This window comes from Deinococcus psychrotolerans, assembly GCF_003860465.1.
Lineage (GTDB): Bacteria > Deinococcota > Deinococci > Deinococcales > Deinococcaceae > Deinococcus > Deinococcus psychrotolerans.
This window is the reverse complement of sequence record NZ_CP034183.1, coordinates 2,065,001-2,119,725: the sequence shown is the minus strand read 5'-3', so window position 1 is coordinate 2,119,725 and position 54,725 is coordinate 2,065,001. Positions and strand designations below refer to the sequence as shown.

The following is a 54,725-nucleotide window of genomic DNA, read 5'->3' as shown; positions in this document are numbered from 1 at the left end:
CCACACCGGCACATTCAGCGCTTCCCTGAGCGGCTGCACCGCCCCGATGTGGTCGAAGTGCGCGTGGGTCAGCAAAATAGCCCGCACCTTGACGCCGTGACGCATCACCCACGCCAAAATTTTGCTGGCCTCATCGCCCGGATCGATCAAAAAGCCCTCGGCGCTGGCCGCGTCCCACACCAGAACGGCGTTTTCCTGAAGGGGGCCGGTGGGTAAGCTGGCGACCCGGAACTGGCCGTGCTGAGCGGGAAGGGGGCCGTTGTTGCTGCTGCTGGTCATGCCTCACAGTCTAAGCGGCCCGAATGAAGAAAAGTGCTGACATCTTCTGCCCTCAGGCCCGTCACTCGGTGGCACACTGGGCAGATGGAAGAACGTGAACTCAATTTTGCCAAAGAAATCTTGCAGGGCAGAAGCGCCAGCGCCGTCAGCGACGACGAGGTGCTGGCCGGGGCCGAACGCTTGCTCTCGGGCTGGATGGCCGGCGATCTCAAGATGGAGCGCCCCAAGCTGTATGACCACTACGCCCTGCTGCTGGCAGCGCTCCTACGCAAAGTAGCAGCCCTCGAAGAACGGGTCAAGGTACTGGAGGAGCGGTAAAATCCGGCCTAAGACCAAAAAAACCCCGCACGCAGCGGGGCATTTTACTTTTGTGGCGGGCCCTGCAGGACTTGAACCTACGACCCTCGGTTTTGGAGACCGATGCTCTACCAACTGAGCTAAGAACCCCCGCCTGTACTCTTCAGTCGCCACTGGCGAACTTCGGAAGCCTAGACAGTTTAACACCGCTGCCCCGGCGGTGCAAGCTAAGCCAAGAAGCTTAAAGAACTGGCTCGATGTGCTGGGGTGTTCCTGCCTGAGTAGCAGGCCGAAACTGTGCCCCGAGATGCGCTAGACTCTTTTGCAAGTGGGCCGCTGCCCTGATCTATTTCTGTACCCCTCACACAACACTGCGGCCAGATGAACGTCCCGCGTTCACCGTGTTGACCATATGGCACACCCCCTTCGCCGCAGGGCTGGCGAAATTTTGCCGCTTTCACATAACCGGACAACTCACCGCCGCAGAGCGGGTGTCTGTTCGTGGAGTTCAAATGACTGTTTTAGACGCGCCCCGCCCCACCACTGACGCCGCTACACCCAGCACCACCGCTTCCTTTACCTTTCAGGAGATGCAGCTGCCCGCGCCGCTGCGCGAGGCCATCGACGCGCTGAAGTACACCGTCCCGACCGAGATTCAGGGTTTGGCTCTGCCGCCCGCCCGCATGGGCAAAGACGTGCTGGGCACCGCCGCGACAGGTTCCGGCAAGACCGTGGCCTTTTTGCTGCCGGTCATCGAGCGCCTCCTGACCCAGCGGGCACGCGGCACCCGCGCTCTGGTGCTGGCCCCCACCCGCGAACTGGCCGCACAAATTGAAGAAGTCGCCCGCTTCCTGATCGCCAACACCCACCTCAAGGTCGTCAGCATTTTCGGCGGCGTCTCGCAGGGGCCCCAGCAAAAAGCGCTGCGGGCCGGCACCGACATCGTGATCGCCACGCCGGGCCGCCTGCTCGACCACATCGGTCAGGGCAACATCAATTTCAGCGCCCTCGAAGTGCTGGTGCTCGATGAAGCCGACAGAATGCTCGACCTGGGCTTCTTGCCCGACATCCGCCGGGTGCTGCGCGTCTTGCCTGACAAGCGCCAGACCTTGCTGTTCTCGGCCACCATGCCCGACAGCATTCTCAAATTGGCCGGCGAGTTTCAGCACCACCCGGTGCGTGTGGGCGTCAAGCACCAGGGCCGCACCAACGACAAGATCGCCGAGGCGCTGTTTCCGGTTCACGGCGAACTCAAGTCCAAGCTGCTGATCGGCCTGCTGGCCGACGCCGAGGTCAACATGGACAGCGTGCTGGTGTTTACCCGCACCAAGCACCGCGCCAACCGCCTGGCCGAGCAACTGGTCAACGCCGGAATCAGCGCCGAGCGCATTCACGGCAACCGCTCGCAAAATGCCCGCACCGAAGCGCTCTCAGGCTTCAAGAGCGGCAAATACCGGGTGCTGGTCGCCACCGACATCGCCGCACGCGGCATCGACATCGATTCGCTGGGTCACGTGGTGAACTTCGACGTGCCAGTGGCCGCCGAGGACTACGTTCACCGCGCGGGCCGCACCGCCCGCGCCGGCAAGACCGGCACCGCCTTTACCCTGGTCAGCCCGCAGGAAGAAGATGAAATCCGCAGCATCGAGCGCTTCACCAAGCGCACCCTGACCCGCCGCAACTTGGAAGGCTTTGATTACCACGCCAAAGTCGAAGCCAAGTTGGAGCAGCCCCGTCCCGCTCAAGGTGGACGCGGCAGGGGCCAGGGGCAACGCAGCAGCGGTGGACAGACTCAGGCCCGCAGCGGCGGAGCAGGAAGTCAGGGTGGGCAGGGCGGCGGTGGCCAGCGCCAGAGCCGCCCTGCTGACAGCCGCAACGCCGCACCCCGAAATGACGCGGGCAGAAGTGACGTGGGTGGCGGGCGTGTGGGGCCGCAACCGGCTCGCCGCCGCCGCTAAGCACTGTTCAACTCAAAAAACTCAGCTCTCCTTGACCGGATTGAGCTGGGTTTTTTTGGGCCGAGCGCCAGCGCCCCAATGCTGTCAGGCGCTGCGAAGTTTCTCGCCCTTTGCCGCCCCAGCCTCACTTGACCAACGCCCCGCCCCGCTGGTATACTTTCCCCCGTTCTATGCTTCCCCGGCCAAGCACCAAGCGGGAAGAGGTGATGGGGCATCGTCCAACGGCAGGACACCACTCTTTGGAAGTGGTGATCATGGTTCGAATCCATGTGCCCCAACCAACGCACGCGCTGAGTTTTGTCTCAGGGCGTGTTTTTTTGTTTCTCACACCCATCACGCCCTGCAAAGCTGACGCAAGCCTGAATCTTGGTAAAGGGTTTCTCCTCTCGCCCTCATGGGACGTCACCTTTTGCAGTTTAGGCTTCTTTTCAGGAGGCTCCAATGAAAAAACTACTCGTATTGCCCGCCGCGCTGCTGCTCAGCAGCGCCATGGCGGCCCCCAAGATCAGCGCCCAGAGCATTATCGTCAACCCGGTTCAGCCTGACCTCAGCGTCTCGGTGTGGACGGACAAGAACCCCGACGGCACCCAAATCCCCAACTACAAAATCGACGAGAAGATCACCCTCAACGTCCGCTCCAGCCAGGACGCCTACGTTTACCTGTTTAACGTGGACGGCACCGGCAAGGTCGATCAGCTTCTCCCCAACCGCTATGCCAACGGCGCGAACTTCGTCAAGGCCAACGTCGTCAAGACCTTCCCTGCAGCGGGCGATCAGTTTACCTTTGACATCGCCGGCCCGGTGGGCCTGAACAAAGTGCTGGTGCTGGCCAGCAAAACCGAACTCAACCTCGGCGACCTCAGCAAGTTCTCCAGCCAGCAGGACTCGTTTGCCGACGTGAATGCCAAAGGCCAGCAGCAGCTCGCTCAGGCGCTCAGCATCGTGGTCAGCCCGATCCCACAAAACAGCTGGGTCAGCGACACCGCGTTTTACAACGTCGCCTCGCAGCAGCAAAGCCAAACCGGCAACGTCTTTGTCGGCACCAACGTCTCCGGCGCGGTCGTCTACCTGAATGGTCAGCGTCTCGGTGACGCCAACCAGACCTTCAGCGCCATTCGCCCCGGCAGCTACCCGCTGAAGATCACCGCCCCCGGCTACCGCGATTACAGCGCCACCATCACGGTACGCGCCAACGCCACCACCAACGTCAACGTGGAATTCAACACCGTGGTGACGCCCGCCCCGCCCGTGAGCAACACTGCGGCGGTCAATATCCGCAGCAGCGTCAACGGCGCACTGATCTTCGTGGACGGACGCCAGGTCGGCACCATCCAAAACGGTGGCCTCGATCTCAACTTGCCGCGCGGTGGACACGAAATCGTGCTGATCGCTCCGGGTTACAACACTTTCGTCAACAACTACAACGTGTCGCAGGGCGGCACCATCACCATCACCCCCAAGCGCTAAGCCCCCAGCTCTAGGTAACCTGCTCCAAGTCAAAGCCCCAGCCAAGTGCTGGGGCTTTTGCGTACTGGTTTTGTTCGTTGCTTGTTTCGATAAGGATTGTAATGCGACCTCAGCCCTTTTCCCAAGCGCCACATCCGACTGCCCGACCGCATTTTCAGCAGCGCACGTCTTGACCGAAGTAACTTTTGGACAGCGCGTCGTACTCGCCGTTTTTGAGCAGCGTGGCCAGTGCGCCGTTGACGGCTTGGCGCAGCTCCGAATTGCCTTTTTGCACGGCCATACCGATGCTCTCTCGCCACAACAGATCACCCATTTGCAAGTTGGCTTTGTTGTAGGTTCGGAGCGCTTTTAAGGCGGCGAATTTGTCGGTCACAGTGGCGCTGACCTGACCCGTGGCCACCGCCTGAATGGCGGCCTGCGACGAGCCGTAGACTTTAAGCTGCTTTTCAAACGGCAACTTTTGAATAAAGCCCATGTAGGTGCTGCCCGATTCGACTCCCAGCAGTTGGCCTGCCATCGCCTTGCTGGTCAGGGGGCCGCCCGGCTTCGCCAGCGCCACACCGCCAGTGCAGTAATGCGGCTGAGTAAAGTCCACCAGTTTGGCGCGGGTCGAAGTGATGGCGTGCGAAGCGATCACCAGGTCATAATCTTTAAAGTTTTTGAGCAGCGAGTCAAAATCGCCTTTGACCCAGACCACTTTCAGCCCCAGTTGCTTGGCAATCATTTCGCCAAGATCAACTTCAAATCCGGCGAATGTGTTGCCCTTCAAATAATTGAACGGCTCGAAGTCGACGCTGGTGGCCAGCCGGATGGTGCCGCTGCTGCGGATATCAGCGTATGAACGGGCCTGCGCCGCTTGACAGAGCAGCGGCACCATCAGAGCGAGAGCGGTAAGGGAACGTTTCAAGGAAAAAGCCTCCTCTTGCCCGCCTTCTTCACAGCATCCGGCGCGGCTCAGCGTGACTTTAATGTAGAACGTCCGATCTCACTTTCGCCTTACAACTTCAGGAAAAACCTGATAAATGCATTGAATTTTACTCTTTACAGTAAATAATGCAGCGGTTCATCAGATTGGAAGCTGCTGAACTTCATTTTTGAGTTGCTCTAACCTTGCCTGCAACTCACCGCTGCGCTGCTCGGCCCGCGTGAGGCGGCTTTGCTCCTGCTGGGTAAACTGAGTAAACGGCAAGGTGGCGTCGCTCAGGCGGGCGTCGGCGCGTTCCTGCTCACGTTCGTACTCGCGCCGCACGATGCTGTCCAGGCTTTCGCGCAGGGCCGCCAAGCGGGTGCGGAGTTGCCGCAGAGCCGCCAGCCGCTTTTGGGGCAGCACGAACAGCCCGAGGCTCCCGACGGTCAGGAATGCCAGCACGCCGGTAAAGTCGGCCAGCGCTCCGCCGAGGGCCAGCGCCGTGACGGTGCCGATTGCCACTCCGCCCGCGCCGAAGCCGATCACACCTTTCATAGCGTCCTCGGCGTCCTGCGAGAGCTGGCGCATCAGGGCTTCCTGGGTGCCCTCGGCCAAGTGGCGCTGGGCGCTGCCGGAAATGCCCTCGACCAGCGCGGCGCGGTCATATGAAAAGCGGGGACGGTTCAGATTTTGCCCTGTCTCGGACGGCTGCTCGATTTGGCGGCGCGTCAAGTCGGCCTGCACATCTTCCCAAAAGTGCAGATTGCTTTCCACGAAGCGGTCGATCATGCTGCCGAACTGCTTTTCGATGGCCTCCGGCAAATCGGCCACCGCCTCGCGCTTAAAAGTGGCTTCCAGCTCGCGGGCGTTGACCAGCTGGCGCACGTTGCCGATTCGCAGGGTTTTGTCGATGAACTTGTCGGCCCGCACCTCAAATTCGCCCAGCAAGCGGTTCATCCGGTTAAGTTGCCCGTCGAGTTCAGCCTGCATGCTGCCGTGATGACGCTCCCGCTGCTCCTCCAAGCGGGTCAGGGTGGACAGATCGGTTTTGAGGGCGACTCTGGCTTCAGCAGCGCGGACATTCTCCGCACCCAGCAGTTCGGCGGCCACCCCCAGCGGTGAGGCCAGCTTGAGGCGGGTGCGCTCGGTTTCGGACAAGCGCATCTTGAGCACTTCGCGCAGGGCGGCGAATCCGGCGTCGCCGCCGCGCTGCTCGGCTCTCGCTGAGACCAGAAAGATCGGCGGCGTTAGGCCCAGCGTGGCCCGCGCTCCACTTTCGACAAAAGTGCGAACCTGCTCACGGGCCTCAGCGGTTTCGAGCAAATCGGCTTTGTTGACCACCATGATGACGCTGCGGCCCCAGCGCTTCACCAGTTCCAGAAATTGCCGCTCCGACTCGGTGAAGGGCCGATCGGCGCTGGTCAGAAACAGCACCAGATCGGCGCGGGGCAAGAAGCCTTCGGTGAGCGCCTGATGCTGGCGGATGATGGCGTTGGTGCCGGGGGTATCGACCAGCGCCACGCCTTCGAGCACGCTCAGCGGCACCCGCAGACGGCTGACGAACGGATCACTGGTGGCTTCCATTTGGCCTTCCAGTCCGTCCCTTTTCTCGCCGTGCAGCAGCACATAAATCCGGTCGGTGGTGGGCGTCACGCCTTCGGGCAGCACCTGATCGCCCAAGAGGGCATTGATGAAACTGCTTTTGCCCGCGTTAAACTCGCCCACCACCACCAGCAAAAAGGCTTCGTCGAGGTTGCGGACACTCTGGCGGGCCTGCTCGGTGGCGGCGCTCGGGGCACCTTGCAGCTCCAAAAAGGCTTGCAGGTCGGCCAATAAGGTGCGCTCCCGCGTCAGCAGGTCTTGGACTTGGGCGGTGACGAGGAGGGTCATGCTGTTTAGTTTAAGCGCTGAGCGCTTTTTGCTAGCCTGCACCCATGAGCGACGACCAAATTCCCGCGCCTTACCACCGCGTTCCGGAACAAGAAGTGCTGGGCATTCAGTTCACCCTTGAGGACATGGACGAAATGCGCTTTGCCCGCGTGCTGCGCGACATCACGCAGGATCCGGCGTTTGCCGTGCCGCTGCAAGTCCGGGTGCTGGAGCCGCGCTCCGGCATAGATGGGCAGGTGACGCTGGCCTTTTTGCCCGGAGACCGCGAGAAGGCCAGTGCGGCGGTGCAGCGCCTCAAAACCATTTTGCTGCGCTACGGCGCACAGGTCGATCACATTCGGATGCCGGGGGAAAACTAAAACCTAAGCGCAAAGCCCACGCCGAGACTCTAGACTCCCCTTTATGGCCGTTTCCGTTGCAGGCACCCACGTCACCTTCACCCCGCCCACAGGCGCAACCGCGCTGCTGGGCGATTTCACCGACTGGCTCAAGCAGCCGCCGCTGCCGGTGGTGGGCGGCCAACCCATCACCCTGACGCTGCCGCGCGGCGCGTGGGTGGAATACGCTTGGCTGGACGCGGCAGGCCAACCGTTTGCCGATCCCGACAATTCGCAAAAGTCGCTTAATCCGTGGTGGAACTACCCCCGCGCCGCCGAAGTGGGCGAGTACCCGCGCCACTGGCTGTGGCAAGGTGACGCGCCCAACGACCCTCCCCAGCGCGGCGAAGCGCACCGGATGGCTTGGGAAGGCCGGGTTTTTGCGGGCAAGCGCCGGGGCTACGTCTACACCCCGCCGGGCTATGACGCGGCCCGCACCTATCCGGTGTACTACATCCAAGACGGCGTGGCGTTTTACCGCACCGGCAAGCTGAGCGAACTGCTGGATAGAGCGCTCGCACAAGACCTGATCGATCCGGCCATCCTAGTTTTCGTGGAGCCGCTCGACCGCAACGCCGAGTATTACCTGAATGACCGCTATTTCGACTTTTTGCAGGGCGAAGTGCTGGAGCAAGTCGAGCAGCGCTTCTCGGTCAGCCGCGAGGCCGCCGGGCGCGGGCTGTGGGGCGCGTCGCTGGGCGGCCTGATCAGCCTTTACACCGCTTGGCAGCACCCCGACGTGTTCAGCAAAGTCATCAGCCACAGCGGGGCCTTCATTGCCGCGCCGGATGGCAGGCAAGGCAGCACCATTGACACCACGTCGGCGGGCGAGTGGCTGCGCGAGCAACTCCAGCTCAGGCCGCCGACAGACCTCCAGCTCAGCCTCGATACGGGAACGCTGGAATGGCTGCTCTCGCCCAACCGCCGGATGGCCGCCGCGCTGCAAGACCTCGGCATCCGGCACCAGTACCGCGAATACCCCAGCGGCCACAACTGGGTGACGTGGCAAAACGCTTTGCCGGAAGCGCTGCTGTATATGCAGGGACGTTAGCTCTACCGGAACTGGGGAGGGCCGCTCACCGCTGCTGCCCGGCCCCTTTGCCAACCTTCTCAGAGGGCCGCCCCGTATAGTGGCGGTGTAGGGGTTCTGACTGTGCTACTCACCTCATCTCTCAAAGACTTGCTGGACATCGTGCTGGTGGCGACGCTGTTTTATCAGGGGTACATGCTGCTCAGCGGCACCCGCGCCGTCAACGTGCTGCGCGGCGTATTGGTCTTTGTGCTGGCCTGGGCCGTGTCCAATTTCTTGCAGCTCACAGCGCTCAATTCGCTGCTCGGGCGCATCGCTCCGGTGGGCCTGTTTGCGCTGGTGGTGGTGTTTCAGCCCGAGTTGCGGGCGGCTTTGGAGCAGATCGGGCGTACCCGCGTGCGCGACGTGGGAGCCAGCGGCGCGGCGCTGCAAGACATCTCGCGGGCGATGGAGCGTATGGCCGAGCGCAAAACCGGAGCGCTCATCGCCATCGAGCGCCGCACGCCGCTGGGCGAGTACGCCGCCACCGGGGTCAAGCTCGATGCTCAGATCAGCGCTCCCTTTATCGAGGCGCTGTTTGCCCGCAACGCGCCGCTGCACGACGGCGGCATGATCGTGCAGTCAGGCCGGGTGCTGGCCGCCGCCTGCCTCTTTCCACTCCAAGCCAGCGACGGCATCTACCGGCGCTACGGCACCCGCCACCGCGCCGCGATTGGGCTGTCCGAACTCACCGACGCGGTGGTGCTGGTGGTCAGCGAGGAGCGCGGCAGCATCCGGCTGGCGACTGGCGGGCGGCTGAGTGCCGATTTGACCGGCGCGGAGTTGCGTGACCGCCTGCGCGAGTTGGTGTACGAATGAAATGGAGAACGCCGTGAGCCGCCCTGCCCTGAGTGTGAACCGGGTTTCCCACTTCGTTCGCTACTGGTGGCAGCGCCTGCTGCACAACTTGCCTCAGAAGTTTCTGGCGTTGCTGCTGGCCTTTGCGCTGTGGTTCGTGGCCACCGAAGACCGCCGCGCCAGCATTCAGCAAAATTTCAATGTGGCCGTCGACGTGCGCGACACCACCGGGGGCAGCGAAAAGCGGGCGGTCAGCGGCCTGAATCCGGCCAGCGTGATCGTGACGCTCAGCGGCAGCCGCCAGCGCCTCGCGGCCCTGAATGCCAGCGATATTCAGGCGTTCGTGGACATCACCGATTTGCCCGACGGCGAATTCAGCCGCACCGTGCGGGTGGTCGGCCCCGACGCCACCCGCAGCCTCAAGGTCGCGCCAACGGTGGCGCAGGGCCGCATCGACGCCGAGCTGAGCCGTACCCAGCCGGTCATCCTCAGCGTCACCGCGCCGCCCAGCGACAGCGTGCCGAGGTATGTCCTCGCGCCGCGCCAGGTCACGGTCAGCGGGCCGAGTCAGGTGGTCGGCACCGTCGAGCGGGTGATTACCGAGCCGGTGACGCTCTCGCAGGGCAACCAGACCGAGGCCCGTTTGTTGGCGCTGGACGCCAAAGGCAAAACGGTGGACGTGCGCCTGACGCCTTCGAGCATCACGGTGGACCGGATTGACAGCGGCAATTTGCCGATCCGCAGCGTGCCGGTCAGGCTCAGCGGGGTGCCGAGCAATCTGAGCGTACTTTCGTCCAACGTCGAGCCGTCCACCGTGCGGCTGATTGGCCCCGCCGAGACCCTGGCCCGCATCAGCAGCGTAACCGCCAGCGTCGTCTACCGGCCCGGCACCTTCAGCGCACAGCCCAGCTTGGTGCTGCCCGACGGCGTCCGCGCCCTTGACCGCGTGACGGTGCAGCTCACGGTGGCGGCCAAATGACGGCGCAGCGGGCCAAGGCCTGTCCAGAACAGCCGCTGGCCGAGTTACTCGGTGTCTCCACCGGACGCGGGGTACCGCCGCTGCAAAACGTGACGTTTAGCCTCAGACCCGGTGAGGCTTGGCTGATTTCCGGCCCGAACGGCGGCGGCAAAAGCACTTTTCTCAAATTGCTGCGCGGCGAATTATCGCCCACGCAGGGCAAGCGCAGCTACTTTCTGGGCGGTCAGCCGCGAACGTCGGCGGTGCGGGCCATGAAAGCGCTGGCCCTCGTCTCACCGGAGCAAGAAGCCTTTTACCTGACACGCGACTGGGTGCAGACGGTGGCCGACGTGCTGCTGTCGGGCTACAGCGGCGACACCCTCAGGCTGTGGGAGGCTTCCCCCGAAGCGGCGGCGCGGCTGGCTGAAGTCTCGGCGCAAGTCGGCTTACAAGCCCTGCTGGAGCGGGATTTCAGAACACTCAGCCACGGACAGCGCCGCCGCACTTTGCTGGGCCGCGCCCTGATGCCGCGCCCTGATGCCCTGCTGCTCGACGAATTCACCGACGGCCTGAGCGTCACGGCCCGTGGAGAGTTGCGCGGCGTGCTGGAGAGCGTGGCCGCAAAAGGGGTGGCGGTGGTGCTGGTCACGCACCGCCCTGAAGAAGCGCCCCAGTTGGCCTGGAAACATGCCCACATCGCCGCCGGAAAACTGATTGTGGACGCGCCGCCGCCTGCCTTGCCCCGCCGCCCCGCCGCCTTTGAATTGACTGCGCCCGCCCAAGAAAAGGGCCGCGTTCTGGTGCAACTCGAACAGGCCGAGGTCTACCGCAACGGCCACCACGCCCTCGGCCCCATCACTTGGACGTGGCGCGAGGGACAGCACTGGCTGGTGACCGGCGAGAACGGCTGCGGCAAAAGCACCCTGGCCCGTTTGGTGGCGGGCGAGTTTCACCCGGCGCTCGGCGGAGGCGTCGCGCGGCCTTTTTTGCGCCGCGACCTCCTAAGCGAGCGCCAGCAGCACATCGGCCTCCTGGGAGCCGAACTCGCCATCCGCCAGCGCCGCGACTGGAGCGGCAGGGAAGTCATCGGCTCGGCTTTTGGCGGCACCGAGGGGTTTGCCCACCCGCTGAGCGCCGAGCAACAGGAGCAAGTCGAAGGATTGGCCGAGCGCCTGGGAGCCGCCGACTTGCTCAGCCGCTCTGCCGAAACGCTGTCGCAGGGCCAACTCCGGCGGCTGCTGCTGGGGCGGGCGCTGATTCACCAACCCAAACTCCTGATCGTCGACGAGGGACTGGACTTTCTAGACGTCGCCGCCCGAAAAGAGGTGCTGGCCCTGCTCGGCGAGATGATGGCGGGCGGCACCCACCTGCTGGTGATCGCGCACCGCGAGGAGGACGCTCCGGTGGGCATGACGCACCATTTGAAGTTGGAGGCGGGACGGGTGGTGGGGCTTTTTTCCACCCCTTGAGACAAGCTTTATTTTTTTGCCCCGACATCCAAGCGAGTACAATCAGGCGTATTACTCACTGAGGTCACCTTTATGCTGCCCAGGTCATTTGCCCGTACCCTCGTTGGTTGTGCCGCCCTGAATCTGGGCCTTTCGCTGGCCGCGCCCGCCGCCGTTTATCCGTTCCGTCACAATCTGCCCCCTACCCTTGAGCCTCAGGCCGCCGGTCAACTGACGGTGCAGACGCTGGAGTCTGGGCGCACCGAATCGCTGCTGAGTCTCAGCGGCCTGACGCCCCAGACCGCTTACATGGCCCACTATCACGCGCTGGGCGCTCAGCCCGGGGCCTCGGCGTGCGACTCTGACGGCCCGGTGACGTTGGGATTTCCCGCCTTCAAGGCTGATGCGCAGGGGCGGGCCAGCGTCAAGCTGAGCGCCGCGCCGAATGTGCTGGCCGGCAACGCGGGCGCGTATGTCAATGTCCACCTGGCGAGCGACCTGGCCAGCGTGCCGCTGTGCGCCGCCGTGCTCAAGGTCGCCGCGCTGAATGGCAAGGCTGCGCCCGTGAGTGCAAAGGCCGCGCCCGCGCCGGTCAGCTTGCAAAAGATCAGCATCATCGACAATGCCTTTCGCCCGCCTACCCTCAGTATCAAGGTGGGCGACAGCGTGACCTGGACGCACGACGGCCAGATTACCCACAACGTCAAATCCACCACTGCCGCCGGCCCTCAATCCGGTGACCTGCACCACGGCGATACCTACAGTTTTACCTTCAAACAAGCGGGCACGTATTTGTTTTACTGCTCGTACCATGAAGGCATGAGCGGCACCATCACTGTGACCAACCGCTAACAGCGGGCGTCAAATGCACCGAGATTCAGAGAAGACAAGGAGATCATGATGAAAGCAAGCAACGTTATTTTGGGAATGGCCGCCATGTCGATGTTGGGATCGTGTGCCATGATGATGGCCAAGCCCACCACTTACACCTTCAAGCACAACGCGGTGGCAGCAGATCCGTCGGCGATGGGCACGGCGGCCGTGATGGCCGACAGCGCCGGTATGAGCAAAACCACCCTGACCCTCAGCGGCCTGACCCCCGGTAAAGCCTACATTGCCCACTACCACGCCTTCGGCCCGGATTCGAGCACCAATCCGTGTGCGTCCAACGGCCCCGTCACCGTCGGCTTCCCCAACTTCACCGCTGACGCCGCCGGAAGCGCCACGGTGATGCTGAGCGCCGACATGACCAAGATCGCCGGTGATATGGGCGCTTACATCAACGTCCACTACGCCAGCGATCCCAGCGTCGTGCCAGTGTGCGCCGCGATCAAAATGACCAAGGGCTAAGCACCCGCCAAAGGTAAAGGTGGCCTCCCCAACTTGTGGGAGGCCACCTTTACCTTTGCACTCGGTTCAGCGGCGAATAATCTGCACGTCGAACTTGCCGCCGCGCACGCTGATGATCAGCTGGGCGCTGTCGTCTCCCTGAAAGCGGGCGTTGACGGTGTTGCCGCGCTCGTCACGGTTGACCAAGCGGTAGCCCTTGCTTTGCAGTTCGTTGGCGTACTGGATGTAGATCTGGGCGGTGGTCTGCTGGCTCTCGAACTGGGTGCGCCAGACGGGCTGGGTGTTCCAAGCCGGCAGCGTCACGACGGGCGAGTTGTAGACCGGAGCCGCGCTTCCGGTGGAGCCGTAGGCCACGTTGTAGTACGCCACGTCACTGATCCAGCTGTTCTGGGGAATCGGGTTCTGAACCGGGTTGACCACGATGCTCAGGGCCTGGGCGAGTTGCTGCTGGCCCTGCACGTTGCTGACGGCAAAGTTGCTCTGGCTGTCACTGAAGCTGGCAATCGAGGAGGTGTTGAGCGGGGTCAAGCTGGCCAGCGCCAAGACTTTGTTGAGGCCGTAGGGCGCGGCGATGTCGAAGGTGAACTGATCACCGGCGGCCGGGAACGCCTTGACGGTGTTGGCCTTGACAAAGTTCGCGCCGCTGGCAAAGCGGTTGGGCAAAATCATGTCCACTTTGCCGTTGGGGTCAACGTTGAAGAGGTAGACGTATGCGTCGCTGCTGACACGGGTGTAGATGCGAATCTTGTCGTTGACCTTGTAGTTGGGCACTTTCGAGCCAGAGGTGTCGCGGTCTGTCCAGACCTGCACCGAGAGCGAAGCTGGAAGCGGGTTGACGATGATGCTCTGGGCACTGATCTTGGGCGCGGCGTGGGCGGGAGCGCTCAGGAGACCAAGCGAAAGGCCGAGGGTGACGGCGGAGATCAGGGTCTTTTTCATGCACGCAGTGTGACGCGGGGCACTGACGCGAGCCTGACGCAGCGGGTCAAGGGAGGGGGGATAACTTCTCACGGCCCGGTCAGATAGCCCAGTCAGATGGCCCGGTCAGTTTGCTGGCCCGATACGTTGTGCTGATGCCATTGCCCAACCGCGCAGGGGGGTAGCATGCAGGCAATGACCCGCCGCACGCCCGCCGATCCCCGTTTCAACGACCAGTCCAATACCCAAACCTTAGAGCGCACCCAAATTACCCGCCCGCGCCTGTACCGGGTGCTGCTGCTCAATGACGATTACACGCCGATGGAATTCGTGGTGATGGTGCTGGGCCGCTACTTCCGCAAGTCGGACAGCGACGCCGAGATGATCATGCTGGCCGTTCACCGCAAGGGGCAGGGCGTGGCCGGGGTGTATACCCGCGAGGTGGCCGAAACCAAAGTCGCGCAGGTCATAGAGCACGCCCGCAGTGAAGGCTATCCGCTGCGGGTGGTGGCCGAGCCGGAGCCGAGCGCGTAAAGCAGCTTCACTTTTCTTCTCTCCCAACTTTATTCACAGCGCCCCCGAGGACACCCCATGCTTGCCCAACCCTTCCGCAACACCCTCCAACGCGCCGCTGACCTCGCTGCCGAGCGCAGCCACGAATACGTCACGCTTGAGCACCTGCTGTATGCCCTGACCGATGACCCCGACGCCAAAAACGCGCTGAGCGCCAGCGGCACCGACTTGGAGCGCCTCAAAGCCGATTTGAATGAAGTGCTGGCGACCTTTGAGACCGTTGACGAAGCCCCCGAGCTGACGTTCACGGTGCAGGAAGTGGTGCAAGACGCCATCTTGCAGCGCCACGCCAGCGGCAAAGGCAATCAGGACGTGACCGGCGACTTGGTCTTGGTGGAGCTGATGGAGCAGCCCGACAGCTTCGCCCGCGCCGCGCTGGAAGCTCAGGGCGTGACCCGACTGGCGCTGCTGGAGTATGTGAGTCACGGCGGCAACGGGGAGAAGGAAATCGCGGGCATAGACGGAACGGCCCCCGAAGCTGAGACAGTTCAAGACCCGCTGGCCGCTTACACCGCTGACCTGACCCAGCAAGCCGAGGACGGAGAACTCGACCCGGTGATTGGCCGCGAGAACGAGCTGACGAGAATGCTGCACATTTTGGCCCGCCGCAGCAAAAACAATCCGGTGTTGGTGGGCGAACCCGGCGTGGGCAAAACCGCGCTGGCCGAGGGTTTGGCGCAGCATGTGGTCAGCGGCAAGGCTCCAGGCTTCCTCAAAGGAGCCCGCATCTACGCGCTGGACATGGGCGCACTGATCGCCGGAACCCGCTACCGGGGCGACTTCGAGCAGCGCCTCAAGGCCGTGCTGAAGGCGCTGGAAGGCCAGAACACCGTGCTGTTTATCGACGAGCTTCACACGCTGGTCGGAGCCGGGGCCACCGAGAGCGGCAGCATGGACGCCGCCAACTTGCTCAAGCCTGCGCTGGCGCGTGGGAGCCTAAGGGTATTGGGCGCGACCACGCCGCAGGAGTTGCGCCACCTCGAAAAAGACCGGGCCTTGTGGAGGCGTTTTGGCGTGGTGGACGTGCCAGAGCCGAGCGAGGAAGATGCGCTGGCGATTTTGCGGGGGCTGCAAAGCCGCTACGCCGAGCACCACAAAGTGACCTACAGCGACGCCGCGCTGGACGCCGCCGTCAAGCTCTCGGCCCGCTACATCCGCGACCGCTTTTTGCCCGACAAAGCCATCGACGTGATCGACGAGGCGGGAGCAGCCCGTTCGGTGCGCGGCGAGGGCGGCGAGATCAGTGAGGCCGACATCGAGGCGACGGTGGCCCGCATCGCCCGCGTGCCAGTGGGTCAGGTCAAGGCCGAGGAAGTGCAGTCGCTGGCAACGCTGGAGGCCGATCTGGCTGCCCGCGTCTACGGGCAAGACGCCGCCGTGAAAGCCATTTCCAGCGCCGTCAAGCTGGCCCGCGCTGGGCTGCGCGACGCCCGCAAGCCGCAAGGAGCCTTTTTGTTCGCGGGGCCGACCGGGGTGGGCAAAACCGAGCTGGCCCGCGCCCTCGCTGAGCGGCTGGGCGTGGAACTGTTGCGGTTCGATATGAGCGAGTATCAGGAAGCGCATACGGTGGCCCGCCTCATCGGTGCGCCTCCCGGTTATGTGGGCTTTGATCAGGGCGGCCTGCTCACCGACGCGATTGCCAAGCAGCCGCACGCCGTGTTGCTGCTCGATGAAATTGAGAAGGCCCACCCCGACGTTTATAACCTGTTCTTGCAACTGCTCGATCACGGCACCCTGACCGACCACGCGGGCAAGAAGATCGACGGGCGCGGCTTGATGGTGCTGTTTACCACCAACGCCGGAGCCGCCGACGCCTCGCGGCCCGCGTTGGGGTTCGGGCGTACGGGCCGCGAGGGTGAGCTGATGGAAGCAGTCAAGCGGTCGTTTGCGCCGGAGTTCCGCAACCGCCTCGACGCGGTGATTCCCTTTGCCGCGCTCTCGGAAACGGTGATGACACAGGTGGTGGACAAGTTTTTGGCCGAGCTGGACGCCCAACTTGCGGAGCGCAGCGTCACCCTGAGCGTCACGCCCGCCGCCCGCGCCCTGATCGCCAAGCTCGGCTACGACCCGGCGATGGGCGCTCGTCCGCTGGCCCGCGTGATTGAGGACAAGCTCAAGCGCCCGCTGGCCGACGAGCTGCTGTTCGGGCGCTTGAAGGGCGGCGGCGCGGTGACGGTGGGCGTTAAGGACGGAGAGCTGATTTTGCGGTAAGGGCAGCCCAAACTAACACCCGTTAGGTTATACTTCCTTCATCCACAGTTCAGCGGCGGGCACACTCACCTTGGCCGCGCTTACCCGCAAGGAGATTCATGAAACGCACCCTACTGTTTTCCCTGACCGCCCTTCTTTTGACCAGTGCCAGCGCCGAAATCCGCATCGGCGTGATTGTCAGCGCCACCGGCCCCGCCGCCAGCTTGGGCATTCCCGAAAAGAACACGGTGGCCCTGCTGCCCAAGAAAATCGCCGGGCAAGACGTCACTTACATCATCCTCGACGACGCCTCCGACACCACCACCGCCGTCACCGACGTCCGCAAGCTGATTCAGGACAACAAAGTCGATTTGATTATCGGCACGACCACCACCCCCGCCAGCCTCGCCATGATCGACGTGGTGGCGCAGGCCAAAGTCCCGATGATCAGCCTCGCGGCCTCCGAGGGCATCATCAAGCCGGTGGACGACAAGCGCAGTTGGGTCTTTAAAACGCCGCAGACCGACGCGATCATGGCCGCCGCCATCGTGGATCACATGGCCAAAAACGGAATCAAGACGGTGGGCTATATCGGCTTCAACGACGCTTACGGCGAAGGCTGGTTTGCCGAGCTTCAGAAAAACGCCGCTGCCAAGGGCATCAAAATTGTCGCCTCCGAGCGCTACAACCGCACCGACACCAGCGTGACGGCGCAGGCGCTCAAGGTATCGGCAGCCAAACCCGACGCTGTACTGATCGGCGCTTCGGGCGTGCCGGGCGTGCTGCCGCAAAAAGCGCTGCGCGACCGGGGCTTTACCGGCAAAATCTACCAAACGCACGGCGTCGCCAACCCCGACTTCCTGCGCGTGGGCGGCAAAGACGTGGAGGGCGCGATCTTGCCCGCCGGCCCGATTTTGGTGGCCGACCAACTCCCCGACACCAACCCCAACAAGAAAGTCGGCCTGAGCTACGTCAACCAGTACGAAAAACTCTACGGCAAGGACTCGGTCAGCACCTTCGGCGGGCACATGTATGACGCCGGCCTGATTTTGCAAAAAGCCGTCCCCAAAGCGCTCAAAGCCGCCAAACCCGGCACGCCCGAGTTCCGCGAGGCGCTCAGAGCGGCCATCGAAGGCACCCGCAACGTCATCGGAGCGCACGGCATCTTCAACATGTCGGCCACCGATCACCTCGGCCTTGATGCCCGCTCCCGCGTCATGGTCGTCGTGCAAGACGGCACTTGGAAACTGCTGAAATAACCGGATGTCAAAAAAGGGGCGGCTTACGGGCCGTCTTTTTTGAATTTTGGAGGGGGAAGGAAGGGCAACCACTTCGCCCACCTTCCCCCTCTTTTTCTTTTGGCTTTTGCCCCCTTTCTTTAGGGGGTGGTGAGCGCCAGCGAACTTGCCCTTCTTCCCTTACCCCTACACCGGAGGCCACCCCCCTTGGACTTAGCCCAGATCTTTGACCCCGCCATCTTCCCCGTTCTCGCTGCCGACGGCCTGACCAACGGCGCGGTCTACGCCCTGCTCAGCCTCGCACTGGTGCTGGTGTTCGCCGTCACGCGGGTCATCTTCGTGGCTCAGGGCGAGTTCGTTTCGTTCGGAGCGCTGACGCTGGCCAGCTTGCAACTCGGCAAAGTTCCCGGCACGCTGTGGCTGGTGCTGGCACTCCTGGCCATCAGCGCGGTGGTGGAGGGCATTTCGCAAGTTCGGCAGGGCCAAGCGAGGCGGGCCGGCCTGGTGCTGCTCTGTGCGGTTGCCATCGGCGTGGGGCTGTGGGCGCTGCTGACCTGGTTGGCTCCCCTCAAGCTGGCGCTGCCGCTGCAAGTGCTGCTGACCCTGCTGCTGGTCGTGCCGCTGGGGCCGCTGTCCTACCGGCTGGCCTTCATGCCGCTGCGGGAAGCCAGCACACTCGTTCTGCTGATCGCTGCCGTCAGCCTGCACTTGGTGCTCAGCGGGCTGGGACTGGCCTTCTTCGGAGCCGAAGGCTCGCGCACGCCCGCCTTTGCCGAGGGGCAAGTCACGCTGGGGCAGGTGCAGCTCAGCGCCCAGAGCTTGGTTACCATTCTGGTCAGCGCCGCGTTGATGCTGGCCCTGTATTTCTTTTTTGACCGGACGCTGGCGGGCAAGGCGCTCAGAGCCACCGCCGTCAACCGGCTGGGCGCGAGGCTCAGCGGTATCAGTCCGGTGCGGGCCGGCTACGTCAGCTTCACGCTGGCCGCCACTATCGGAGCGCTCAGCGGCCTGCTGATCGGCCCTTCGACCCCACTGAGTTACGACAGCGGCTTTTTGATCGGCCTCAAGGGCTTCGTGGGGGCCATCGTCGGCGGCTTGGTGTCGTATCCGGTGGCGGCGCTCGGCGCACTGCTGGTGGGCCTACTCGAGAGCTTTGCCTCATTCAGCTTCAGTGCTTGGAAGGAAGTTATTGTGTTTGGGCTGATTTTGCCGGTGCTGCTGTGGCGATCACTCACCACCCGCCACGCCGAGGAAGAAGAATGAGCGCGGCAAGCGTAAACAGCGGCAAGCAGCTGGGCGCGAGAACCTGGCTGGCGCTGGCCTTCTTCGCCGTCATCGCCGTGCTGCCCTTCTTGCTGCCCACTTTTTACCTGACCTTGCTCGGCAACGTCGGCATCTACGCGCTGGTGGCGCTGGGTCTGGTGCTGCTGACCGGCGTGGCAGGCAGCACCAGCTTCGGGCAGGCGGCCTTCATGGGCGTCGGAGCCTACACCAGCGCCGTGCTGTGCCTGCGCTTCGGCCTCTCGCCCTGGCTGACGTTGTTCGCGGCGGTGGTCGTCACAGGGGTGGTGGCGCTGATTCTAGGGGCCATCACGCTGCGGATGCAGGGCCACTTTCTGCCGCTGGCGACGATTGCCTGGGGGCTGAGCCTCTACTACACCTTCGGCAACGCGCCGTTCGCGGGCGGCTTTACCGGCCTGACCGGGGTGCCGCCGATCTCGCTGTTCGGCCTCGACCTCAACACCCCCAACCGCTTTTACTGGCTGGTCTGGGCGGTGCTGGCACTGTGTGCCTGGGTCACGCAGAACCTGCTGCAAAGCCGCACCGGGCGGGCCATGCGTGCTCTACGCGGCGGCGTCACGGTGGCCGAGAGCTTCGGGGTCAACACCTACGCTCTGCGGGTGCAGACCTTCCTGCTCTCGGCGGTGCTGGCGGCGGTGGCCGGCTGGCTCTACGCGCACGGGCAGGGCTTTATCAACCCCACACCGTTCGGACTCTCGCAGGGCATCGAATTCCTGTTTATGGCGGTGGTAGGCGGTTCCGGCTCGGTGGGCGGAGCAATTCTGGGCGCGGGCCTGATTACTTTGCTGCGCGACCAGTTGCAAAACCTTCTGCCCAAGCTGCTGGGGCAATCCGGCGACTTCGTGACCCCCGTCTTCGGCATTCTGGTGATCCTGATGCTTCAGGTGGCCCGCGAAGGGCTGTGGCCGCTGCTGGAACGGGTGCTTCCCAAGCCTTCTCAAACCCTGATGCCGCGAACCGAGCGCCTGCCCCTGCATGTCAAACCCGCTTCCGGTGAGGAATTGCTCAAACTGGAAGGCGTCTCCAAGCATTTCGGCGGCCTCAAAGCGGTCAACGAGGTGTCGTTTAGCCTGCACAGCGGCGAGATTCTGGGCCTGATCGGCCCCAACGGCGCAGGCAAATCCACCCTCTTCAACGTGATTTCTGGGGTACTGGCGCCGACGTCCGGCAAAGTCACCCTGCGCGGCAAAGACATCTCGCGCTTCGCCTCGCGCCAGATCGCCCGCCTGGGCATGGCCCGCACCTTTCAGCACGTCCGGCTGTTTCCAGAAATGACGCTGCTGGGCAACGCCATGATGGGCGGCTACACCCGCGCCCACGCCGGAATGACCCGCAGCCTCTTGCACTTGGAGCGCAGTGAGGAAGCGGCCCTGCAACACGCCGCCGCAGAGCAACTCGGGCGGGTGGGTCTCGGCAACGTGTTTGAACTGGCGGGCAATTTGCCGCTGGGCCAGCAGCGCATCCTCGAAATCGCTCGGGCGCTGGTGGCCGACCCGACGTTGCTGCTGCTCGACGAACCGGCGGCGGGCCTGCGGGTGGGCGAAAAGCGCGAACTCTCGGCGCTGCTGCGCAAGTTGCAGGGCGAGGGCGTCACCATTTTGATCGTGGAGCATGACATGGATTTGGTGATGAACGTGGTTGACCGCTTGGTGGTCATGAATTACGGCGAGAAGCTAGCCGAGGGCACACCCAGAGAAATTCAGCAGCACCCCGCCGTGCGTGAGGCTTACTTGGGCGGCGCGGCGTGAGCCTCCTTTCTGTTCAAGATTTGCACGTCAATTATGGCCGGGTGGAAGCCCTTCACGGCGTTTCGTTGGACGTGGACGCGGGCCAGATCGTCAGCGTCATCGGCCCCAACGGTGCGGGCAAAACCACCCTGCTCTCGGCGCTGGCCGGGGTGCTGCCCTCACGCGGCGAGGCGGCGTATCAGGGTGAGTCCTTGCGGGGCGTCAGCGTGGAGGAGCGGGTCAGCCGGGGGCTGGTGATGGTGCCGGAGAAGCGCGAACTGTTCGGCTCGATGACGGTGGCCGACAACCTGCTGCTCGGCTCGTTTTCCCGCCGCAACCGCAGCCACGTCAAGGCCGACTTAGACGGCGTGTACGTCCGCTTTCCGCGACTCTTGGAGCGCCGCAAGCAACTGGCCGGAACCTTATCGGGCGGCGAGCAGCAGATGCTGGCAATTGGCCGGGCGCTGATGACCTCACCCAAACTCTTGATGCTGGACGAGCCGTCTTTGGGCCTCGCGCCGATCATTGTGCGGGAAATCTTCAAGATCGTGGAGTCGCTGCGTGAGGGCGGCGTCACCGTGCTGCTGGTCGAGCAAAATGCGCGGGCAGCTTTGGCGTGCAGCGATCACGGGTATGTTCTGGAAACGGGAGACGTGAAGCTCAGCGGCCCCGCCCAGCAACTCGCCGACGATCCGGCGGTGACGAGCGCGTATTTGGGAACGGCAGAAGCCTAGAGCATTCCACTCCCTCTGGTCGGTCACAAAAGAGCTTCTTTTGTGACGAATGCTCTAAGCACCACCACTTTTACAGCCTCACGGCATTCACCCGCTCCCACTCACCACTTCCCCTCTCAGCACCTCGCCCAGCACCCGCCGCGCCTCAGCCGCCTTCACCGCGTCTGAGGCGCGGTGCTCTTCCAGCACAATCAGCGCCTTCCACAGCGCCCAGCCGCGCCCCCGCGCCCAAGTCGCCGCATCTGCCGCGAGGGCGTTCACGAAGGCTTGGCGACTTTCGCCCTCAAACAGCGTCCACGCGATCACCGTGTCGCAGGCCGGATCACCCACGCCCGCGCAGCCGAAATCGATCACGGCGCTGAGCTGGCCTCCGTTGATCAGCACATTACCAGCGCTCACGTCGCCGTGAAACCAGACCGGCGGGCCGTGCCACGTGGCAGCCAGCGCCGTTTCCCACACCGCGAGGGCGGCGGCAGCGTCTATTTCAGCGCCCAAAATACCGATGGCGTGACGGGTCTCAGCGTCGTAGTTCGTCAGTGGGCCGCCCCGGTAAAAGCTGTGCGGCCCGAATCTTGGCCCGCTCCCGGCATCAAGGCTTTGCAGGACATTCAAAAAATGGGCCAGTTGACGGGCCACACGCGCCAAATCGGAGATGGGCGCACTCACCGCGCTCTCCCCTTCCAGCCAGCCGTAGACCGACTAGGGCCAAGGATAGCCTTCAGCAGGAGCGCCCAATCCCAGCGGCGTCGGAATCGGCAGCGGCAAGAGTGGCGCAAGGAACGGCAGCCAGCGCTGCTCTTTGGTGACCTGCGGCGCGTACCCCTCGGCGCTGGGCAGTCTGACACTCATCCGCTCGCCCAGCCGGAAAGTTCGGTTGTCCCAGCCGCTCACCTCTACTGGCTTCACCGGCAAACTGGCCCACTGCGGGAACTGACCGGCGATCAGACAGCTGACCAACTCGGCACTGATTTCAGGCGGCATTTCAGCCAGCTTAGCGCCTTCTGTTCTTGAACGACTGGACTTGCACCTCGCTCAGCCAAGTTGCTTACTCCCATTTTGTCATCCTAAAGTACCTATCATCCGGCTTTGGCTAAGCGCTACATTAAATGTATGACTCGTCTCAAAAACAGCCCCCGCCGCTCCGGTTTGCCCGCCCTCGGGATTGGCCTGCTGGTGGTGCTGGGCGCACTCGCCGGAGCCACCGCCTACACCGGAAGCCAAACCGTGCAGACCCAAGAAGACCTGGCCAGCACCCTCAAAGCGCAGGTCAACGCCAGCGGCTACGCCCGCGTGACCAGCAGCACCTATCAGCGCGGCTTCCTGTCCAGCACCCAGGTGCTCAACGTGATGCTGGGCAAAGAAGGTGAGGCGGGCAGCGTGCCAATCATCATCACCAACCGCATTCAGCATGGGCCGCTGCCGGGCTTTAAAACGGTGGGCAACGCCCTGATCGACACCGAAGTGAAGTTTGCTGATGCCGCTTTGCAGAAAAAAGTAGAGGAAGCCCTCGGCGGCCAGCAGCCCGTCATTCGCACGGTGGTGGGTCTCGACGGCAGCACCAATACCCATTTCGAGGTGCCCAAGGGCCAATTCAGCGATCAGGGCGCGGCGATCACTTGGCAGCCGCTGACCGGCGACGTGAGCAACGGCCTGAGCGCCAGTAGCCGGATAGACTGGCCCGAATTCAAAGTCACTTCGCCGGAAGGCAACCTCACCTTCAGCGGGCTGAGCGGCAGCGGCACCACCCGCAAGCAAAACGCCGACGATCTGCTGGGCGTGGGCGACCAGACCATGACCCTCAAAAGCCTGACCTACAGCAGCACGTCAGGCGAGGCCAAAGGCAACTTCACGCTCAGCGACCTCAAAGCAGGCGGCAAAAGTACGCTGGACGGCGGCTTTTACAATGCGGCCCTGCTTTACGACATCGGGCAACTGGCTCTCGAAATGCCGGGCAGCCCCGCGCAAAACTACAAGAATGTCCAGCTTCACCTGAGCATGAATCACCTCAGCCGCGAGCCGCTCTCGCGCCTTGCCAAGACCTTCAGCGAACTCGGCAAGCAAAGTCAGGCCAACCCCAACCAAACCCCCGATGTCAGCGACGCCCAGCAAAAGGCGATGCTGGACGACGCGGTGGCGCTGCTCAAAGCCCAGCCGGTACTGTCGGTCGACCGCGTCAGCTTGACGCAGCCCAGCGGCGAGATTGTACTGACGGGCAAGGCCGAATTGCCCGGAGCCGCCGAACTCAGCAGCGAGAACGTGGAAATGCTGAGCGCTTCCCCGCTGGCCGCGCTGGGCCTCGCCAAGTTGCAGGCCCAGTTCAAAGCCCCTGAAGCGGCCCTGCGCGAACTGCTGACCAACCTCGCCCCCGAAGCGGTTCAAAACCTCGACGGCATGATTCAGGCCGGAATGCTTAAGCGCGAAGGCACCCTTTTGGTCAGCGACATGGCTTTCGAGAGCGGCGCAGGCACGGTCAACGGCCAAGCCTTGGGCGGCGGATTCTAAACTTAAGCGGGGCAAAGGAGGCAGGGCGAAGGCTCTGCTTTTTCTTTTTGCCACCACTTAATACATATACCCGACAGCCCTGTTTTCAGATTTGTACGAACAGGCCCGGATACTCGCGCACCAGCAGATCGTCGTCTACCTTCAGTTCGGTGCTAAAGCCTGCGCCGAGGTTTTCGTAGTGGTAGGTGTGCGGGCCGAGGCGGGTGTAACGCTGACGGGTCACGCGGCGGGTCAGACTGGGCACCTCGACCACCACGGCCAGAATTTCTCCCGCTTCGCCGGGATGCAAATCGAGGCGGCGCAGCGCCAGCGTGTTGGTGTAGGGCGTGACGTTGAGGTCGAGGTCGGTGCAGCCGCTCAAATCGCTCAGTTCCTCGCCGCCGTTGCCCTGCCACCTCCCCGAGGCGCTGCGGGTCAGGGTCAGCGAGGCCTGACCCGAGAGCCTCAGCACGGCGGCCACCAAGGAGCCTTTGCCGTCGACCTCAAGGCGGTAACGCAGGGTAAACGGGCCTTCTGGCGCTTTGCCGATCACTGTTCCGCTGGCCCAGCCCTGGCCGGTCAGCAGGTGTTCCAAGCCCAGCTTTTGCTCATCCAGGCTTTGCCACATCACATGCTGCCGCGCGGTCATACCGCTCAGGGTAGCAGGCTGTGGCAAGCTAGCAGCAATGGCCCGCCTACCCTCAACACCCCTGCCCCTGACCCTGCGCCCCCAAACCGCCCGCGAAGCGCTGCTGCTTTCGCTGTGGCTGACCGACCCGGCAGCCGAGTGGCGGCAGTGGGACGCGCCGTATTTGCTGCCAGCGCCGGACGCGCACAGAGAAGAAGCGGAAGACGGAGAAGCCGACCAAAGCCACCACGAACGCCTGATTTTTGTAGGTGAGCAAGCGGTGGGCTTGGTGACGCGCACACCCGAAGCGCCCAGCAGCGGCGGCTGGTGGGAGCTGGGCATCCTCATTTACGATCCCCAGCACTGGGGCGGCGGTTTTGGCACGCGGGCGCTGCGCGACTGGACGGCCCTGACTTTTCAGGAAACCGGGGCGCACGTGCTGACCCTCAGCACCTGGAGCGGCAACGCCCGGATGGTTCGCGCTGCAACGCGGGTCGGCTACGCCGAGTGCGCCCGCGTGCGCGAGGCGCGGCTGTGGCAGGGCAAGCGTTACGCCAGCGTGCGGCTCGATCTGCTGCGGCGTGAATGGGAAGAATCGCTTAAGTTCGGCGGCGACGAGCAGGTTTAAGCTGGAGCGGTGGCACACTTTTCGGCTCAGGGCACGGCACATGCGCCAGCAGCCACGAACAAGGGCTCGGCGCTCAACCCAAGCGGCTTTCTGGCCACCCAAGACCTCAAAGACCGGGGCTGGACGCCGCGCCTGATCGCCGAATTTTTGGTTCAGCACGACCAGACCCGTCCCAACGGCCTCAAGATGGGCCGCCGACGCTTGCCGCCGGTCAAGCTGTACCTGGAAACGCGGGTGGAGGAAGCCGAGCGCGAGGAAACTTTTTTACTGGCCCAGCACCGCGCCATGCAGGCCCGCGAACGCGCCGAGGTCGCCAAAGCCGCCCGCCAAGCCAAACGCGCCGCTCTGCTGGACGCCGCCGCCGAGCGCTACACCCCCGTGATCGTGCCGGAAGCGCTGCGCAAGGGAGCCGTCAAAAAAGCCCGCGCTCCGTACCTGGAGGGCTTGGAGCAACTGCTCACCGAGATCAAACGCGGCTTTGCCCACCAGCCGCCCGACCCTCAACCGGAAGCCGCGCCCAAACGAAAAGTCAGCAAAAGCAAGCCGGCTAAGCCCAAGCCGCTCAGCGAAGGTGAGGAAAAAGATTTGCGGGCGGCCCTCCTCAAACGGCTGGAGGCGGCGCTGGCCGGGGCTTACGAGTGGTTCCCCGATCCTTACGCGCCTGATCCAAAGGCCAAAAAGGGGAAGGGTGGGGTTGCCAAGCCAGCCGACTGGCGCAAGTGGGAGTGGGATTGAGGGTTTAGACGTTTTGGTCGTCTTTAGAGTCTGATCTGTGACGCAGAGACCTTGTTATATAGATATTCCACAAGCTGACAGCGCATACCAGAAAGACAACTACCGAGCCAGCAACTACGTTCGAGGTTTCATTACATTGGGCTTCAGGTATTTTACCTGAACCTTGTCCAGCAGATAAGCAGGCCATTGCGGCAAAGAGTGCTGAAAAAAGAAAACTTACCAGACTAAGAACAAACAAAACCCATATTAAGAAAGTTTTCAGTTTCATGATAAGCCTATTCTAAGTTTAGAAAATAGGGTGGCCGATGTAAATGAGGTTGGCAGCCCATCAAGTCCGCGCACAATACCTCCGGTGGGCTGCCCAGCCGCAGCGGAAGCCGGGTGGTGCCCAGCCCGCGTGAAACATAAAACAAACCATTACTGGGTTCGCGCCGCGCTCCGGTGTGCCAGCGCCGCCCCTGCGCCACCGTCAGGCCGAACAGCCGAATCTGTCCGCCGTGGGTGTGTCCGGTCAATAGCAGATCGAAGGGCACCCCGCCGCGCCGCACGCTTTCTATGATCTGGGGAGAGTGGGCCAGCAGCAGCCGCACATCCGCCTTGCCGGGAAAGCCTTCGGGACGCTCAAGGCCGCAGGCACTGTTGTCGTAGCCGTAGATTCGCAGGCGCAGACCGCCAACCGTAATGCTCTCGCCCGCATTGAGCAGCACCCGCGCCACACCGGAAACGGCGGCGAGTACGGCGGCACTCTCCGCTTGGCTCAGCAGGCGTTTGCGAAAGCCTGAAAGCGTCTCCCGCTCCCAGTTGCCCGGCACAAAGTAAATATGGGCGCACTCGATCCGCCGCAACTCGGCCAGCACACGCGGCAAGTCGCTTTGATGGCTGACCAGATCGCCGGTGATGCACACCACATCCGGTTTCAGGGCATTGACTGTGGTGGCGATGCTCCCATTCAGAAAACGGGCGCGGCCATGTGGGTCGCTGAGCTGCACCACCCGCACGGCGCGGCCCGAAGAGAGCGGCAACTCCACGCGCAGGCGCACCACCCGCAGCCAGTGGGTTTCGGTCACCAGCCACGCCAGACCCACCAAAGCGCCCGCCGCCAGCCAGACCCGCTTGGGTATTTTCGCTCTCAGCGCAGGCCCACCCGCCGCAACTCGGCGTCCGCCGCCGCTTCAAAGCGGGCCACCGTTTCGGCGTAGGGAGCGGCCACCGAAGCCCCCGCAGCAGCGACGTGACCGCCGCCGCCCAGCACCACCGCGATATTCTGAGCGCTGACCAGGCCCCTAGAGCGCAGCGACACCTTGACCCGCTCACCGTAATCTTTGTACATCACCGCCAGCTCGGTGCCGTCGGCGTTGCGGATGGTGTTGACATACGACTCCACGTCTTCCCAGGCTGAGCCGGTGCGCTTCAATGCGGCTTCGTCGACGTGCGAGGAGACGACCAGACCGTCTGGTGAAAAGGCCATCTGATCGAGCACTTCGCGCAGCAGAGAATAGTAACGCGGCGGATTGCGGGCCATCTGATCATTGATCCACGGGAGGGCCGCGCCGCGCTCCACCAAATCGGCGGCGGTTCGCAGCACCTGCGGGGTGGTGTTGGAGAACCTAAACGAGCCGGTGTCGGTGCTGGTGCCGAGCAGCAGCGGCGTGGCGATGTCGGCACTCCAAGCCGCACCGAGCGCGTCCACCACGTCTTTGACCATCATGGCCGCCGCCGCCTGCGAGGGATCAACCACGCTGACCGTGGCCTCGCGGCGGTTAGTGCCGTGATGGTCGATGTTGACGACTGGCCCCTCAAAGGCGGTGATGTCGGCTCCAGCCACCCGCGCCGTGTCGGTGTTGTCCACGTCCAGCACGGCGGCCAGAGCGTTTTCCGGCCACGTTTCAAGCTGAGGCAGCACTTCACCTTCCTGGGGCAAAAAGGTCAGGTAGCGCGGCACCTGCATGTAGGTCTGGGCGTCCTTGCCGAGCGACCTGAGCGCCCGCTGGAGGCCCAAACAACTGCCCAGCGCGTCTCCGTCGGGGTCGATGTGGGCCAGAATCACGATGGGGCCAGCGTGGGCCTTAAGGCAGGTCGCCGCTTCCTGCACGAGTTCGGCGTAACGGGGTTCGGCGGCATTTTGAGCAGTCATGCAGAGGAGTATAAACAAGCGCGGCGAAAAAGCAGTCGGAAGAATTGCCCAGCTGGTCAGTTCTTTGGGCGCGGCAAAGGCGCTTATTCGCCCGAGAGCTTCAGCACCCGCGTGCGGCCCCAGTCGGCAGGATCGCTGCTCATGGGAATGTAATCGCCGCGCTGCCACAGCCGCAATTGATCGGCGTAGTGCGGGCCAACCGGGTTGCCGCCCTGCCCCAGCGTGCCGACGAACACGCTTTTGTTGAGGTCAGACAGGTCGATAATCTGGCGGTAACTCGGCGCGTGGGTCTGCCGGTAAGTGCCGGGGTTGGGGCGGCCCACGTCCACCGTATTGGTGCCGCCGGACGAGGGCGCAGCGCGGTTGAACAGCCAACCAATCGCTTTGACACCGCCAAAGGCCTGATGGTTGTTGGTCATCTGATGCAACTTGCCGTACACCCAGCCGTCAGGATCGGAGCCGAGGCGGGCGCTGAGATCGGTCACGGCGGCCTTGAGGGTGGAGGTCAGCCAAGCGTTGCAGTCACCCTGTCCATTCACCGCGCACAACTTGCTGCCCGATTTGAGGGCGTTCAGCACCGCCAGGCTGTTGACGGGCGTGGTGTTTGGAGTAGCTGCGGTGCCGAGTTCGTCTTGGCTAAGTTTTTGCAGTTGCATCAGCCACGCCTCAAAAATCAGCGGCGGCACGGCGTCGGCCCGCTCGTTGCCGTCCCAGTCTCTCAGGCGCTCTAAGGCTTGGCGACTCAGATCGCCGTCCGGCTTGGCCGCCAGCAAGTACGGTTTGAGGTCACGCCAGACCAGACTTACAGTGTCGTTTTGCACCGCTTTCACGTCGGCCACCGTCAGTTTGTCTTTGGCGCTCAGCAACTCGGTGATGCGCTCGGCGCGGTAAGGCTCGGCCCAGTTGCGGTCATTGGCGAGGAAGTAAGGGTAGCTGTCCGGCACAACTTTGTTGTTGGCCGTCACCACCAAATTGTCGGCGGAGTTGAAGGTGTGCGGCAAGGCTTCAAAGGGAATGTAACCCGTCCACTCGTGCTGGCCGTCGCCCAGCGTGGGCAAACTGCCGTCCCAGTTGCTGCTCGGTGATTGCCGAATCGGAATCTTGCCGGGAGCGTAGTACCCGGTATTGCCGTCCACATCGGCATACACGAAGTTCTGGCTGGGAGCCACGTAGAACTTGAGGGCTTCGGTGAAGTCCGTCCAGTTGCGGGCGTAGTTCAGGCCCAAAAAGGCGTCCAGGGTGGTGTCGCCCGGCGCGAGAGCCGTCCACTTGAGGGCCACACGCGGGCCGACCGCCGCCGCGTCACCGCTGACGCCGGAAATGATTGGGCCGTGAACGCTCTCGGCCACCGGGAACTCCACGTCCGACTTGCCTTTAACTTTGATGACTTCGGTGCGGGTGGTCAGCTTGGCACCCTCGGGTTCGATGTAAAGGTCTTGCACGTCGGGATTGACGTTGGTGACGCCCCAGGCGAGGCGGTCATTGCGGCCAATCACAATGGCGGGCAGTCCCGGCAAGCTGGCCCCGATGCTGTGCAGGGTCGGCCCCTTGATGTCGGCCAAGTACCACAACATCGGCGCACTCAGGGCCAGATGTGGGTCGTCGGCCAGAATCGGTTTGCCGCTGGCGGTGCGGCTGCCGCCGATGACCCAATCGTTGCTGCCTTTGCCCGGCGCATTCACGAACCCCAGCGAGCGGGCGGCGGCGAGTTGGGCTTGCAAGGCGCGGACGGTGGGTGCGGGCAAGCGGGCCGCGAGCAGAGGGACAGAACCGCGCCGCGCTCCCGTTTCCAGTTCCTCCGCGCTGAGAATGGTCGGCGCACCTTTCGGGTACGGCGGCAGCACCGAGCCGAGCGCATCAGGGCCGAGTTTTTGCGTGATCTGCTGGCCCAGCAACTCATCTTCCCAGTTGCCGCCGAGGTCGTAGGCCAGCAGCTTGCTCCACGCCACGCTGTCGGTATCGGTCCAGGGTTCGGGCTTAAAACCCAGAATGCGGAACTCCGGCGGCAAGCGGTTCTGAGCGATGCCCGCGTTGACGCCCTGCGTGTAGGCGCTGATCATTTCCCGGCTGCGCGGCGAGAGGGCCGGAATGATGCTCTGGGCGGCGCGGTAAAAGCCCCAGGTTCGCAGAAATTTATCCTGATCCAGCGCGGCCTCGCCCAGCACTTCACTCAGCCGCCCCTGCGCCACGCGGCGCTGAAATTCCATTTGCCACAGGCGGTCTTGGGCGTGAACAAAGCCCAGCGCTTCGATGGCGTCGGCGTCCGACTGCTCGGCCACGATGTGCGGCACGCCCCAGCGGTCACGGGTCACCGTCACTGGCCCCTTCAGGCCAGGCAACTTGAGTGCCCCCGACAAAACTGGGTTGGTGACGCTGTTGAAATAAATCAGCGCCCCCGCCACCAGCAAAAACAAAACCAACACCACGATGCCAACCCCGCGCAGTACACGCATATTTTCTTCCTCCGGTGACGCTTCAGCTTGTTCCAATTGGGCTGTCGAGACTTGCCTGACACGTTAGCGCGTCCGGGCGTTTGGGGTCGCCTTTGACCCTGCTGACCCTGCTGACCCTGCTGACCCTGCCGCTGCTTTATCCTGCCGCCATGCCACTTCAACTCATTCAGGGCGACATCGCCGCCCAGCGCACCTGCGCCCTCGTCACGGCGGCCAACGCGCAACTCATGGGCGGCGGCGGCGTGGACGGGGTGATTCACCGGGCGGCGGGGCCGGGGCTGCTGCACTCCCATTCGGGCCATCGGCGGTACGCCCACCGGCAGCGCCGTCATCACGCCAGCCTTCGAGCTGAGCAGTCAGGGCGTGGAGCACATCATTCACGCCGTCGGCCCCATCTGGCGCGGCGGCGAGAGCGGTGAAGCGGAATTGCTGGCCGGAGCGTACCGCGCCTCACTGCAACTGGCCACGCGGGCGAGCTGCGCCAGCGTGTCGTTTCCGGCCATCAGCACCGGCGTTTACGGCTACCCGCTGGGGCCAGCGTGCGAAGTCGCTCTCAAAACCATCGCGGCTTACCTGGACGAGGTTCCTGAATTGGAGGTGCGGTTGGTGCTGTATGACCGGGGCAGCTTCAACACCGCCCAGCGGCTGCGCGAACAGCTTGGCCTGTAGCGCTGAACTTTTCGGGTCAAGCTTTTCGTACTCCGTTCCATCCTTCCCCGCTTCACCGAGCGGCACTTCACCGAAAGGCCCGCTGGATGCTCTAAACTCAGTGCCATGTCTTTAGTCGTGATGGTCACGGTGCCGCCTGCGGGCGCAGCCGAATTGGCGCGGGGCTTGGTCGAACACCGCTTGGCGGGCTGCGTCAATATTGTGCCGGGTCTGCAAACCGTCTACCGTTGGGGCAACGAAGTGGCCGAGGAACCCGAAACCCTGCTGATCATCAAAACCAACGGTGAGCGCTACCCGGAGCTGGAGCGCTATATCAAAGAACACCACCCTTACGAGGTGCCGGAAATCGTGGCCCTGCCGGTCGACCGCTCCTCGCCGGAGTTTTCGCAGTGGCTCAACGCCTCGCTGAGCGTGTCTTCCTGAGCCGGGGCGACCCTCTCACCCTCTTAGCTACCCATTGACAAAATCGCCCAGCACTTTGTTGAGCAGCCACCAGCCCCGCACCGTGGCCCGCAGCACCGCGCCGTCCAAGGTCAGCAGGCCCGCTTCGAGGTTGCGCTCCAGCGGCCCTGCGTAACGCTGGGTCACCTCTAAGCCGCTGTAGAGCGACAGGGCGGCCAAGTCCACGCCAGCACGGGTTCGCAGGCCCATGAACAGGGCGTCGGTGACATGTTCCTCGGCGTCTACCGCTTCTGATTCGGCGGCTGGCCCCGCCGTGAAGTCGTGGGCCAGCCAGTCGTGGAGGTGCGGATTGGTGCGCCGCTCGGCCCTGAGTCCGGCCTGCTGGGTGGGGTAGTGGCCCGCCGCGCCCGGCCCCAGCCCCAGATAAAAACGGTTTTGCCAGTAAGCGCTGTTGTGGCGCGACTGCTCACCGGGGCGGGCGTAATTGCTGATCTCGTAGCGCTCCAGCCCCGCATCGGTCAACAGCTCGGCGGTGCGCTCAAATCCCATCTGCTCGTCATCCTCATTGACTTTGACCCCCCGGCGGGCAAACGGCGTGCCGGGTTCGATGGTGAGGGTGTACGCGCTGACGTGCCCCACGCCCAGCGCCAGCAGTCCAGCGATGTCGCGCTCTAGGGGCTGCCCCGCCACCGCCGTGATCAGATCACCGCTGACCCGGAATCCCGCCGCTGCCAGCAACTCCACCGCGCTGCTGGCCTGCTCGGCGTCATGCTGGCGGCCCAGAAATTTGAGGGTTGGATCATCCAAGCTCTGCACGCCCACCGAAGCGCGGTCAAAACCCAACTCGCGCCAGTGCTGCGCCCTAGGGGCCGAAACGGTGCCGGGATTGACTTCCAAGGTATTTTCCAAACGGCCCCAGCCCAAGTGACGGCGAATACTCTGGGTCAGGCGGGTCAGTTCGTCGTCGCGCAGAAAACTGGGCGTGCCGCCGCCGAGGTAGACCGTCTCCAGATCGGTAGGATAGCTCGCCGCCAGATACGCCGCCTCGCGCTCAAGCTGTGCCAGATAGGCTTCGACTTGCCCGCTGCGGCGCGTCAGCACATGGAAATCGCAGTACGGGCAAATGCTGGGGCAAAACGGCACATGCACATACAGGTGCTTGACGGGCGGCAACTGGATCATCGGCAAAGGGGTCATCGGCAAGGGGGCGGCGCTCACGCCGGGCAGTCTAGAGGCTGCGGAAGCAAGCAACCGTAAAAGCGGAACGCTCGGCCTTCCCTTCAGCCGAGTTGGGCCAGTCCCTGCGGCAGACCGCCTGCCCACAGCAGCAAAACTTCAGCCAGCCGCTGCGCCGGGCAGACCACCACTGCCACGCCCTGCGCGGCGCAGGCACTCGCGGCGGCATTCTCGCCTGACTCGCCCGCGCCGCTGAGCACGAGAGCCGCCTGCCACGCTGGAAACGGGCCACCTTCCAGATAGCTCAGGCCGCTTTCGGCTTCTTGCATCTGTTGAGCCACCTGCACCGCTGGGCCAGCCGCCACAGCCGCGCCGATGACCACCACGCCGCTGAAGGGTTGGGCGCTCAGCGTACGTTCCAGCGGTGTCAGGTGGTCATGAATGAGCAGTTCGAGGTGGCCTTTGATGAGCTGGCCCTCTGCCGCGAGCAGGGCGCTCAGAGCGTCGGCGGTGGCCCGCGCCGTTTCGGGGGCGGCGGCAATGAGCCAAGCGTGCCCACCGGCGCGGCCTTCAAAACGGGCGTGAACTGCCCCGTAAACATCACTCCAAACCTCGCTGGGCGAAACAACCAAAGCAGACATACGCCTCAGCATAGCGGGCGGCTGAAGCGGGTAAGCGCACAGAGCGGCGGCTCAGGACATCTCTGCGCTGCCCAGCCGCTATGATGCAGGCGTGCGGCTGCTGTTGATTTCCGATATTCACGCCAACTACACCGCGCTTGAAGCCGTGTTAAACGACGCGCAAGGGCGCAATTTCAGCCACGTCGTTCATCTGGGCGATGCGCTGGGCTACGGCCCGCACCCCCGCGAGGTGCTGGAAGCGCTCCGGAAGCTCGACGCCGTGTGCATGATGGGCAACCATGACCAGATGCTGCTCGACCGGGTCGACGGCCTCAACATGCGGGTCAGTATCGTGTCGCAGGCGCTGGCGTGGCAGCTCGAACGCCTCTCCGAGCGCGACTTGGGTTGGATTCGCAGTTGGCGCGACGGCATGGACGATCCGGTCATCGGCGCACGCTACCGCCACGGCAGCCCCACCAGCTTGGACGACTACACCGATTCGGTGACGGCAGCGAGAGAAGCCTTCTCCGGGTGGCACGGGCGGCTGGCATTTGTCGGGCACACCCACCACCCCGCCGTCTACGCCACCCTCAACGCGCCGGTGGGCGAGTGGATCAAGCACCAGGCTTTCGTGCAGGGCGGCAGTTACATGGTGCCGCCCAGCGCCAGAGTGATTCTCAATCCCGGCTCGGTGGGCCAGCCCCGCGACGGCAATCCGCAGGCCAGCTACGCCATTTTCGACAGCGCCCGCAATAACTTCCAGGTGTTCCGGGTCGATTACGACATCGCTCAGGTGCAGGCCGACGTGAACGCGGCGGGCCTGCCGGAAGTGCTGGGCGCTCGACTGTTTTTGGGCAAATGAGTATATTCAGAAAAAGGGCGAGAAGCGGCTTGTGGGTGCAGCCATGACGCTCGCCCCGCCCCGTTTGCCGCCCCTGCCGGACGCGCACGCGGCTTTGCTGCCTCCGCTCGCGCAGACGCAGAGCAATGCTTGGCTGCTGACCGGCCCGGCGCGGGTGGGCAAGCGGGCGCTGGCCAGCGTGGTGGCGGCGCTGCACAACTGCGCTCAGCGGGGGCCTAAGGAAGCGCCGTGCGGCGAGTGTGCTTCGTGCCGCGCCGCCGCGCTGGACCTTCATCCCGACGTGCTGGTGCTGGCTCCACGCACCACCACCAGCACCGGCAAAGCCGCCCGGCGCAAAATCATTCCGATCGGCGCGGTGCTGGCCTCACGTGACCGCGACAAAGACTATGAGCAGCACGTCTACGAGTTTTTGGAAGTGCGCCCCACTTACCGGCGGCGGGTGGTCATCATTGACGGTGCTGAGCACCTCAACGCCGAAACCGCCAACGCCCTGCTCAAACTGATCGAAGAACCGCCGCACCGCGCCCTGTTCGTGCTGCTGGCCGAGGACGTGCGCTCGGTGTTGCCCACGTTGGTGAGCCGTTCCAGCCGCCTCGGCGTGCCGCCCGCGCCGCAGAGCGATTTGGCAAAGTACTTGCAACAAGAAGGCTGCCCGGTTGACGCCGAACTGCTGGCCTTCGCCGCTGGCCGCGCCGGACTGCTCAGCGACGTGGAAGCGGTGCGCTCGGCGCTTTCTGATGCCCGCAGCCTCACGGACGCGGTACGGGCAGGGCTGTGGCCCGCTTTCGAGGCCGCCACCGCGCTGGAAAAGACCTTCTCGGCAGCCCTTCACCCAGAAGCCCTGCGCTTCGTTTGGCAGCCCGAGACGGGCGCGGTGCGGGCGGCGGCAGACACGGCGCTCGAAGCCCTGCAAGGAGCGCTGGAAGCTTACGCCAATCCGGGCCTGAGTTTTCAGGTGTTCGCGCTGTCGCTGCGCCAGGCCTTCGGCGCGGCCTGAGCCAAATGCCCCCAACACCTCGGCCGCCGGGTGTGCTAGCTTACTCGCCATGTCTTTTGCCCGCACCCGCGTCAAAATCTGTGGCACCACCAATCTCAGTGACGCTTTAAGCGCGGCTGAGGCGGGCGCGGACGCCATCGGACTGATTTTTGCGCCAGTGAGCAAGCGGCGCATCGACGCGGCAGCGGCGCGGCAGATTTCGCTGGCGGTGGGGCCGAGTGTAGGGCGGGTGGGCGTCTTTTTGGATCAAAGCCCTGAAGACGTGCTGCGCCTCGCCGACGCCGCCCGCTTGTCCGCCGTGCAGATTCATGACCGCTACAGCGAGGCTGAGTGGGCAGAATTGGCGAGCTTTCATCCGGTGGTGCGGGTGGTGGGCCCCGCCGACTTGGGTCAGATGGATGTCCCCGCACCCGGCAGCTCCATCACGCTGATGTTGGACGCTCCGCAGCCGGGCAGCGGGCAGCCGCTCGACTGGCCCGCGCTGACCCCCGCGTTTCCGGTGGGCGCTTGGCTGGCGGGCGGCTTGGGGCCGAGCAACGTGGCGCAGGCCATCAGCGCTCTGCGTCCGGCTGGAGTGGACGCAGTCAGCGCCCTAGAAGTTCGCCCCGGTCATAAAGACCCCGCCCTGGTACGGGCCTTCGTGGAAGCGGTGCGCCGAGCCGACGGCCCAAGTCAGCGCTGAGGAGCCGCTGAACGATCGCTGGGAGGTCAAAAAGCGCCGTTAAACAAAAGTTATCCACAGCCCTCCGTTTCACTGTGGATAACTTTTGGGAACGTTCAGCGCCGCGAATAAATAGGTTTTGATTCGTCTGGAACGGCTTTGAGCCTTTCTGATGAAGCAGCTGTTTCACTTCCTCACCGACCTTATCCACAAGTTATCCACAGGCCCTGTGGATAAGCCTGTGGATAAGTTTGGAGATTTGCGTTGAGGGGGAGTGAGCTCAGCGGCGTCGCAAAAGTGCCCAAGCGCCCGGCAGCAGCGCCGCGCCCAGCGCCAATTTGATGGCGTCGCCCAGCAAAAACGGCGTCAAACCCGCCGCCAGCAGTCCCTGCCCTTTGAGGCCGGTCAGGGTGCCGAGCAGCAGCAAGCCCGGAATATAAATCACCGCGTTGCCCACCAGCATCGCCAGCGCGGTGCCGAGCGGGGTGCGGTCAGCGGCGAAGCGCTCCACCAACAATCCCACCAAGCCCGCCGCCAGCACGAAGCCGAGCAGGTAGCCCAGTGTGGGCGTCAGCTGTCCGGTTTTGGCACTCAGCAGCGACGCGCCCCCGCCCGCGAAGATGGGAAGGCCCGCCGCGCCCGCTGCCAAGTAGGTCAGCATCGCGGCGGCTCCTTTGCGGCTGCCGAGCACGGCACCGACCAGCAGCACCGCCAGCGTTTGCAAGGTCAGCGGCACCGGATACATCGGAATGCTGATCTGGGCGCAGACGGCCACCAGCGCCGCGCCGCCGAGCACGAGCGCGGCGCTGCGAATTAGGCCGGGTTGAGAGACGGCGATGCTGGATAGGGTGGGATAAGTAGGCTGGGTCATGGTTCTCCTTTGGGGTGGGCACTCAAACCAGGGGCTGAGATGCCGAGTCTAGCGGAGCGCACCGATCAGTTCCACATCTCCCGCGCCGATGGTCAGGATCTGGCCCGCACCGACTTGTACCAGCAGTTCGCCCTGATCGCTCAGATCCAGCGCCCGTCCGCTGACTGGCCCGCCGGAGGTCTGTACCCGCACGTCTTGGCCCAGCGTGAAACTGGCGCTGCGCCACGCGGCCAAGACGATGTGCTTGGGAGCGCTGAGCCAAGCCGACAGCGAAGCCAGCACGGCGGCCAGCAACTCGGCGCGGTTAAAGGCAAAAGTTGTCTGCGGCGGCAGCAAATCGGCCAAGCACGCCGCCGAGCGGCCCGAATCAGCCGCCAGCAACTCGGGGGCCGCCGTGACGTTTATTCCAGTGCCCAGCACCGCCCGCTGCGCCGCGCCGCCGCGCACGCCCACTTCCAGCAAGATGCCTGCCAGCTTGCGGCCGTCCGGCGTGATGAGGTCGTTGGGCCATTTGAGGCCCGGTGAAATCGAACCGGGCGGCAACACGCTCAGGCAAGCTTCCCGCAGCGCCACCCCCGCTGCCAGTGGCCACAGCGCCAGCTCGGTTGACGGCTCAGGCCGCAGCAGCACGCTAAAAAGCAGGGCGCTTCCCCGTTGCCGCTGCGCCGCCCAGGTTCGCCCGCGCCGCCCGCGTCCGGCGAGTTGCTGCTCAGCCAGCACCACCGCGCCCGCCGGAGCTGGCCCAGCCGCGTCGTCTGCCCAGCGCCGCACTTCGTCTTGGGTGCTGCCGACCTGCGGCAAGTAGCGGTAAGCGCCCGTGAAGCCCGCCGCCCGCAGCGCCCGCACCGTCGGTGTGCCGGTCGCCAGTGCCAAGCCCGCCGCCGAGCGCTCAAGTGGCACGCCCAGATGTTGCAGCTCGCCCGCCTGCTCCCCGAGCTGGGCCAAGCTGAGGTTAAGTTGCGCGGCCAGTCGGCCAAGGGGGTGCGGCTGCTCGGTGAGGACGCTCAGGAGCGGCAGCAATGAAGCTTCAGGCTGTTCAAGCACGCCAGCAGTTTGACCCGCCGTGCGGGGGAAAGGCAAGCGGCCAGCTCCCCCATTCAGTATTTGGGTCAGACGCAGCCCTCAGGCCGGACGCTGAGCTAAGGTCAGCTAAACTGCTCAGATGACTGCTTCAAGCGCCCTCGCCGCTCCTTATCTCAGCGGCCTGACTTTAGACCACATCGCGGTGGCCACGCCCGACTTAGACAGCGGGAGCGCGGCTTACTTGGCGCTCAACTTGCACCCAGAAGGGCCAGACGAAGACGTACCGGGACAGGGCGTGCGGGTGCGGGCCTTCGAGATCGGCGGCAGCTTGATCGAACTGTTGATGCCCACCCGTGAGAGCAGTCCCATCGCCACTTTTTTGGCCAAGCGCGGCGCGGGCCTGCACCATCTGGCCTTCCGGGTCAGTGACTTGGCAGCCGAAATGCAGCGGCTCTCGGCGTTGGGCGCGGTCTTTATCAGCGCAGAGCCCCAAGCCGGACGCGCCGGAACGCGGGTGGCCTTTTTGCATCCCAAATGGAGCGGCGGCACCCTCATCGAGCTGGTGGAACATCCAGCGGAGCGGGGCGAGTGACGGCTCCGCTCTCCCCTGCCCTGCACCCGCCCGCCAACCGCCTCTGGTGGTTGCCCACGCTGGCGCTGATGGCCGTGATCTGGGTGCTGAGCAGCCGCGCCGACCCCATCGGCATTCCGTTGCCGCACCCGCTCGACTGGGCCGCTCACTTTGTGAGCTACGCCGCGCTGGGGTTTTGCGCCGCCCGTGCCAGCGGTTCGTGGACGCTGGGCTGGGTGCTGGCGGCTTGGTTCGGGGCTTTTGACGAAGTTCACCAGGCCTTCGTACCGGGGCGCGAGGCGGGCATCAGCGATTGGTGGTTTGATCTGCTGGGCGCGGCGCTGGGCAGCCGCCTGACGCTGGGCAGAGCGAGGCTACTGCCAAAAGCTGAGCGGAGTCAGGGCTGAGCTGGAGGGCTGACCGGCGCGGCGATCGGCACCAGCCAAGTCACGGCGCGGGGGTTGTTGAAGGTGGCCAGGGGAGTGTTGCGCCAGCCGTTGCCGGCCAAGCCGTAAGCGCTGTCAAACTGGGTCAGAGTGGTGGCGTCTAAGCTGTAGAGGGTGGCGTCGGGCGCGTAGGTCACGTCGCGCAGATCGCTAAAATAAGCGGGAATGCCGGTCTTGCTGCCGTTCCAGATCAGCAGCGGAGCGCTGGAGCCGCTTTGCCAAGCGCCCAGCAAGCGGTCACTGCTGTACAAGTTGCTGGCAGGGGTGTTGAGCTGGGTGGTGGCGGGCAGCGCCGTGAGAGTGCCGCTGCTGCTCAGCGTCTGCACCCCACTGCTTACCGCCGCGTACAGCGCTCCCTTGAAAAAGGCCAGATCGTTGATGGTCGGCACGCTGACTGGCGAGGCGAGGCTGCTGCTGCCGTCGCTGTTGCGGCTGACCCTCAGCAGCTCCGAGCCGCTGCCCACCGCCGGATGCACCGCCCAGACCGTATCGCCCTGCACCGCTAGACGGGTTTGCCGCGGCGTGCTGGGCGTCGGCGCGGGTAAGGTGGCGCTAAACGACACGCTGCCGTCGCTGCGCCACACCACCACCTGTTGCAGCGCTCCATTGCCGCAGTCCGAGAGCGCCGCCAAACGGTCGAGCGCGGCGCTGACTTCCAACTTGACGTAGCAGGGCCTAAAGGCCGCGTCAGTGGGATTGGGCTGCGAAACCGGATTGGCCAAGTTGGCGTCGCGGGTTTCCAGGTGATCCGTGTAGAGCAGGGCCAATTTATTGCCGCCGGGCAAGGTTGCCAAGTCAACCGCGTTCGGAACGCTGGCAGTTTGCTGCACCCCCGTTTTGCCGACGTCCACGGTGCTGAGCGCGGCCGCGCTGCCGGTGCCCGACAACACCGCCAGCCGAATGGTCACGGCGTCTTCGGTGGTGCCGGTGCAGGCGCTCAGCACGGCAGGAAGGAGAAGGGGCAAGAAAAACATTGAGCGGCGCATGGTGGCTCCTTTCGGAAGGAAGAAGAAAGAGAAAGTGGAGCAGCAGACTTGAGTTGCTTATTTAAGTATTCACTTGTTCAAGTTGAAGACCGGAAAAGTGCTGACCCCGGCGGTGTTGTCAAACGCCGAGATGCTGCCCGCGCCCGGAATCACCAGACCGATTCGGAAACGCTTGGCCACCGGATTGATCTCGGCCTGAAAAGCCCAGCAGCAGCGGTCGACGGTCAGCAGCAAGACGGGTTGCAGCGGGGCGGTGTCGGTGCGCACGCCGTTGACCCAACTCAGCGTTTGCTGAAAGGTGGCGGTCAGCGAGGCGTCGGGTTTGTCCTGGCGGCCAAAGGTGAAATTGAACGCCAGCGGCTGCAAACTCAAGGTCTCATTCAGTGGCTGATTGGGGCCGTAGACCGGAGCGCGGGTGTAGCTGGCCAGCCCACTCAGTGCCACCCGGCGGCCAAATTGCCAGTCACCGCTGACGCTGGCACTCTGCACATAAAAAGCGTCTTTTTGCAAGCTGCCGGGCGTCGCCAAACTGACTTGGGCGCTCAGGCGCTGAGCCGGGCGGGTGGAGGTGAGCGCCGCCGTGAGACTGGGGCGCGTCCACTCGGTGTTGCCGAGGTCGTAGGGGCCGCCGTATTTGAGGTTCCAATTCACGCTGCTGGGCGCGGTGCTGGCCGAGTTTTGATTGGACGAGTACCCGCCCGGCACGTTGCCCACGCTGAAATACACCGTGTCGTTGGTGTAGGCATTGGGCGTACCCGGGTTCTGCACGCTGCCTTTGGGCAAAGTCAGGTTGTGGGTGCTGGAAAAAGCGTAGTCGCGCCAGTTGACATTCAGCGTGCCGCCCACACTGGGCGACTGCAAATTAACCGTTTCGCTGAGGCTCAGCGTCACCGGATTGAGAACCGCGTCACGGGTGGCCACCGCGCCCGCGCTGACCGTCACGCTTTGCAGCTCCCGCTTTTTGAGGTCTTGCACCAACGACACCCCAAAGGTATTGGTTCTCACGCCGCCAATCGCCTTGACGGTGGTGGTAAAAGGCGCGGGGCCGGTTCGGTAATCGTAGCTGCCCGCAAACGAAACGTTGAGCCCCCGCGCCGCCGACGCGCCGAATGAGCCGCTCCCAGTCACGCTTTCCAATTGGCCTTCAAAAAAGTCGTGCTTGATATCGAGGTTGAGCTGCAGCGGTTCTTGCGCCACGCTGATGTTGAGGTCGGCGGGCTGCTGCTTGTCGGCAGGCAACACCAGGTCGTAGTCCTGCGTGAGCCGGACGGCCACGCCGGAAGCGGGCGTCAGGTTGAGCGCGAAGCCCACCGGAGCGCTGAGCAGCTTGCTCTGAATCTGGTCGAAGGCAAAGGGACTGACTCCCTCGCGGCGCAAGTACGTGTATTTGACGGTGAAACTGCCCGCGCTGCTCGGCAAGTTGATCGGTGTGCCGTAAGCGCTGTAGAGAGGCGCGTACCCACCGCTGGAGGCCCGCACCCCAAACGCCTGGGTCAAGCTGCCGCCGATACTCAAATCCACCGTGCGCTGCCCGGTCAGGTAATAGCGGCCCGTGAAGGTGTTGCTGATATTGAGATCCGCATTGCGCCAGGGGCGGGCCAGATAAGTGATCTGGTGTTCTTCCTGAACGCGGGCGGCGGCGTAGTTGGGGCCCTGCAGCACCGCCGAGCGGCTGAGCGGGTTGCTGGCGGCCTCGTAGTCGCCCACCGTGAACTTGAAGTCGGCGCTGAGGGTGCTGCCGCTCCGGTACGTCACTAGATACGGATCAGGGTCGATCACCACTTCCGGTTTCTTGAGCGGCGCGGCCAAAGTCAGGGCTGGATCTAACCCGCGCTGGTCAGCCACCGTCACGCCGATTTTGACGTTATTGACACCCTTGACATTGATCACCGTCACGTCGGCCTGCGCGTTGATGGCCGTCACGCCCTTGTTGGGGTCGCTGTCGAGCAGCCCGATGGCTTTGCGGACGCCGGAGACGCTGTACACCAGGCCGCCCGGCGCGGTGTTGTCCAAGTCGGCGTGGCCTTTGGCGGCAAAGTTGAAATCAATGGCGTAGCCGCTGGTGAAGTTGCCCTGAGCGTCGGCGGGGTTGGGTTCGGCCAAGCCGTAGACGTTCAGGCGGTCTAAGTACGGCAGCGGCGCGTAGACGGTGAATTCGCCGCCGCCGCCAAAACTCGGAGCGCGGTTTTGGTAGTAGCGCAAGAAGGTGGTGCCCAGCGTATTGCTGCTGAACGCGAACGGTAAATCCGCTTTGAAAGTGCGTCCATCGACCTTGTCGTTGGTGTAGCTGAGCTTGGGCTGGCGCGAAGGGTCATTGAGCGGCAGCGCCACAATCGGCAAGTACAGCACCGGCGTGCCCGCCAGCAGCAAGGTAGCTTGGTAACCGATGAGGCGGTCGCCGGGATACAACAGCAGCCGCTTGGCCCTGAAGGCGTAATCGTCGGGGGTGCGCCCGCACTTGGCGCAGGGCGTGAAATAGCTGTTCTGGGCGGTGAGCTGGCCCGGAATGCGCTCCACCATCTCGCCGCGAATCTCCAATTCGGCGTCGCTGATAATCACGTCTTCGCCGCTGATCGCCTGATTGCCGAGGTTGACCACCAAATCCGAGCCGCCGAGGTGCTGCACCGCGCCACTGGCGTCCACCGCGTCGTAGCGCCCCGGCCCGATCAGCGTCAGGGTGCGGCGGCTGCGGTTAAATTCCACGCGGGTGGCCGTCACCACGTCGTCGTCTATTCGCAGCTCTACCCTGTCGCCGCTGATCACCACGATGTCTTGATCGTCCACTTTGCTCAGCTCGAGCCGGTCGGCCTGAATAATCCGCACCGTGCGGGCCTGCGCCGTGCCGAGGCCGAGCACCAGCAAACCGGCCAGCAGCGAAGCGGCGCGGCTGTGCGGGCGCGGTGTCAGCGGGAGGAGCGGCGCGGCCTGACGAATCACAGGGTCACAGATCAGCCGGAAGCGACATCGGGAAAAGCGGAGGGCTGGCAAGGTTGGCGAGGTCAAATGGACTGAATGCAGGCGCACCGAGATGATCTGAGTGCAGCTGTTCAGCAGCAGAGGCCATCAAAGCAGGCCCGAAGCCGCGCCGCGCCGCCACCGAGAGCGGCAACGTCGGGCCGAGTTGCGGCCCCGGTGCGTCGGCTTGGCTCTCGGTCAGCACGCTCACGCTCGCGCCGGGATAGTAAAAGTCCAGCAGCGCCAGATCGCTCTTGCCGCTCTGGGCCATCCCCCTCGCTCCCCACTGCGACAGCCCCACCCCGTGCCCGGAGCCGGAGCCGGTCAGCGTCAGGGCCGCGCTGTCTACGCTGAGGCGCACCTTGGAAGACTTGGCCCCCAGCGAGCGCAAAAAGCCGCCCGCGTTGGCCCCAGCTAAGATTTTGCTGCCGAGTTCACCCACCAGATTCAGTTCCATCACCCGGCCCGAGGTGCTGGCTTTGCTGACGCTCAGCGCGCTGAGTTTGCCCAGCCGCACGCCGTAGCGGGCCGCCACCTCCTGCACCGTGCCAAGGGCAGAGACGATTACCCAGGGTTTTTGAGCGCTGGGTGAGGCCGGATCGGGCTGCGCCCTGAGATAGGAGATGTCGCGGCCCCACGCTTCCAAGCTGCTGGCCGTGTAGCCACCGGAATCCGCCGAAAAGTAGGTGTCGGCCAACTTGCCGCCGCTGCTGACCACCTCGGCGCGGGTCGAGAGCACCGCCGCGTCTGAAAGCGGGTGCTCTTTGGCCACCCCTCCGTAGACTTGGCACTGGGTGGTGGCGCACAAATCGTAAGGCGCAGCCGGATTGATGCGGGCCGCCGCGTAGGTGCGGGCAATGATGGCCTGCGCCCGCACCGCCGCCTGCGGCCACAGCGGCGGCATCTCGGCGGGCACCACACCGCGCAGGTAGTCTTCGATGTCCACCACGTTGATGGCCTGCACCCCGCTGCCCACCGCCCGCACGGTCAGCCCGCCCCGGTAGCGGTGGCCCGCGACTTCCAGCGTGCCGCCAGCATTGGGCGGCAAACTCAGCACCTCGCTGCCGGTGTCTTGGCCGCCGAGGGTCAGCTTGCCGCCGCGCACCCCGATATTCCAGCGGGTCGTGGACGTAGAAAGGGCGGTGCTGGGCGCGGTGTTGACGCTCAGCGCCGCGCTGCTGGCAATCAAAATCCGCACGTTCTGGGCGGCGGCAGATGGGGCGGCCAACAGAGCGAAGGCAAGGATGGGCAGCGCAGGGGGCAGACGCATGAAGGCTAGCTTAACCAATTTTGTTGGTGGATGACGTGAGAACCGCCCCCCAGCCGGTGAGAGCGGGCCATACTGCTTTGAGATGCAGCAGACACTGAGCCGAGAACATGGGTAACGTCTACGCGCACGTCGGCCAAACGTTTGAGCCTGTTCCCTACGACGTGGTGGTGCTGGGCGCAGGCCGGATGGGCAGCTTGGCGGCGCATTTTTTGATGCTGGAGCGCCCCAGTCTCAAGCTGCTGCTGCTCGATCAAGGCGGCCTGCCCAATGAAGAAGGCGCGACCATTTTGGCTCCCGGCATCTGGACGGCGCTCGATGTGCCGCCCGGCAAACGCGCACAGGCCGACTGGACGCGCCGCCTGCTGACGGGCGACCTCAGCCCCGAAGACGGCGGGCTGGGCAAGGCCGGCCAGAGCGACGCGCCGACTTTGCCGCGCGGCATGGTGGAGCTGCTAGAAAACAGTGTGGACGGCAGCGTGCCCAGCCGTGAAGTGAGCGGCCTGCCCGCCGATCTAGCGGACCTCGCCGCCTTGCCTTTCGCCCGCCTCGATCCTCTGGCCCTGAGTTACAGCGCCGCCTCACTGACCACCCGCGCCGCCCAGAGCGCCGTTCGGACGGGGGCCGATTTGATGCTGAATGTGAAAGCTCAGCCGACCCAGACTGGCGTCAAACTCAGCCGCCTCAGCGTCACCAACACCCACCAGGTCGTCGTTCACGAAACGCACCTGCTTGAGGCGGGGCAGGTGATCGTGGCCGCCGGAGCCGAGGGGCCGCACCTCGCCGAAAACGCACTGGGCAGCGTGACGCACCACGCGCGAGCCTACCGGCAGTTGCCGCGCCTCAACGTCGACACCAGCGACACCACCCCGGTTCTCCGGGCGGCGAACCTGACCTTGCGGCCCTACGCCGGGGGCCTGACCCTCGTGCCGCCGGTTCATCACCGCGACCCGCACGGCTACGCGCCCACCGGCGGGCGACTGAGCGGCGTACCGGTGGGCCTGCGCCGCGAAACCCTAGAAGACGTGCTGAGGACCATGGACGTTCTACCCGCTCTCGGCACCGCCGCGCTTGAGCTGGGCCGCAGCGTCAGTGACGTGCCGGGCGCTTGGTTGTCTCTCCCCCAAGGGGGCTGGCCGCTGTTTGAACCGCTGACCGAGCGCCACTGGCTGCTGCTCGGCGGCGAGAAAGCCGATTTGGTGGGGCCAGCCGTGGCGCGGGAACTGGCAAAAGTGGTACTGGAGTCGGTCAAGTAAAGTCCAAGCGCCCTCTACCGCGCAACTTTCCAGTGTATGTTGGGAACCGGACAAAAGTCAGCGGCGAGCAAAAAGGCTGTGTAGGAGAGTATCAACGTGATCAGGCAGCGCATCTTTTGGCTGTGCATGGGCGACCAAATATGCATTGGCGAGTCGGAGCAGCCCCAAGAGCAAGATTTTCTTGCCTGGCGGTCTGTTTTTGTGGGGGATGTAACCACCCAGATGGGCCAGGAGTTGAAGCTGGGGCGAGTCCAGGGACTCGCCGAGATCGAACACAAATGAGGCCGCAATCCAGGCCAGCGCGACCAGGGTTCTGAAGGCATCGAAGTCGAGCACTTGAACCTGCTCCCAGCCGAGCGCGGATTTGGTCCACGAGAAGACCTCTTCAATGCTCCAGCGTTGCAGATACAGGCGCACGACGGCACCAGGAGCCGTTGTGGACAAGACGGTATTGGTGAGCAGCAGCCAGCCCTGCTCCTGGCCGTTCTTAAGCGGCACGCTGAACTCCAGCTTGACCACGTTGAGCTTCAGTCGTCCACCATCAATGAACACTTCACGGCTGCGAACCTGCGCGGGCGTCTTGCGCCACTTGACCTTCCCGTCGGTCACGACGGGACGCTTCAACTCGAACTGGTCTTGCACGCTGGCGTGACCGGCAGCATCGACCAGAGGGAGTTCAATACTGGTTGGGGTCAGCCGGGTGGTGCGCTGGTCGTGCTTGACCCGAATCACAAATTGAACCTTGAGCTGCACCAGCAGCCGGATCAGCTTGAGGTCGTCAAAGCCCCGATCCAGCACGAAGATCATGCGCCCGACCCCTGCGGCCCGCAGCGCTTGCACGATGCGCTTGATGGCGTCGATGATCACCGTATTTGCGCTGGTAAAGCCTGGCGCTTGAGGGCTGTAGAGCGTGTGGTAAAGCAAAGCAAGGTGTCCATCGGGCGTCAGACCAATGGCGTTCAGGGTCGGATAGCCCGAGACCGGATGACCGTCGAGCGAGCGAACCGTCGAGAGATGTTCGAGTGCCTGGCTGTGGGGCTTTCGGAGGTCCGAGCCGTCCATGACGACGACCACCTCATCCTGACCTGCCAGACGCTGAGCGCCCAAGGTCGTCAGCCGATCTTCCAGCGTCTCGGGTCGCAGATCGGCGCGTTGATGTTCGTGATGGATCAGACGCCGCAAGCGGCGTTCGGCATGGGGAGCTGCGCCCGTACCGGGGGCAGCTCGCGCCATCTGGCTCAATCGCGTAGACCCACTCGCCAGAATGCCACCCAATGCGGCCTGAAAACTGCGGTAGAGCCGTGCATCCCGAAACAGGTCACAGTACGGCTGCGTCTGCGTCTCGATGAAACTGCTCTCCAGTACACCAAGCGTCGTCATACCCCTGGTATACAGACTTTTGTCCGGATCTCAATGTATGAATTTGACTTCTCCTGAATACCGCGCTATATTTATTCTATCGCCGCCTGAGAAGGGCGGATTTTTTAATCTGGTATGGGTCAAATGGCCCACTTTGTAGCGTAATCCACAATGTAGGAACGTCAGAGCGGCGAAAATGCGGAAGTTCCAAGTTCGCCAAAAGGTCGAGACCCCGCACCTATCAACGAACAAGTGTGTGGTTTTACTTGGAATGACTCAAGGAGATGTATGGCTGCAGGACGAGTAAAGTGGTTTAACGCGGAAAAAGGTTTCGGTTTCATCGAGTGCGAAGGTCAGCCTGACGTGTTCGCGCACTACAGCGCCATCAAGGCGACGGGCTTTCGCAAGCTCAATGAAGGCGATGAAGTCGAGTTCGATATCGAACCCGGCAAGAATGGTCGTGGCCCCCAAGCCGCCAACATCGTGGTCACCAAAGCGGCTCCCGAAAGTGATCGCGGCGGCAGTGGCGGCGGCGGTAACTTCGCACGCAGTGGCGGCGGCAATCGCTGGTAAGTTCTAACACCTCGTTAGAACATTGCTCGGCTTAATATTTTAAGCTCAAGAGAAAGGCTTCCGGGTCTTTCTCTTTTTTTATGCTCTCTTTTCTGGAACGCATTGCAAGTGCAGTCGCCGCCTTGCTCCGCAGCTCCTCCACTTGCGTTAGCTTAAAGCCATGTCTTTGCCCACACACCGCCCCCAACTGCTCGCCTTCGATCTCGACGGCACTTTGATTCTGGAAGCCAGCTTAAGCGTGCCTGACCATACCCAAACGGCCCTTGGGCGGCTGCGCGGTCTGGGGATTCAGACGGCCATCGTTACCGGACGCGACCATCCACCTTCCGGCGTACTGGACGCGGCGCAACCGGCGGCAGTGGCCACCAGCAACGGCGGGCGCATCGAGTTCGCGGGGCGGGTGCATCAGGAACTGCGCTTTAGCGAAGAAGAGTTGGCGTCGGTGCTGGCCCACCAGCTCGGCAACGCCCGCGTGATCGCCTTTACCAGCAGCGCCCTTTACGTCGATATGCCGCCCGGAGTCGCTGCCCCCGAATGGTTGGTGAGGCGAGAACACTACCCGCTCAGCGAGGCTCCAATGGGCGAAATTATCAAAGTGGGCTTTTACCACCCCGAAGTGGCGAGCTGGCGCGACACCCTGCGCGGCCAGCACGCACAGTTGGTGTATACCGGTGCCCAGCCGCCTTACCCCGATTTTTTGACGGTGACGCCCAGCGGCGCAGACAAAGGCGCGGCCCTGAGCGTCATTGCCCATCAGCTCGGCGTCCCGATGGAGCGGGTCACGGCCTTTGGCGACAGCGACAACGACGAAGCGATGCTGTCGGTGGCGGGCTGGGCAGTGCAGGTCGGTTCGCTGCCGCTGCTGCGCCCCCACGCCAACGAGCAGGTGGAGCGCCCCGAAACGCTGGGCAATTACCTGCACGCTCTGGCAGACAGCTTGGCCGCGACAACTTGAGCAGCCATACCCAAAGGATGATCCAGCCCAAGATCTGATCCAAAAAACGGCCCGCCGAGCAGGACAAATAACCCAAACAACAACCGATCTCACAAGGCCAAGCGCGGCTGGGCGCTAAATTTACCACTATGCGTTCACTGGTGCTCATTGGTCACGGTTCCCACCTCAATCCCGAATCGGCGGCGGCGGTCTACGCTTACGCCGACTTGCTGCGAAGTCACGGCCTATTTGACGAGGTGGTCGAAGGCTACTGGAAAGAAGAGCCGTCGCTGCGCCAAGTGCTCAGAACCGTGCGCTACACCGATGTCACCGTCATTCCGATGTTTATTAGCGAGGGGTACTTTACCGAAACGGTGATTCCGCGCGAACTCGGCCTCGGCCACCAAGGGCCGGTGCCGCCGTCCGGTGTGGCCCGCGTCATCGGGGGGCGCACGGTGCGATACACCTTGCCCTACGGCGTGCATCCGCGCATGAGCGAAGTGATTGTGGCCCGCGCCCACGAAGCCTATCCAGATTTGAATGCCGAAGACACCGCCCTGATCGTGCTGGGACACGGCACCACCCGCAACGAAAACAGCAACAAAATCGTGTATCAAAATGCTGAGCGTATGCGCCAGAGCGGCAAATTTGCCGAAGTCCACGCTTTTTTCCTGGACGAAGAACCCAAAATTACCGGCTGGCAGCAGCACGTCAAGGCCAAAAACATCGTACTGGTGCCGTTTTTCGCTTCCGAAGGCTGGCACACGCTCGAAACCATTCCCGAAGACATCGGTCTGACCGGAGAGGTCACGGTGTTTGAGCGGCTTGGAACCGAAGGCCAGACGCAAACCATGTATTACAGCAAGCCTGTCGGCACCCATCCAGCGATAGCCGAAGTGATCGTGCAGCTCGCCGAGGAAGCGCACGGAGCCAGCGACAGAGGCGGCGACCTCGAACGCGGCCACCAAGACGCTTGGAACGCCGTGTGGCAGCGCCTGAGCGCCGGGCCGCTGCGCATAGGCGAGGTGCTGCTACGCTCTATGTCAGGCATGGTGGAAATCCGTCACGCCCTCGACGAAGGCAAAGCCAATGAAGGCCTGAAAACAGTGGTCACTCCTGAAGGCGTGCGTGACCAAGTCCGGCTGGATGAGGGCGGCGAGTACCGGCCCGTTCACACACTGCGGAATTTGGCGCGGGGCTGGCGAGCAGTACTGTCCGAGCAAGACTTTCCCCGCGCCCTGCACTTTTTGTATCCGGCTGTGGTGGAAGAAAGCTACGCCCAGCATCACCACGCGCTGCGCTGCACGCCCTGGGCCGCCACCGCCCGACGCCAGACTGGCATTTATGCCAAAGTGCAAAAAGCCACGCCCCAACAAGTCGAAACGGTGGCGAGCGAGATCTGCGGCGGCTGCCTCAAGACCCGCTTGTGGGCGGACGAACCCCTACATCAAACCTTTTTTGATGGTGTGCCGGGCGGCATCCCCTGCGCCGAAGCCTGCACCTTACTGGTGGCCGAAGTACGAGAAGAGGTGAGTGGTAAGAGGGGCCAAAAATCGGGGCCGTCGCACTAAGCAGCGGCGGTCTTCAGGGCTCAGATGTGAGTACCTTCATGATTCGTTAATACCTTGTCTTCACGAAAAAAGTAAGATTAGACACCAAAAAATTTAACAGATTTTTAACAGACTCACTGTTACTCTCGAATTGCGTTCTCTATATGAGAGCAAAGGGAGTAAATCGTGAAAATCTATCAGGCGGGTTTGGTTTTGGTGGGCGCATTGACACTGGCCGGTTGCAATTCGATCATTCAGAGTGCAGCCGACAATACGGCGGTCAGCGTGATTCCCTTGGCCAACGCCAAGCTGACGGGCACGATGAGCGCTTCTGGAGCCACACCACTGAGCTTGCAAGCTCAAGCTCTCTATACCGTGCCGTTTACCAGTCCGGCGATTTCTTTTGGTGACTTCGACCCCAGCAGCTTGCCCTCGGCACTCCAGAATCCTTCGGGCTTAGATATTCCCATCGTGATTAGCGGCGTGACCTTGGCATGTGCGCCGGGCGCGAGTCCCCTGACCATGACCGTCAACACGCTCAGCCTGACGGTCAAAGACGCCAGCGGCAGCCAGACGGTGAGCACCAGCCCCAACACCATTTTGACCCTCACCAAGACGGCCAGCAGCTACAGCGTGTCCAGCAGCACGATGATGCTCAAAGCCAAGTGGGGCGACTTCAAGTCCATCGTCACGAAAAATGGGACGGCAACGCCCAATACCGCTACCCTTGCACTGAACGCCACCTTCAACGACGGAGCATTGGGCTGCCTCGCCACGCTCAATCTGGCTTCGACGTTGCAGCAAAATATCCGCTTTTAAGCAACCCTTACCTCAAGCCTCAGGTCGGCCGTAGCCCACCGCTGCTCTAGAATCTGCTCATGACTTTGCGTGTCGCCGCCGCCGCTTACCTCTGCCAACCGTATTCCCACTGGGACGAGTACGAAGCTCGGCTCAGCGCTTGGGTGGCTGGTGGCGCGGCGGGCCAAGCGGGCGTGCTGATCTTTCCCGAGTACGCCTCACTCGAACTGATCAGCTTGCTGCCGCCCGCGCTCTGGGACGATGTTCAGGCCCAACGGGAACCGCTGCAAACCTTCTTGCCAGCCTTTTTGGAGCTGCACGCCCGCTTGGCCCGTCAGTACGGCGTCTATGTGTTGGCGGGCAGCTTTCCTGTTGAGGTGGCGGCTGGCCACTTCGTCAACCGCGCTCACTTCTTCGGGCCGGACGGGCAAGCCGGCTTTCAAGACAAATTGGTGATGACCCGCTTTGAAGCTGAGGAATGGAGTATTGACAGCGGCGAGGGCGTCAAAGTCTTTGACACCGAGTACGGCAAGCTCGGCGTCAATATCTGTTATGACGCCGAGTTTCCTGACTTTGCCCGCCAGCAGGCGGCGGCGGGCATGGACGTGCTGCTGATTCCCAGTTTCACCGGCTCGGCGCACGGCTATACGCGGGTGCGGGTAGGCGGCATGGCTCGCGCCTTGGAGAATCAGATCTACGCCGTTCACGCGCCTTGCCTCGCCGACGCGCCGTGGAGTTACGCCATTGAAACGGCGGTGGGCGCAGCCGCTATCTACGCGCCCGCCGACGACGGCTTGCCCGAAAACGGGATCGTGGCGGCGGGCGATTTCAACGTCCCGGACTGGCTCATCCACGACTTAGACCTTAGCCTGATTCGTGAGGTGCGGTGCAGCGGCCACGTCCTGAATGCCCGCGACCAAGTCTGGGCACAGCGGCAAGCGGAGGGGCCAGTCGTTGCCGTGCCTTTCAAGATCAGCTCCAACGAGGCGCAGCCCTAGGTTCAAGTGACTGTGAGTTCAAGCGGCTGCTAAACTCTTAAAAGTGATGAAGCCGCATTCCCGTGAGTGGTATTCCAAAATAGCCCGCGAGTTGGGAACCTACGACCATCCGTGGAAACGCCACACCGACGGCCCCGACCCCGAGCTCATCTATGACGCCCTGCTGTCAAATCTGATCGCGGGCGGCATGTGGGTGCTGGAAGCCGGCTGCGCCGACGGCAAGGACGCGGCCCGCTTTGGCAGTTACGCCGCCGCGTGGACAGGCTATGACCGCGAGGAAGAGTTTATTAAGATCGCCCGCCAAAAAGTTCCCCAAGCCGCTTTCGCGGTGTGGGACGGTAAGAGCGAGTTGTCAATGATGCTGCGCGGCCCTTACGACTTGGTGGTGTCGCGCCGGGGGCCGACCAGCGTGATTGACCACCTGCCGGAAGTCGCCGCGCCGGAAGCCCGATTTTTGTACGTCGGCCCAACCCTGGACTCGCCTAGAGTGCCGGACAAACTCAGTGCTATCGGCTGGACCATCTTGGGCGAGTGGCACACCCGCGTGCGAACTTGGCTTCCCACTGAGGAAGATGACCGCGCCCGCTCGGAATTTTTGGGCGAGGACCATGATCCGGAGCGCTGGCAAGCCGAATCGGAAGTGCGGGGCCGTATGTACTGGGAAGAGCGCCAAACTATTTTGGCAGCGGCAAAGTAAAAAGAAAACAATGGGGACAGCGCTCCGTACCAAGAGCGCTGTCCCCATTTCCCAATTACTTCCCTTGCTGAGCCAGCTTCAAATAATAAGCGCTGGTCTTGTCATTCGGATCGAGCGCGGCGGCTTGTCCATATGCCGAGGCGGCCACCGGATAAGCTTGGCGCTCGTAAGCGAGGCGGCCCGCCCAAGCCCACGCCTTGGCGTATTTGGGACTGAGCTGGGTAGCCTGAACAAAGCCGGCTTCCGCGCCCGCTTTGTCGCCCGAGGTGTACTTGGTATAAGCGGCTCTAAACGCTTGGGTGGCGGGCAGGCCGACTTGCTGAGCTTCTTGCACGACGCTGAGATTGTACTTGTCGGCGGCGCTGGCTTCGGGCAAAGTCACGGCAGCGGTGTAAGCGGCGGTAGCGGCGGGCAAGTTGCCGAGCTCCAAGGCCAAGCGTCCCTGCTCGCGCCAAGCCGTCAGAAAGTTGGGCGCGGCGGCGGTGGCCTGCTGATAAAGCGTGAGGGCCTTGGCTTTGTTGCCCTTATCGAGCGCTTCATAAGCCCGGCTAAAAGCGGTGGTGGCGGCGGGGCCGTACTTGCCCGCGTTCTGGGCAATCTGCAAAAAGTAAGGCACCGTTTTATCGGTTGGCGCGAGCTGAGCGGCCTGCTGATAAAGCGCCGTGGCACCTGCATAATCGCCGCCTTCCAGTGCCACGCGGGCGTTCCAAATGACGCAGGCCACGTCGCTGGGCTGCAACTGATTGCACTTTGCAAAAAACATCGGCGCACTCACCAAATCGCCCCGGCTGTAAGCGGCATAACCCATGTTGTACTGCACATTGGCGGCTTTGATGCGGGACGCGTTGTCGTCAGGCTTGAGCGTCAAATAAGTGTCCCACGAGCGCTCAGCCTGCTTCCAAAAGCCCACGTCGGTGTAGATGTTGGCACGCAGCTGCAAGTAATCGGGATTGTTCGGCTCGGCGTTCACCGCTTGGTCGGCGGCGGCGGCGGCTTGTTTCCAAGGCGTGCGGTCAATGTTCCAATCGGCCTTGGGCAAGGTGGAGCGGGCCTGAGCGGCGAGGTCGCTGGCCTTCTGAGCGGTCTCGGCAGCAGACATCGGCGCGGCCACAGCAGCGGGAGCAGTCTGAGCCGCCGCCAGACCCAGCGACAGCGCGGCCAACAGCGGCAGGAAAGCGGAGAACATCGTCTTTGTCTTCATTCATTCAGTCTAAAAACTTCCAGATGACCCAGATGATGCCCAGCCGATCAGACCTTTAGAAACGCGCCGCCGACCAAAGCCGCTAGACTCAGCCGGATGCCTCGCCATACCCTCGGAATCGCCCTCCTCATCGTCGTCACCTGCATTTGGGGCAGCACCTTTGCCATCGTCAAAACGCTGGGCGAAACACTCTCGCCGCAAGTCTTGATCGCCTGGCGCTTTACCATAGGCACTCTGGCCACCTTGCCGCTGCTGCTGTTTTGGCGGCGCTTCTCTCCCACGCCTTTAGCCGACTCCGGCTCCTCTCCAACACCTCAGCGCTCACTCTGGAAAGACGGTCTGCTGGTCGGCGCGTGGCTGATCGTCGGCTACGGCACCCAAACCACTGCCCTGCAAACCACCTCGGCCAACCGCGCCGCTTTCATCACGGCCCTGAGTGTGGTGCTGGTGCCGCTGTGGCAGGCCATTGCCCTGCGCCGCCCGCTAAGCGTTTTCCTCTGGTCGGCGGTGGCTTTGGCCGTCACCGGCTTAGCGCTGCTGTCGTGGGAAGGCGGGGCACTGGTCGTGGGTGATTTGTGGGCGCTGGTCTGCGCCGTGAGTTACGCGGGTTTTATTTTGACTTTAGACCGCACTGCTCAGCACCACGCCGCACTGCCTTTCACTTTGGTGCAGCTCGCCAGCGTCACCGTGTTGGCGTGGCTGTGGGCGCTGCTCTCCGGCGCGGAACTGCTGCCGCCGAGCGCTCAGTGGGGCGGGCTGCTGTATTTGGGCGTCGTCGCCACCAGCCTGACCACCTTGCTGCAAACCACCGGCCAACGGTGGGTCAGCGCTGCCGAGGCCAGTATCATCTACGCGCTCGAACCCGTCACTGCCAGTCTGTTTAGCTTCGTGCTGATTGGCGAGCGCGTTGGCCTGCGCGGCTTGCTGGGAGGAGGTTTGGTGGTCATCGCCACCGTGCTGAGCCAGTGGAAAAATACGCTGGCCGAAGTCGAGCGGGCTAACCCTCCCCACGCACCGCACGGGCAAACCATTCCGGAAGCGCCTGAGCCGACCCGTCCGCATTCGAAGGACGCTTGAAGTAGCGCTCACCCCACTCCGTCGCCCACGCTTGAAACTGACCGACTTCAATCGCGGCCCGTGCCCGCTCCACCAAGCGGTGCAGGTAGCGCAAATTGTGCAGCGACAGCAAGCGCGGCGCAAGCATTTCCTCGGCTTTGACCAAATGGGCAAGGTAAGCGCGGGTGTGGTGGGTGCAGGCGTAACAATCGCAGTCGGCGTCAATGGGAATGAGCTGCTGCCTCGGCGCAGCGCTAT

The 54,725-nt window shown here is 63.5% G+C and carries 54 protein-coding genes, 2 tRNA genes and 1 pseudogene (2 of these 57 running past the window's edge); 36 read left to right on the top strand and 21 right to left on the bottom strand.

From position 1 onward, the window contains the following. A protein-coding gene (locus EHF33_RS10475; RefSeq protein ID WP_124871018.1) for an MBL fold metallo-hydrolase crosses the window boundary here: on the bottom strand, positions 1-279 show its beginning. The gene continues 390 nt to the left of window position 1, outside the view; 279 of the gene's 669 nt are visible here — the first part of the coding sequence; its start codon is at positions 277-279; the stop codon falls past the left edge of the window. A gap of 84 nt (positions 280-363) precedes the next feature. Between EHF33_RS10475 and EHF33_RS10470 the strand changes: the two genes are divergently transcribed. After that, positions 364-597, top strand: a complete 234-nt coding sequence (locus EHF33_RS10470; protein WP_124871015.1) for a hypothetical protein — start codon at positions 364-366, stop codon at positions 595-597. A 53-nt stretch (positions 598-650) separates the two neighbouring features. Here EHF33_RS10470 and EHF33_RS10465 read toward each other — a convergent pair. Next, positions 651-726: transfer RNA gene (locus EHF33_RS10465), tRNA-Trp, on the bottom strand. Positions 727-1,088: 362 nt separating this feature from the next. On the opposite strand from EHF33_RS10465, the gene EHF33_RS10460 reads away from it, so the two are divergent. The 3 genes from EHF33_RS10460 to EHF33_RS10450 all read left to right on the top strand — a co-directional run bounded on the left by EHF33_RS10460 (position 1,089) and on the right by EHF33_RS10450 (position 4,001). Next, positions 1,089-2,534, top strand: a complete 1,446-nt coding sequence (locus EHF33_RS10460) for a DEAD/DEAH box helicase (protein ID WP_206431577.1) — start codon at positions 1,089-1,091, stop codon at positions 2,532-2,534. A gap of 207 nt (positions 2,535-2,741) precedes the next feature. Then, a tRNA-Gln gene (locus EHF33_RS10455) sits at positions 2,742-2,815 on the top strand. A 160-nt stretch (positions 2,816-2,975) separates the two neighbouring features. Next, complete coding sequence (locus tag EHF33_RS10450) at positions 2,976-4,001, top strand: DUF4384 domain-containing protein (protein WP_124871012.1); 1,026 nt, start codon at positions 2,976-2,978, stop codon at positions 3,999-4,001. 154 nt (positions 4,002-4,155) lie between these two features. On the opposite strand, the gene EHF33_RS10445 is transcribed toward EHF33_RS10450, so the two are convergent. Both EHF33_RS10445 and EHF33_RS10440 read right to left on the bottom strand, forming a co-directional pair. Further along, positions 4,156-4,908, bottom strand: coding sequence for an ABC transporter substrate-binding protein (locus EHF33_RS10445; protein ID WP_241191137.1), 753 nt, complete (start codon positions 4,906-4,908; stop codon positions 4,156-4,158). A 159-nt stretch (positions 4,909-5,067) separates the two neighbouring features. After that, positions 5,068-6,798, bottom strand: coding sequence for a dynamin family protein (locus EHF33_RS10440; RefSeq protein WP_124871009.1), 1,731 nt, complete (start codon positions 6,796-6,798; stop codon positions 5,068-5,070). A gap of 44 nt (positions 6,799-6,842) precedes the next feature. On the opposite strand from EHF33_RS10440, the gene EHF33_RS10435 reads away from it, so the two are divergent. The 7 genes from EHF33_RS10435 (at position 6,843) to EHF33_RS10405 (ending at position 12,798) form a co-directional block, all read left to right on the top strand. Beyond that, complete coding sequence (locus EHF33_RS10435; protein ID WP_124871005.1) at positions 6,843-7,157, top strand: hypothetical protein; 315 nt, start codon at positions 6,843-6,845, stop codon at positions 7,155-7,157. 43 nt (positions 7,158-7,200) lie between these two features. Then, on the top strand, positions 7,201-8,226 hold the full coding sequence (locus tag EHF33_RS10430; RefSeq protein ID WP_124871002.1) for an alpha/beta hydrolase: 1,026 nt from the start codon (positions 7,201-7,203) through the stop codon (positions 8,224-8,226). Between the two features lie 102 nt (positions 8,227-8,328). After that, on the top strand, positions 8,329-9,063 hold the full coding sequence (gene cdaA / locus EHF33_RS10425; RefSeq protein ID WP_241191136.1) for a diadenylate cyclase CdaA: 735 nt from the start codon (positions 8,329-8,331) through the stop codon (positions 9,061-9,063). A gap of 13 nt (positions 9,064-9,076) precedes the next feature. Further along, on the top strand, positions 9,077-10,021 hold the full coding sequence (locus EHF33_RS10420; RefSeq protein WP_164473456.1) for a CdaR family protein: 945 nt from the start codon (positions 9,077-9,079) through the stop codon (positions 10,019-10,021). Further along, the gene (locus EHF33_RS10415; protein WP_124870992.1) at positions 10,018-11,469 is read left to right on the top strand and encodes an ATP-binding cassette domain-containing protein; all 1,452 of its coding nucleotides are present in this window, start codon (positions 10,018-10,020) and stop codon (positions 11,467-11,469) included. Before EHF33_RS10420 ends, EHF33_RS10415 begins: the two co-directional genes overlap by 4 nt. A gap of 72 nt (positions 11,470-11,541) precedes the next feature. After that, positions 11,542-12,300 (top strand): cupredoxin domain-containing protein, encoded by a 759-nt coding sequence (locus EHF33_RS10410; protein ID WP_124870989.1) that lies wholly within the window; start codon positions 11,542-11,544, stop codon positions 12,298-12,300. Between the two features lie 45 nt (positions 12,301-12,345). Next, positions 12,346-12,798: a CHRD domain-containing protein gene (locus EHF33_RS10405; protein ID WP_124870986.1), complete on the top strand. Its 453-nt coding sequence runs from the start codon at positions 12,346-12,348 to the stop codon at positions 12,796-12,798. A gap of 66 nt (positions 12,799-12,864) precedes the next feature. On the opposite strand, the gene EHF33_RS10400 is transcribed toward EHF33_RS10405, so the two are convergent. Next, positions 12,865-13,737 (bottom strand): DUF4384 domain-containing protein, encoded by an 873-nt coding sequence (locus tag EHF33_RS10400; RefSeq protein WP_124870982.1) that lies wholly within the window; start codon positions 13,735-13,737, stop codon positions 12,865-12,867. 174 nt (positions 13,738-13,911) lie between these two features. Here EHF33_RS10400 and clpS point away from each other — a divergent pair, with 174 nt between their 5' ends. From clpS to EHF33_RS10370, 6 genes are all read left to right on the top strand, one after another. Further along, positions 13,912-14,250, top strand: coding sequence for an ATP-dependent Clp protease adapter ClpS (gene clpS, locus EHF33_RS10395; protein ID WP_164473455.1), 339 nt, complete (start codon positions 13,912-13,914; stop codon positions 14,248-14,250). A gap of 57 nt (positions 14,251-14,307) precedes the next feature. Next, positions 14,308-16,500: an AAA family ATPase gene (locus EHF33_RS10390; protein ID WP_124870976.1), complete on the top strand. Its 2,193-nt coding sequence runs from the start codon at positions 14,308-14,310 to the stop codon at positions 16,498-16,500. Between the two features lie 98 nt (positions 16,501-16,598). Beyond that, complete coding sequence (locus tag EHF33_RS10385; protein ID WP_124870973.1) at positions 16,599-17,738, top strand: ABC transporter substrate-binding protein; 1,140 nt, start codon at positions 16,599-16,601, stop codon at positions 17,736-17,738. A gap of 186 nt (positions 17,739-17,924) precedes the next feature. Continuing rightward, complete coding sequence (locus EHF33_RS10380) at positions 17,925-18,980, top strand: branched-chain amino acid ABC transporter permease (protein ID WP_241191135.1); 1,056 nt, start codon at positions 17,925-17,927, stop codon at positions 18,978-18,980. Then, entirely contained in the window at positions 18,977-20,767 is a 1,791-nt protein-coding gene (locus tag EHF33_RS10375; RefSeq protein WP_124870970.1) for a branched-chain amino acid ABC transporter ATP-binding protein/permease, read from the top strand. The genes EHF33_RS10380 and EHF33_RS10375 overlap by 4 nt, the downstream gene beginning before the upstream one ends. Next, positions 20,764-21,480 carry an ABC transporter ATP-binding protein gene (locus tag EHF33_RS10370; RefSeq protein ID WP_124870966.1) on the top strand — a complete coding sequence of 239 codons (717 nt, stop codon included), beginning with the start codon at positions 20,764-20,766 and terminating at the stop codon, positions 21,478-21,480. Before EHF33_RS10375 ends, EHF33_RS10370 begins: the two co-directional genes overlap by 4 nt. A gap of 87 nt (positions 21,481-21,567) precedes the next feature. Here the strand turns inward: EHF33_RS10370 and EHF33_RS21325 are convergent. Beyond that, a pseudogene (locus EHF33_RS21325) lies at positions 21,568-22,461 on the bottom strand (aminoglycoside phosphotransferase family protein). Between the two features lie 129 nt (positions 22,462-22,590). Here EHF33_RS21325 and EHF33_RS10360 point away from each other — a divergent pair. Then, the gene (locus EHF33_RS10360) at positions 22,591-23,982 is read left to right on the top strand and encodes a YdgA family protein (RefSeq protein WP_124870963.1); all 1,392 of its coding nucleotides are present in this window, start codon (positions 22,591-22,593) and stop codon (positions 23,980-23,982) included. Between the two features lie 85 nt (positions 23,983-24,067). On the opposite strand, the gene EHF33_RS10355 is transcribed toward EHF33_RS10360, so the two are convergent. Beyond that, positions 24,068-24,610 carry a putative glycolipid-binding domain-containing protein gene (locus EHF33_RS10355; RefSeq protein WP_124870960.1) on the bottom strand — a complete coding sequence of 181 codons (543 nt, stop codon included), beginning with the start codon at positions 24,608-24,610 and terminating at the stop codon, positions 24,068-24,070. A 37-nt stretch (positions 24,611-24,647) separates the two neighbouring features. Here EHF33_RS10355 and EHF33_RS10350 point away from each other — a divergent pair, with 37 nt between their 5' ends. Together EHF33_RS10350 and EHF33_RS10345 are read left to right on the top strand one after the other, a co-directional pair. Next, the gene (locus EHF33_RS10350; RefSeq protein ID WP_124870956.1) at positions 24,648-25,217 is read left to right on the top strand and encodes a GNAT family N-acetyltransferase; all 570 of its coding nucleotides are present in this window, start codon (positions 24,648-24,650) and stop codon (positions 25,215-25,217) included. 90 nt (positions 25,218-25,307) lie between these two features. After that, positions 25,308-25,952, top strand: coding sequence for a hypothetical protein (locus EHF33_RS10345; RefSeq protein ID WP_124873078.1), 645 nt, complete (start codon positions 25,308-25,310; stop codon positions 25,950-25,952). A gap of 4 nt (positions 25,953-25,956) precedes the next feature. Here the strand turns inward: EHF33_RS10345 and EHF33_RS10340 are convergent, their stop codons facing one another. The 4 genes from EHF33_RS10340 to EHF33_RS10325 all read right to left on the bottom strand — a co-directional run bounded on the left by EHF33_RS10340 (position 25,957) and on the right by EHF33_RS10325 (position 30,539). Continuing rightward, positions 25,957-26,220: a hypothetical protein gene (locus EHF33_RS10340; protein WP_124870953.1), complete on the bottom strand. Its 264-nt coding sequence runs from the start codon at positions 26,218-26,220 to the stop codon at positions 25,957-25,959. A gap of 7 nt (positions 26,221-26,227) precedes the next feature. Beyond that, complete coding sequence (locus EHF33_RS10335) at positions 26,228-27,019, bottom strand: metallophosphoesterase (RefSeq protein ID WP_164473454.1); 792 nt, start codon at positions 27,017-27,019, stop codon at positions 26,228-26,230. Positions 27,020-27,081: 62 nt separating this feature from the next. Further along, entirely contained in the window at positions 27,082-28,086 is a 1,005-nt protein-coding gene (locus tag EHF33_RS10330; protein ID WP_124870945.1) for a DHH family phosphoesterase, read from the bottom strand. An 83-nt stretch (positions 28,087-28,169) separates the two neighbouring features. Then, entirely contained in the window at positions 28,170-30,539 is a 2,370-nt protein-coding gene (locus EHF33_RS10325) for a penicillin acylase family protein (protein ID WP_124870942.1), read from the bottom strand. Positions 30,540-30,688: 149 nt separating this feature from the next. Here EHF33_RS10325 and EHF33_RS21875 point away from each other — a divergent pair, with 149 nt between their 5' ends. The 3 genes from EHF33_RS21875 to cutA all read left to right on the top strand — a co-directional run bounded on the left by EHF33_RS21875 (position 30,689) and on the right by cutA (position 31,631). Then, entirely contained in the window at positions 30,689-30,958 is a 270-nt protein-coding gene (locus EHF33_RS21875) for a macro domain-containing protein (protein WP_420889940.1), read from the top strand. Further along, a complete protein-coding gene (locus EHF33_RS10320; protein WP_420889959.1) occupies positions 30,840-31,208 on the top strand; it encodes a macro domain-containing protein in 369 nt (122 codons plus the stop codon). Before EHF33_RS21875 ends, EHF33_RS10320 begins: the two co-directional genes overlap by 119 nt. A gap of 105 nt (positions 31,209-31,313) precedes the next feature. Further along, complete coding sequence (gene cutA / locus EHF33_RS10315) at positions 31,314-31,631, top strand: divalent-cation tolerance protein CutA (protein WP_124870939.1); 318 nt, start codon at positions 31,314-31,316, stop codon at positions 31,629-31,631. Between the two features lie 27 nt (positions 31,632-31,658). Here cutA and hemW read toward each other — a convergent pair whose 3' ends face one another. Both hemW and EHF33_RS10305 read right to left on the bottom strand, forming a co-directional pair. Further along, positions 31,659-32,807, bottom strand: a complete 1,149-nt coding sequence (hemW, locus tag EHF33_RS10310) for a radical SAM family heme chaperone HemW (protein ID WP_124873076.1) — start codon at positions 32,805-32,807, stop codon at positions 31,659-31,661. A gap of 83 nt (positions 32,808-32,890) precedes the next feature. Further along, positions 32,891-33,427, bottom strand: coding sequence for a hypothetical protein (locus EHF33_RS10305; protein ID WP_164473453.1), 537 nt, complete (start codon positions 33,425-33,427; stop codon positions 32,891-32,893). Positions 33,428-33,518: 91 nt separating this feature from the next. Between EHF33_RS10305 and EHF33_RS10300 the strand changes: the two genes are divergently transcribed. The 3 genes from EHF33_RS10300 to EHF33_RS10290 are packed head-to-tail and all read left to right on the top strand — an operon-like array spanning position 33,519 to position 35,947. Continuing rightward, positions 33,519-34,268 (top strand): metallophosphoesterase family protein, encoded by a 750-nt coding sequence (locus EHF33_RS10300; protein ID WP_124870936.1) that lies wholly within the window; start codon positions 33,519-33,521, stop codon positions 34,266-34,268. 43 nt (positions 34,269-34,311) lie between these two features. Beyond that, a complete protein-coding gene (locus tag EHF33_RS10295) occupies positions 34,312-35,265 on the top strand; it encodes a DNA polymerase III (RefSeq protein WP_124870934.1) in 954 nt (317 codons plus the stop codon). A gap of 49 nt (positions 35,266-35,314) precedes the next feature. Beyond that, entirely contained in the window at positions 35,315-35,947 is a 633-nt protein-coding gene (locus tag EHF33_RS10290; RefSeq protein WP_124870931.1) for a phosphoribosylanthranilate isomerase, read from the top strand. Positions 35,948-36,206: 259 nt separating this feature from the next. On the opposite strand, the gene EHF33_RS10285 is transcribed toward EHF33_RS10290, so the two are convergent. Further along, positions 36,207-36,797: a biotin transporter BioY gene (locus EHF33_RS10285; RefSeq protein WP_124870929.1), complete on the bottom strand. Its 591-nt coding sequence runs from the start codon at positions 36,795-36,797 to the stop codon at positions 36,207-36,209. A gap of 48 nt (positions 36,798-36,845) precedes the next feature. Then, entirely contained in the window at positions 36,846-37,841 is a 996-nt protein-coding gene (locus tag EHF33_RS10280; protein ID WP_124870927.1) for a biotin--[acetyl-CoA-carboxylase] ligase, read from the bottom strand. 118 nt (positions 37,842-37,959) lie between these two features. On the opposite strand from EHF33_RS10280, the gene EHF33_RS10275 reads away from it, so the two are divergent. Together EHF33_RS10275 and EHF33_RS10270 are read left to right on the top strand one after the other, a co-directional pair. After that, positions 37,960-38,412: a VOC family protein gene (locus tag EHF33_RS10275; RefSeq protein ID WP_124870924.1), complete on the top strand. Its 453-nt coding sequence runs from the start codon at positions 37,960-37,962 to the stop codon at positions 38,410-38,412. After that, positions 38,409-38,798: a VanZ family protein gene (locus EHF33_RS10270; protein WP_338135019.1), complete on the top strand. Its 390-nt coding sequence runs from the start codon at positions 38,409-38,411 to the stop codon at positions 38,796-38,798. Before EHF33_RS10275 ends, EHF33_RS10270 begins: the two co-directional genes overlap by 4 nt. Here EHF33_RS10270 and EHF33_RS10265 read toward each other — a convergent pair. From EHF33_RS10265 to EHF33_RS10255, 3 genes are all read right to left on the bottom strand, one after another. Beyond that, entirely contained in the window at positions 38,789-39,823 is a 1,035-nt protein-coding gene (locus tag EHF33_RS10265) for a hypothetical protein (protein ID WP_124870918.1), read from the bottom strand. The two genes, EHF33_RS10270 and EHF33_RS10265, sit on opposite strands and share 10 nt — an antisense overlap. Before the next feature lie 69 nt (positions 39,824-39,892). Next, positions 39,893-42,760: an LPS-assembly protein LptD gene (locus EHF33_RS10260; RefSeq protein ID WP_124870915.1), complete on the bottom strand. Its 2,868-nt coding sequence runs from the start codon at positions 42,758-42,760 to the stop codon at positions 39,893-39,895. Between the two features lie 4 nt (positions 42,761-42,764). Next, positions 42,765-44,048 carry a SpoIID/LytB domain-containing protein gene (locus EHF33_RS10255; RefSeq protein WP_124870912.1) on the bottom strand — a complete coding sequence of 428 codons (1,284 nt, stop codon included), beginning with the start codon at positions 44,046-44,048 and terminating at the stop codon, positions 42,765-42,767. 107 nt (positions 44,049-44,155) lie between these two features. Between EHF33_RS10255 and EHF33_RS10250 the strand changes: the two genes are divergently transcribed. After that, positions 44,156-45,301: an FAD-dependent oxidoreductase gene (locus EHF33_RS10250; RefSeq protein WP_124870909.1), complete on the top strand. Its 1,146-nt coding sequence runs from the start codon at positions 44,156-44,158 to the stop codon at positions 45,299-45,301. 57 nt (positions 45,302-45,358) lie between these two features. Here EHF33_RS10250 and EHF33_RS10245 read toward each other — a convergent pair whose 3' ends face one another. After that, the gene (locus EHF33_RS10245) at positions 45,359-46,681 is read right to left on the bottom strand and encodes a transposase (protein WP_124870787.1); all 1,323 of its coding nucleotides are present in this window, start codon (positions 46,679-46,681) and stop codon (positions 45,359-45,361) included. Between the two features lie 267 nt (positions 46,682-46,948). On the opposite strand from EHF33_RS10245, the gene EHF33_RS10240 reads away from it, so the two are divergent. The 6 genes from EHF33_RS10240 (at position 46,949) to EHF33_RS10215 (ending at position 52,210) form a co-directional block, all read left to right on the top strand. Continuing rightward, positions 46,949-47,233, top strand: coding sequence for a cold-shock protein (locus EHF33_RS10240; protein ID WP_124870906.1), 285 nt, complete (start codon positions 46,949-46,951; stop codon positions 47,231-47,233). A gap of 160 nt (positions 47,234-47,393) precedes the next feature. Next, positions 47,394-48,188: an HAD hydrolase family protein gene (locus EHF33_RS10235; protein WP_124870903.1), complete on the top strand. Its 795-nt coding sequence runs from the start codon at positions 47,394-47,396 to the stop codon at positions 48,186-48,188. A gap of 128 nt (positions 48,189-48,316) precedes the next feature. After that, on the top strand, positions 48,317-49,738 hold the full coding sequence (locus tag EHF33_RS10230) for a DR2241 family protein (protein WP_124870900.1): 1,422 nt from the start codon (positions 48,317-48,319) through the stop codon (positions 49,736-49,738). Between the two features lie 165 nt (positions 49,739-49,903). Next, positions 49,904-50,536 (top strand): hypothetical protein, encoded by a 633-nt coding sequence (locus tag EHF33_RS10225; protein WP_124870896.1) that lies wholly within the window; start codon positions 49,904-49,906, stop codon positions 50,534-50,536. A 59-nt stretch (positions 50,537-50,595) separates the two neighbouring features. Then, positions 50,596-51,513 (top strand): carbon-nitrogen hydrolase family protein, encoded by a 918-nt coding sequence (locus EHF33_RS10220; RefSeq protein WP_124870893.1) that lies wholly within the window; start codon positions 50,596-50,598, stop codon positions 51,511-51,513. Between the two features lie 46 nt (positions 51,514-51,559). Beyond that, the gene (locus EHF33_RS10215; protein WP_124870890.1) at positions 51,560-52,210 is read left to right on the top strand and encodes a class I SAM-dependent methyltransferase; all 651 of its coding nucleotides are present in this window, start codon (positions 51,560-51,562) and stop codon (positions 52,208-52,210) included. 55 nt (positions 52,211-52,265) lie between these two features. Here EHF33_RS10215 and EHF33_RS10210 read toward each other — a convergent pair whose 3' ends face one another. Continuing rightward, positions 52,266-53,411, bottom strand: coding sequence for a tetratricopeptide repeat protein (locus EHF33_RS10210; RefSeq protein ID WP_241191133.1), 1,146 nt, complete (start codon positions 53,409-53,411; stop codon positions 52,266-52,268). Between the two features lie 96 nt (positions 53,412-53,507). Between EHF33_RS10210 and EHF33_RS10205 the strand changes: the two genes are divergently transcribed. Beyond that, positions 53,508-54,488 carry a DMT family transporter gene (locus EHF33_RS10205; RefSeq protein WP_124870887.1) on the top strand — a complete coding sequence of 327 codons (981 nt, stop codon included), beginning with the start codon at positions 53,508-53,510 and terminating at the stop codon, positions 54,486-54,488. Here the strand turns inward: EHF33_RS10205 and tgt are convergent. Then, positions 54,409-54,725: the final stretch of a tRNA guanosine(34) transglycosylase Tgt gene (gene tgt, locus EHF33_RS10200; RefSeq protein WP_124870884.1), read on the bottom strand. 871 nt of this gene lie beyond the right edge of the window; the window shows 317 of its 1,188 coding nt (coding positions 872-1,188); the start codon falls outside the window, past its right edge — the gene reads right to left on this strand; its stop codon occupies positions 54,409-54,411. The two genes, EHF33_RS10205 and tgt, sit on opposite strands and share 80 nt — an antisense overlap.

What these genes read in the sequence shown, in the direction of transcription:
- EHF33_RS10470 (WP_124871015.1), top strand. Translation starts at nt 364, where the DNA reads ATGGAAGAACGTGAACTCAATTTTGCCAAAGAAATCTTGCAGGGCAGA.
- EHF33_RS10460 (WP_206431577.1), top strand. Translation starts at nt 1,089, where the DNA reads ATGACTGTTTTAGACGCGCCCCGCCCCACCACTGACGCCGCTACACCC.
- EHF33_RS10450 (WP_124871012.1), top strand. Translation starts at nt 2,976, where the DNA reads ATGAAAAAACTACTCGTATTGCCCGCCGCGCTGCTGCTCAGCAGCGCC.
- EHF33_RS10440 (WP_124871009.1), bottom strand. Translation starts at nt 6,798, where the DNA reads ATGACCCTCCTCGTCACCGCCCAAGTCCAAGACCTGCTGACGCGGGAG.
- EHF33_RS10435 (WP_124871005.1), top strand. Translation starts at nt 6,843, where the DNA reads ATGAGCGACGACCAAATTCCCGCGCCTTACCACCGCGTTCCGGAACAA.
- EHF33_RS10430 (WP_124871002.1), top strand. Translation starts at nt 7,201, where the DNA reads ATGGCCGTTTCCGTTGCAGGCACCCACGTCACCTTCACCCCGCCCACA.
- EHF33_RS10415 (WP_124870992.1), top strand. Translation starts at nt 10,018, where the DNA reads ATGACGGCGCAGCGGGCCAAGGCCTGTCCAGAACAGCCGCTGGCCGAG.
- EHF33_RS10410 (WP_124870989.1), top strand. Translation starts at nt 11,542, where the DNA reads ATGCTGCCCAGGTCATTTGCCCGTACCCTCGTTGGTTGTGCCGCCCTG.
- EHF33_RS10405 (WP_124870986.1), top strand. Translation starts at nt 12,346, where the DNA reads ATGATGAAAGCAAGCAACGTTATTTTGGGAATGGCCGCCATGTCGATG.
- EHF33_RS10400 (WP_124870982.1), bottom strand. Translation starts at nt 13,737, where the DNA reads ATGAAAAAGACCCTGATCTCCGCCGTCACCCTCGGCCTTTCGCTTGGT.
- clpS (WP_164473455.1), top strand. Translation starts at nt 13,912, where the DNA reads ATGACCCGCCGCACGCCCGCCGATCCCCGTTTCAACGACCAGTCCAAT.
- EHF33_RS10390 (WP_124870976.1), top strand. Translation starts at nt 14,308, where the DNA reads ATGCTTGCCCAACCCTTCCGCAACACCCTCCAACGCGCCGCTGACCTC.
- EHF33_RS10385 (WP_124870973.1), top strand. Translation starts at nt 16,599, where the DNA reads ATGAAACGCACCCTACTGTTTTCCCTGACCGCCCTTCTTTTGACCAGT.
- EHF33_RS10375 (WP_124870970.1), top strand. Translation starts at nt 18,977, where the DNA reads ATGAGCGCGGCAAGCGTAAACAGCGGCAAGCAGCTGGGCGCGAGAACC.
- EHF33_RS10360 (WP_124870963.1), top strand. Translation starts at nt 22,591, where the DNA reads ATGACTCGTCTCAAAAACAGCCCCCGCCGCTCCGGTTTGCCCGCCCTC.
- EHF33_RS10355 (WP_124870960.1), bottom strand. Translation starts at nt 24,610, where the DNA reads ATGACCGCGCGGCAGCATGTGATGTGGCAAAGCCTGGATGAGCAAAAG.
- EHF33_RS10350 (WP_124870956.1), top strand. Translation starts at nt 24,648, where the DNA reads ATGGCCCGCCTACCCTCAACACCCCTGCCCCTGACCCTGCGCCCCCAA.
- EHF33_RS10340 (WP_124870953.1), bottom strand. Translation starts at nt 26,220, where the DNA reads ATGAAACTGAAAACTTTCTTAATATGGGTTTTGTTTGTTCTTAGTCTG.
- EHF33_RS10330 (WP_124870945.1), bottom strand. Translation starts at nt 28,086, where the DNA reads ATGACTGCTCAAAATGCCGCCGAACCCCGTTACGCCGAACTCGTGCAG.
- EHF33_RS10325 (WP_124870942.1), bottom strand. Translation starts at nt 30,539, where the DNA reads ATGCGTGTACTGCGCGGGGTTGGCATCGTGGTGTTGGTTTTGTTTTTG.
- EHF33_RS21875 (WP_420889940.1), top strand. Translation starts at nt 30,689, where the DNA reads ATGCCACTTCAACTCATTCAGGGCGACATCGCCGCCCAGCGCACCTGC.
- cutA (WP_124870939.1), top strand. Translation starts at nt 31,314, where the DNA reads ATGTCTTTAGTCGTGATGGTCACGGTGCCGCCTGCGGGCGCAGCCGAA.
- hemW (WP_124873076.1), bottom strand. Translation starts at nt 32,807, where the DNA reads ATGACCCCTTTGCCGATGATCCAGTTGCCGCCCGTCAAGCACCTGTAT.
- EHF33_RS10305 (WP_164473453.1), bottom strand. Translation starts at nt 33,427, where the DNA reads ATGTCTGCTTTGGTTGTTTCGCCCAGCGAGGTTTGGAGTGATGTTTAC.
- EHF33_RS10295 (WP_124870934.1), top strand. Translation starts at nt 34,312, where the DNA reads ATGACGCTCGCCCCGCCCCGTTTGCCGCCCCTGCCGGACGCGCACGCG.
- EHF33_RS10290 (WP_124870931.1), top strand. Translation starts at nt 35,315, where the DNA reads ATGTCTTTTGCCCGCACCCGCGTCAAAATCTGTGGCACCACCAATCTC.
- EHF33_RS10285 (WP_124870929.1), bottom strand. Translation starts at nt 36,797, where the DNA reads ATGACCCAGCCTACTTATCCCACCCTATCCAGCATCGCCGTCTCTCAA.
- EHF33_RS10275 (WP_124870924.1), top strand. Translation starts at nt 37,960, where the DNA reads ATGACTGCTTCAAGCGCCCTCGCCGCTCCTTATCTCAGCGGCCTGACT.
- EHF33_RS10265 (WP_124870918.1), bottom strand. Translation starts at nt 39,823, where the DNA reads ATGCGCCGCTCAATGTTTTTCTTGCCCCTTCTCCTTCCTGCCGTGCTG.
- EHF33_RS10255 (WP_124870912.1), bottom strand. Translation starts at nt 44,048, where the DNA reads ATGCGTCTGCCCCCTGCGCTGCCCATCCTTGCCTTCGCTCTGTTGGCC.
- EHF33_RS10250 (WP_124870909.1), top strand. Translation starts at nt 44,156, where the DNA reads ATGGGTAACGTCTACGCGCACGTCGGCCAAACGTTTGAGCCTGTTCCC.
- EHF33_RS10245 (WP_124870787.1), bottom strand. Translation starts at nt 46,681, where the DNA reads ATGACGACGCTTGGTGTACTGGAGAGCAGTTTCATCGAGACGCAGACG.
- EHF33_RS10240 (WP_124870906.1), top strand. Translation starts at nt 46,949, where the DNA reads ATGGCTGCAGGACGAGTAAAGTGGTTTAACGCGGAAAAAGGTTTCGGT.
- EHF33_RS10235 (WP_124870903.1), top strand. Translation starts at nt 47,394, where the DNA reads ATGTCTTTGCCCACACACCGCCCCCAACTGCTCGCCTTCGATCTCGAC.
- EHF33_RS10230 (WP_124870900.1), top strand. Translation starts at nt 48,317, where the DNA reads ATGCGTTCACTGGTGCTCATTGGTCACGGTTCCCACCTCAATCCCGAA.
- EHF33_RS10220 (WP_124870893.1), top strand. Translation starts at nt 50,596, where the DNA reads ATGACTTTGCGTGTCGCCGCCGCCGCTTACCTCTGCCAACCGTATTCC.
- EHF33_RS10215 (WP_124870890.1), top strand. Translation starts at nt 51,560, where the DNA reads ATGAAGCCGCATTCCCGTGAGTGGTATTCCAAAATAGCCCGCGAGTTG.
- EHF33_RS10210 (WP_241191133.1), bottom strand. Translation starts at nt 53,411, where the DNA reads ATGAAGACAAAGACGATGTTCTCCGCTTTCCTGCCGCTGTTGGCCGCG.
- EHF33_RS10205 (WP_124870887.1), top strand. Translation starts at nt 53,508, where the DNA reads ATGCCTCGCCATACCCTCGGAATCGCCCTCCTCATCGTCGTCACCTGC.